Raw genomic sequence first — 55,604 nt, forward strand, 5'->3', positions numbered from 1 at the left:
ATCTCGGCGAAGTAGTAGAAGTTGTCCGCCGCACGCGGCACGAGCTGCTTGCCGGTCTGCGCGATCACCTGGCCGCAGTCGTTGGTCTCGGTCTGCGCGATCTCGGGCACGTTCCTGGCAATCAGGTCACCCAGCTTGCGGATCAGCTTCGCGCGCTCGGGCGCGGGCATGCCGGCCCACTTCGGAAAGGCTTCCTTCGCGGCCGCGACGGCCGCATTGACTTCGGCTTCGCCGCCTGCGGCGACTTCGGCCAGCACTTCCTGCGTGGCGGGGTTGACGGTCTGGAAGTAGTCGCGGCCCGCAACTTGCTTGCCGTTGATGAGATGGTCGATTTGCATTGGATTCAATCCGGTTGATTTGGCAGACCCAATCGGGGGCACCCGCGGAACCGGCTTTGCCGGGCCGCAAGGGTGCGCCCCCTTGAGGGGGTGCAGAGCCACACGAAGTGGGCGAGGCTGGGGGTGGGCTTCATGCCGCGGCGATGGTGTTGACCAACGCGCCGATGTGTTCGATCTCGGTGACGATCACGTCGCCCGGCCGGCAATCCACGACGCCATCGGGCGTGCCCGTGAGAATCAGGTCACCTGGCGACAGCGTCATGAAGCTGCTGAAGTACTCGATGAGGAAGGGCGCATCGAAGATCATGTCCTTCGTGTTGCCCGACTGCGTGACCTTGCCGTTGACCGTGGTCGAAAGCGCGAGCGACATCGGGTCAGGCACGTCCTTGGCGTCCACCAGCCACGGGCCGATCGGCGTGCAGGTGTCGCGGTTCTTCACGCGCAGGTTGGGGCGATACCAGTTCTCGAGGTAGTCGCGGATCGCGTAGTCGTTGGCGACCGTGTAGCCGCCGATGAAGTCATAGGCGTCGTCGCGCTTGACCTTGCGCGCGGTCTTGCCGACCACGATCACGAGTTCGCACTCGTAGTGCATGAACTGCACGTCGGACGGGCGATAGGTCAGCTGGCGGTGGCCGATGAGCGTGCTTTCGCCCTTCACGAACACCAGCGGTTCTTCCGGCGCCTTGAATTCGAGTTCCTTCGCGTGATCCGCATAGTTGAGCCCGAGCGCGAGGATGGTGCGCGGGCGCGGCGTCGGCGCGAGCGGCGGCAGCCAGGTGACCACGTCGAGCGCCACGCGGCGGCCGTCGTCGAGCAGCAATTGGCCGTCGCTTTCGACCGCGTCATGCGCCGTGCCTTCGAAGAGGATGCGTGCGCGCTTCATGCCTGTTCCTTCACGAGCGTGTTGACCAGCGTTTCGAAGCCGGGGGCGCTGATCTCGATGGTGTCTCCGGCGCGTGCGAGCGGCCGGCCGGCATCGCAGCCGAGCATCAGCACGTCGCCATGGGCGAGCGTCATGAATGCGCCGACGTCTTCAAGCAATTGAGAAGCGCTGCGCACAGTCTTCGAGAAATCGACCGACTGGCGCAACTCGCCGTTGATGCGCACTTCGAGCTTGAACTGCGCCGGATCGGCTTCCTCCGCATCGCGCATCGCGGGTCCGATGCCGAGAAAGCCGTCGAGACATTTGTATTTGACCGGCGGGCGGAAGAAGCTCGCGTGCGGGATCGACAGATCGTTCATCAGCACGAAGCCTTCGACGTCGTTGTCCGGACCGATCACCATCGCGATCGTCGCGCCGACCTCCACCGCATCGACCTGCGACGGCACGGTGATCGCACTGCCGCTCGGACTCCAGGTGTTGGCCGTCTTCACGTAGAGGATGGGCGCCTTGGGCGGTGCCTTGTATGGCGCCTGCGTCATCAGCGGCGCAAGCGCCTCGACTTCCGCGTGGAAGTTGAGGAGCACGCCGTAGACCGTGCCTGTGGGAATAAAGCTCATGGTTGCTCCAGTGCAATCAATTCGTCGAGCAGCGCATAGAGATGGGTGAGCTTCTCCTTGCCGAGCGACTCTTCCATCCACTTGTAGTGCGCCTCGATGCTCACCGAGAGCCGCTTCACCAGCTTGCGCCCGTGCGGCGTTGCCTCGATGACGGTGCAGCGCTGGTCTTGCGGATCGCGGCTGCGCGTGATGAGTCCGTCGCGCTCCATGCGTGCGAGCACGCCGGTGAGGCTCGGGCCGAGGATGAACGCCTCGCGCGCCACGCGGCCGGTTTCCACCGCGCCGTGTTCGCCGAGCACGCGCAGCACGCGCCACTGCTGGTCCGACAGCTCATGCTCGCGCAGGCTCGGGCGCGTGTGCGCCATCACGGCTTCGCGCGCCTGCAGAAGCAGGCGCGGCAAATTGCGGTGCGTGAAAGCGGTGCTCATCGTTGTCTCTCGGATTATTTAACATGTTAAATATTAGGCGCAAGGATGCACCCCGGGTTAACCCTGAGTGCTCCGGATTTCTTTGCGGCGCGTGCCGCCGTGTCGTCAGGCGAAAAGCTGGCGGTCGACGAACTTGAGGTCCGACGCGTCGAAGTAGGCCTTGGCCCAATCGCCCGTGGTGCGAAGCGACCATTTCACCGTCTTGGCGGCGAAGTCCTTGGCGGCTGGCGCAGCCGACGTCAGCGGCTCCTTCTGGCCCTTCTTGGCCGCATAGCGATCGAGGAACTGGAAGTGATCGACCAGCGCAATGGCTTCGAGCGCGAACACCGTGGCCACTTCCTCGCCTTGCAGGCAGATCAGGTTGTCGCCATTGCTTTCTTCTCCGCCCAATGCAAGGTTCGACGAGCCGCAATACACCGTCGGGTTGTCGTCGTTGAATGCGCACACCACGAACTTGTGATGAATCTGATGGCCGAGCCCCACGCTGCGCACCTGGTTGAAGGGCGGCGGCAGGATGGTCGAACTCGGCTTTCCGGTCACGAGCACCCCGGTCGTCTTGCCGGGCTCGTAGAGCGCAATGCCCGACGGGTTGTCCGAAATGCCGTAGCTGAAGATCTTCTGGTCCTTGTGCAGCTCGCTCAGCGACGTGTAGACGGGGCTCGTTCCGTTGTCCATCTCCATCACCGCGAACAGCACGCTGGCCTTGCCGCTGGACTTCTTCCCCTCCTGCGCAATGCGGCCCGCGACGGCGTCGAGCACGGAGGTGGCCATTTGCGGCGAATGCGGCGCGAAGCTGATGTCTCCCGCGATCCTGGGCGACAGCTTGAAGTCGAAGTTCTGGCTGGACAGCGGCGATTTCACGAACACCGGGCCGCTCACATCGCCTTCCCACACGGCATCGAAGACCTTCGCGTATTCCCCGGCGACGTTCGCATCGTCGAAGACCAGCACATGGTTCGAGTTGACGTACATCCCGGTCACCGAGAAATTGGTCGACCCGCAAAGGACCTTGCTCGCAGCGCCGCCCGCGACGTCTCGCACCACAAAGACCTTGTCGTGCGCGAACCGCTTGAAATGCCCACGCTTGATGGCCGAGCCGTTCTTCTTCGCCTTGGTGAAGAGCGTCTCGAACTGATCCTCGGGCTTGGACATGGCCTTATCGTGGTGCAGCGCGGCGTCGTCCAGGATCACACGGACCCGTCCGACCTTGGCGAGCGCGAGCAGGCTTTCGATCACGGTCGGCTCATTCAGGTCGTAGGCGAAGACATCGACCGTCAGCTTGCCGTCTGCGAGCACCTCGTCCAACAGATCCATGACGCGACTGCGCGCGGTGAACCCGAGCCACTCGTATTCCTCCTCGAAGGTGTACTGCTGGCCGGCGGCGTTCGAGCCCGAGATCTGGGACGTGTCGAACTGGAGCTCGTTGCCCGCCGGGCGGATCAGCGCCTTCGGCCCGAAGTGATTCAGGAAGCCCTGCGACTGCACGTACCCGCGCGTGAAGCCGAGCTTCAGGCCGTCCAGCTCGAACGGCTGAACCGGAACCTTGACGGCGACGCTGAGCTTCGGGTCCAGCGGCTGCATCGATTGCTTGTCATCCACGTAGCGCGGCGTCACCGTGTATGTGTACATCCCCATGAAAGGCTGCAGCCCCTGATGGATCGACCCCGGCACATGCAGCCAGCGGAACTTCTGGAACGGCGCGTTCAGGCTGGAGCCGGGCGGCTGCTTGGGATCCTGGGCGTGGTCCGGCGGCGACGCGAAGGTCAGCGTGTTGTGCAGGTAATAGGGCGTCTGGCCCTCCGGCTCGACCTCGATCGTGAATCCGACCAGGTCCCTGGTCTTGTTCTCCGGCATGTCGAATGCCAGGAGCGTCTTGGCGTCGCCGATATAGGCCCGGACTGAGAGCCCTGCGGTTTTCTTCGAAACAGAAGCGGTCATCCTCATCTCCACACGTTGGTTGTCGATGTTGGCTGTGCACGGCAATTGCACGCCAAGGCGCGCGCCGCTCCATCATCAATATTGGCGATGACCAAGCGCTGACTCAAGCAGTGGCCGGCGCGGTCCACTCCCGGCTACCAGATGGCGAGAATCATCATCGCCAGTCCCACGATGCTGACCACCCAGATCGCCGTGCGCAGATAGGCGATGCCGGCGTAGTAGACCGGGATGTAGAGCACGCGCGCCCAGAAGAAGATCTCCGCGCCCGTGGCCACCTTCGGACTGGTGGCGCCCGTTGCATGCGCAACCAGGGCGATCGCGGCAAAGAACACGAAGTTCTCCAACGTGTTGCGCGCCGTGCGCTCGGCCCGACCCGCGAACGGCGTGGCCGCGGGCAGGTTCTCGCGATTGCCCAGCGCGATCATGGTGCCGGAGGGCGTCCATCCCTTCACCCGGATCAGGCTCGCGACAAGCAGCGCGAGCCAGGTCAGGATTGCCATGTAGATCACGAGCGCGAGGGTGTGGGTCATTTCGAACTCCTGGTGGGCGCGCCCACGATAGGCGGGAAGGTGGGCCGCCACGCCGGGGTTTGTACCTATCGCCCGCCCGACCGGACGGCCTCCCTACACTCGACCCATGGCCAAGGAAAAAACAATCTACGTCTGCACCGAATGCGGCGGCACGAGCGCCAAGTGGCTCGGCAAATGTCCGAGCTGCGGCGCATGGAACACATTGATCGAACAGGTCGCGGCCCCGGCGGCCGGCGCGGCCAACAACCGCTTCGGCACCCAGTTCGCCTCGCTCGGAGGGGCGGCCGAGCTGGCCACACTTTCTGAAATCGAAGCCGCCGACGTCGCGCGCGCCCCTACCGGCATGGAAGAACTCGACCGCGTGCTCGGCGGCGGCATCGTCGATGGCGGCGTGACGCTGATCGGCGGCGACCCGGGCATCGGCAAATCCACACTTCTGCTGCAGGCGGCCGATGCGCTGCAGAACATGGGCCGCAATGCGCTCTACGTCACCGGCGAGGAAAGCGGGGCGCAGGTCGCGCTGCGCTCGCGGCGACTGGGGCTCGACCGTTCGCAGGTGCAGGTGCTCGCCGAGATCCAGCTCGAAAAGATCATCGCCACGCTCGACGCCACGCGGCCCACCATCGCGGTCATCGATTCGATCCAGACCGTGTACTCGGACCAGCTGACCTCCGCGCCCGGCTCGGTTGCGCAGGTGCGCGAATGCGCGGCGCATCTCACCCGCTTCGCGAAAGCCAGCGGCACGGCCGTGGTCCTCGTCGGCCACGTGACCAAGGAAGGCGCGCTCGCCGGCCCGCGCGTGCTGGAGCACATGGTCGACACCGTGCTGTACTTCGAGGGCGACACGCATTCGAGCTTTCGCCTGGTGCGCGCCATCAAGAACCGCTTCGGCGCGGTCAACGAGATCGGCGTCTTCGCGATGACCGAGCGCGGCCTCAAGGGCGTGACCAACCCGAGCGCCATCTTCCTGAGCCAGCATGCGGAGCCGGTGCCCGGCAGCGTGGTGCTCGTCACCCTCGAAGGCACGCGGCCGATGCTGGTCGAGATCCAGGCGCTGGTCGACAACGGCGGCCCGAGCCCGAGGCGCCTGTCAGTGGGCCTCGACCGCGACCGTCTCGCGATGCTGCTCGCCGTGCTGCACCGGCACGCGGGCGTGGCCTGCATGGACCAGGACGTGTTCGTCAACGCGGTCGGCGGCGTGCGCATCAGCGAACCGGCGGCCGACCTGGCAGTGATGCTCGCGATCACATCGAGCCTGCGCGGCAAGCCGCTGCCCAAAGGCTTCATCGCATTCGGCGAAGTGGGGCTGGCTGGCGAAGTGCGCCCCGCGCCGCGCGGACAGGAGCGTTTGCGCGAAGCGGCCAAGCTGGGCTTCAGCGTGGCGGTGGTGCCCAAGGCCAACGCGCCGAAGAAGGGCGCGAAGGAGATCGAGGGGCTGACGATCCACGCGGTGGAGCGGATCGAGGAGGCGCTGGATATCGTGAGACAGATGCAGTAGCCACGCGAAAGTCACGCACCCAGCGCGTCGACCGCAGCCGCGATCTCCGCAGCATTGGGCAGAGAGCAGAGGTTATTCGGGCTATCCAGCGCTTCGATGTGCCGCCAGGCGATCCTGCCGGCGCGATCGACCAGGAAGTGCCCGACGAGCTGCGTGCCATAGCTGGCCATGATTTCGTTGTCGACCGGCTCCAGTTCAAAGCCGTCCTTGGCATTGAGCGCGGCGTTCGCCGCCATGGGTTGCGTCGGTTCCGGCAACTCGCCGGTCGGGTTGATCCGGGCCGCTTCGAACTCCGCGATGCTCGCGCGCATCGGCCATTGCGGCGGCTCGGTGCTGTCGGGTGACTGGAACGCGGCGCGCGGCACGCCGAAGGCCTCGTGCGTGCGGCACTCGGGGTCGGAGAGGATCAGCAGCGGCGTCGGCCGAAAGCGGTGGTACTGGCGGGCACGCTCCACGGGCGTATTGATCACCGCCACCGTCTTGACCCCGGCCGCACGCAGGGCCGGGTCCTGAGCGGCCAACTGCATCACCTGGCGGCGGCAGAAGGGGCAATGCAGGCCACGGAAGAGGCCGATGAGAAAGGGGCTGCCGCGCAGGTCCGCAAGAGCGACCATGCCCTCCTGGCTCGCTGCGGGCAGCACGAACTCAGGCGCGGGATCGCCCCGTTGCAGGGGGAATAGCGGTGCTCCCATGGGCGACCTCCTTCATCGAGCGGTGCCGGCGAGGCGGTAGACCGTAGCACTTGTCGTGGCGGGGCACAACGTATGGTGCCATCGGCACGACTTCGAGGAATTCCTCGTTCAACCGAACGAGCTGTGGGCGTTGATGGAGGTGGTCAATGCAGAGGTGGGGCGGCGCATGCAGATGGCGACCGATGCGATCCCGTCGGCGCGACAGGCGTTGCACTGAAGCCGGAGTGGGCCCGAATCGCTCGCGTCCGTTCCCCTCCTGCAAGGAGGGGGCGGGGCAGGCCTTGCTCGGGCATCCTCCGAACGTCCTGGTTAACCCACCGGACGCCTGCCCGACACCGCTTGCGGTCCTTCGCGATGTGCCGGGCCGATACGCGACCTTCCCGTGTCCTTCGAACCGGCCGAGTGCCCACCCCTTTCGTCCATTGCAGAGCCTGCTGCAGCCCCTCTGGATCTGAACCTGCCCCTGGTTCATCCGGCCTACCTGCGGCTGCTCGTCACGGCGGCCGCGGCTGAGGGCATCGACCTTGGGCCCTGTCTGGCACCGTTGGGGCTGGAGGCGAGCCAGTTGCAACGGAGTGATGTCCCGATGTCACTGGCCGTCTGGCGCAGCGTCATGCTGAGTCTCGACCGAATGGCATCACGACCCGGGTTGCCTATGCGACTGGGCCGACAGGTGCCGCTGCTGTCACACGGCCCGCTGGCCTACCTGATGGTGAGCTCTGCCGACCTCCGCCAGGCGCTCGAAGGCCTGGTGCGCTTCGCGCCGCTGCGCCTGGCCGTCCTGAATCTCAGGTTGCGCGCCCGCGGCCAGCACGTCGAGCTGCATGTTCGGCCGCTGGTATCGCTCGGCGACGTGGAGCGTTTCACGCTGGAGTTCCTGTTGGCCATGCTTTGCAAGTCGATACGGGACCTGTGCGGTGGTGCGTCCCGTGCTATGAAGCTGCACCTGCCGGGCTCCATGGCCCGCGGAACGCGCATCTGGGCCGAACAGGGCGTCTCGGTCGCAAAGAGCGCGGGCTGGCCCTATTTCTCGTTTCCCGGTTCGCTGGCGGCGATGGCGCTTCCCACGGCCTCGGGGCCGGATCGCCTCCTCGCCTGGCAGGCCTGTGAAGAGGCGGAGCGCCATCGAGGATGGTCGCCCTCGATCAGCTCGCGCATCGAGCAGCTGTTCCGGACCGGACCGTCGACGAACTACAAGCTGGAGCAGGTTGCGGAGCAGCTTGGCATGTCGCGGCGCACGATCGCTCGCCGCCTGAGCGCGGAGCACACCAGCTTCAGTGAACTGGTCGATGCCAGCCGCAGGCAGAGGCTCCTGCGCCGGCTGGCCGATCGGCGATCGAACCCGATCGGGCATTCGCTCACCCTCGCCGAGATCGCCGAAGACCTCGGCTATGCGGACGGCGCCGTCCTCGGCCGGGCCGTGCAGCGCTGGTTCGGCATCAGTCCCAGCGACCTCCAACGCTGGGTCGATGCCGGGTTGGCCCTGCCGGGCGAGACATCCACGTCCGTGTCACCAAAGGCAAAAACGCTGGCACCAGAAGTCGTGGGGCGTCGGCCGAGCCGCCTCTAGAGTGGTTCGGCGCGGATTTGGCAGAGACAAGCCCGCGTTGAATGAACTACTAGCTGGAGACAGAAAGATGAGAAAGACAACCTTGGCAGGTTGTGTCGCGATGGCGTTGCTCGCCGGGTGTGGCGGTGGAAGTTCCTCGAACGTTGCATTGCCCACGACGCCCTCGGCATCGGCCCCGACCGCCGCGCCTGTGTCGACCACCGCGCCGGTCGCGCAGCCCACCGCGCCCGCTGCCACCCCCAACGCCTTGTTCAAGGTCGGTGCGGCCACGGTCAGCGTCGCGCCCGACGCACCGGTGTACGTCGGCGGTTACTCGGATCCCGGCAAGCCCCCGATCCAGGTCAGCAACGACCCGCTCGAGGTTCGCGCCTTCGTGGTCGCCAAGGGCGACAAGGCCGTGGCCTTCGCCGTCGTCGACAGCACCGGCTGGTTCGCCGAGTACCAGGACGCCGACGTCGGCAACGGGCAGTTCGGCTCGCGCGTGGATGCCGCGAAAGCGCTGTCCGTTCGCGGCTTCAACGTCGACCGCTCGGCGGTGATGGTCTCGACCACGCACTCGCACGCGACGCCGACCCTCGTGGGCATCTGGGGGCTCATGGGTCCGGCGAACAAGACCTACCTCAAGAAGGTCCACGATGCGGTGGTGCAGGCGGTGGACACCGCAGCGGCCAACCTCAAGACCTCGGAACTCTGGACTGCCAACGGCGACATCAGCTCCATCATCTGGCAGAACGGCCAGGGCACGGACCATGTCGACGGCTTTGCCGTCGATGCAAGAATGCCCGTCCTTTGGGCGCGCGATCCCGAGACGGGCGCCACGAACGCGCTGTACGTCAACATCCCCAACCACCCGGACGAATTCCGGCCGTTCAACGGTGCGGTCACGCAGGGCTTCTCGGCCGACGTGCCCGGCTATGTCCGCCACCAGATGGACGCCACCATCGGCGGCGTCAGTGTCGTCGGCTCGGGAACCCTGGGCCGGCAGGAATCGCCGGGCACGAACGCCGACTATGCGGAAGTGAGCTACCAGGGGCAGTACGTCCTCAACGCCCTGCGCCTGGCCATGGCCAAGGCGGCGCCGCTGAAGAGCGACACCCTCGGAAGTTCCGAGACCCTGCTGCCCAGCATCACGGTCGGTACCAACCAATACAACCAGGGCCTGCTCAACCTGATGAAGTACAACGCGCCGGCCGCGGGCCTGGGCGGGCCGAGCTGCAATGCGGCGCTGGGCGGCAACTGCTCCGTTCCGCGCGCGCTGACGGCGCCCTGGTGCGTGGGCAATTGCTCGGTCGGCGGCAGCGGGTCGACATCGCTCGGCACCTACACGACGGCGCTGAGAATCGGCCCTCTGCTCTACATCAGCAACCCGGGTGAAGCCTTCGCGGAAGTCAATGACACCGTCCGCGGCGAGGTGCTCGATGCGCAGTCGGTCAATGTCGTAGGACTGGCGGGTGACTTCCTGGGCTACAACTGGTCGCCGAGCGACTACACCACCCTGCAGTTCGGGTCCGGCGACTTCGCGAAGTACAACGTCGGCCCGGACCTGGCGCAACTCACTGCCGATGGCGCCTATGCCAATGCAGCCGCGCTCGGCTTCACGGTCAAGCCCGCCAAGGACGTCGTGAAGGCGGCCTACGACAGCTCGGTGGCCAACCTGCCCGGCATCCAGTTCTATTCGACCCGGATCGCCTCGACGCCGACGAGCATCAGCTTCTATGGCTCCACAGCGCAACCCCAGAGCAACTTCCAGCAGCCGAACCATGTGCTGAGCGCGATCGCCTGGGACTTCGGCGACAACTCCGGCGCTGTCACCTCGAACAGCCAGGATCGCCTGTCCCACGCCTTCACGACACCCGGCTCCTACAAGGTCACGGCCAAGGTCACCGACAGCAACACCGGGAACTCCCGCTCCTGGAGCCAGACGCTCACGATCCTTCCGGCCTTTTCCGTCGCGATCAACGCGGTGGTTTCGGACGTCGACGCGACCAAGACGCAACTGAGTCTGCGGGGCACCGGCGGCCAGGGCCAGTTGCTGGCGGCCCGCTGGAGCTGTCCCGATGGAGAGACGCCTCAGGGCCTGACCGCGGTGTGCAACCGGCTGCCGCGCAACGGCATCGTCGAGGTCACTGCCTGGGATGGCGCGGGCAATTCGGCGATGTCGCAGACGCAGGTGCCTTGAGGAGGTGAGGCCTCGACGCAGGCGGGTGCAGTAGCGCTGGCATACTGCGCGCGTCGCGTCGAAAAAGGGCGCGATCGGGATTGGTCTCCCGTGCAATCTCTGCGGCGAAGGTCGCAGTTCTGTCTGCAAGGTTTTGCGGCCTCGCCGCGTCGTGCCCCCTTATGGCGGCTCGACGGGCGGGCGCGAGCCCGGCCGGTTTCTCGCAAGAGGTTGCCCGGTAGACCAACTCGTCGAGCTGCCGCCCTCGATTGGTCTCGCGGGCGGCGGTTTCTGCAAACCGCAACCTCAGGGAGGCCGAAAAAATGGCCAAGACAGATCGCAAAGGTGGGCGTTCGCCCAACGTTTCCAAGTCCGGCAAGCGCAAAGCGGTCGGGCGCCGACGCTCGACGAATGCCGCGTTCCGGAAGTCAGCGAGGAGGAAGGTCAGCGATGCCGCGCTGCTCGTCGAAGACGAGTTCAACAACTTGCGCGCGGCGCATCGCGCGTACGACTGCGTGCAGAACCTCTTGACGCCCCTCAGCCCGCTGGAAGTGGATGAGTTCCGCATCCACCCGCTCGAGCTGAGCGCATTGATGGAGGTGGTCAATGCGGAGATGGTGCGGCGCATACAGACGGTGACCGATGCGATTGAGTCGGTGCGGGAGGCGTTGCACTGAGAGTCGATTGAAGCCCGGTCGCAACTGGCGACTGGGCTGATCGTTCAACGTTGGTTGGAGCGTCTGCCTGCGGCGCGCTTCGGCCTCCTGTCGGTGCGCGACGAAGCGGCAGTCGCCGTGCGCTGTCGTTGCGTGTTTACCGCTTCAGACTGGGGTGCTGGCATTCGCTTGGGAGTTGTGGATGTCGCAGATGGGGCCCGTTGCGGTCCTCGTGCCCGGCGAAGAGCAGTCGTTCGGCCATGGTGTTCGTTGGCCACATCGCTGGCCGACACACGGGCGTGACGCACCTCATCTAACGGACCGGAGCACTGGCCAAGTGCCTATTGCCGCGCGGTCGCGAACGCGATGGGGCACCTTGATGTGAAGGGACGGATGCGGGACTCCTCCAGTGCGGGAAGCCATACGGTCCGGACCGCACTGGAGACGGAGGCTGACCGCTATGCGTCTATACCTGCCTGGTGGTGTGCTACGTACTGAGCTTGCTCACCTAAGGAAACCCTAGAATCGACACCTTGGCACCAGCCTCAAATCGACGACAACAACAGCAGGAGACCAGCATGTTCCGTCGCAGTGGTTTGACCCTCGGCGCGCTGGCCCTTTGCGCCACCGCCGCGCATGCACAGTCCGTCTATCCCAACAAACCCATTCACCTGCTCGTGCCTTTTGCGCCGGGTGGCACCACCGACCTGATCGCGCGTATCGTGGCCGGCCCGCTGGGCCGAGAGCTGGGCCAACCCATAGTGGTGGATAACAAGGGCGGTGGCGGCGGCAGCATCGGTGCGGCCGAGACGGCGCGCGCAACGCCCGACGGCTACAACCTCGGTGTGGCTACCGTGTCCACTACGGCAACCAATCCAGCGATCAACCCAAAGATCCCGTACAACGTCGCCACGGACTTCACGCCCATCATCAATATCGCGGCCACGCCCAACGTGATCGCAGCCAACACCAAGCTCCCCTTTCACGACTACAAGGGCTTCCTCGCCGCTGTGAAGAGCGAGCCTGGCAAGTACACCTATGCCACGCCGGGCACCGGCAGCATCACGCACCTGATGATGGAGATGTTCAAGCTCTCCACCCACACCGAAATCGTGCACGTGCCCTACCGCGGCTCGGGCCCCGCGCTCAACGATGCAGTAGCCGGCCAGGTGCCGTTGATCTTCGACAACCTGCCCTTGTCCTTGCCCTTCATCAAGGACAAGCGCCTCATCGCCCTGGTCGTGGCCGCGCCGAACCGCTTGCCCAGCATGCCGGACGTGCCCACCTTCAAGGAGGTGGGCCTGGAAGAAGTGAACCGCATGGCCTACTACGGCCTCGTGGGCCCCAAGGGCCTGCCCAAGGACATTGTTGACAAGATCAACGCCGCAACGCGCAAGGTACTGCAGGACCCCGCCATCCGCAAACGCATCGAGGAGACGGATTCCATCATCATGGCCGACACGCCCGAGGCTTTCGCCAAGCAGATGCAGGAAGAGCTCGCGGTCTACAAGAACGTGGTCGTCAAGCAGAAGCTCACTCTAGACTGATGCGCAGCGCCGCGAGGGCGGCCTGGTTGCGGACGGAGAACTCCTCCCAGAAGCAGTCGTTTGCGCCATCTGCCCCGCACGGTGTTCAGCAAAAGTCAGACCTATTCGGGACGTGCTCGCAGCACCTCGTCAAAAAGCTGGAGCAGGTGCCGCGCGAACATGTCCATGTTCGTCGCGCGCTCGACACCCCCTGTTTCGATGGTCTTAGCCACGGACGTCGCGCCGACGACCGCGAGACACACTCGACCGGGTGGGTCCCCATACGGACTGCCGGACGGGCCTGAAGCACCACTTTCGCTGAGACCCCAGGTTGCGCGGTGACTATCGCGGATCCGCCCAGCGACAAGCAGGGCGTAGGGCTCGGTTTCACCACGCATGCCCGCGAGGTCGGCCGCGGTCAGGCCTAAAAGTGCCCGGCCAGCTCGCCTCGAATAGACGACGGCACCTCCGAGGTAGAACGCGGATGCCCCGGGTATCGCAAGAAGCGATGCGGACACGAGCCCTCCTGCAGAAGATTCAACGACCGCGACCGACTCTCCCCGCCTGCGCAAACATGCACCCACGCGTTCCGCGAGAACTGCCAGTGCTGGAAGGTCGCCCCCAAGAGATGTATTCATGGCTATGCCTGCGAACTGAATACATGCTACCGACCTATTCGTTGGGCGGTGGCCTCCAACGTCTGCAGTTGGCCCGACAGTAGCCTGTTGCGTTCGCCGGAGCTTCGGACCCTGAGCGGTCTCTTGCATCGTCCTAAGCTGACGGTCAGTCAGCGATGGCCAGCACCCCGCTTGTCCCCAATAGGCGATAGGCTAGAACAATTTGCTCCGCAACAACGACTAAAGGAGACGGCAGCATGGAACACCTCTATCGTGTAATCACAGCAGTGCTGACCGCGTGGGTCGCCAGCGCGGCAGCCCAGAATCACGACGTGCCGCAGATCCCGTTCGACTCGGTGCCCAACCCGATTCAAATGCCCAAGGACATGTACCTGGGCGAGGTCAGCGGGGTGGCGCTCAATTCCAAGGGCCACATCTTCGTGCTCAGCCGCGGCAACACCTCGGGGCCGGCGTATGCAGCGGCTGCCACGCAGCTGATGGAGTTCGACGCCAAGGGCAAGTTCGTCCGTGAGATCGGCAAGAACCTGTATGCGTGGTCTTTCGCCCACATGGTGCGGGTGGACAAGGACGATAACGTATGGGTCACCGACAAGGGCTCGGACATGGTCATCAGCTTCGATCCGGCCGGCCACGTGCGTATGGTGTTCGGCCGCAAGCAGGAGGCCTCGGACAAGGAGACCGGTCCGCTGGAACACCCCAATCCGCCGCTCGCGCCTGACGTCGGCCGTTTCCGCCAGGTCACCGACATGGCCTGGGACCCTCAGGGGAATGTCTATATCAGCGATGGCTACATCAACTCGCGCGTGGCCAAGGCCGACAGGGACGGCAACTGGCTGATGTCGTGGGGCGAGCGCGGCAACAAGCCGGGCGAGCTGCACACGCCGCACAGCATCGCCGCCGACGCCGCCGGCAACATCTACGTGGCTGACCGCGGCAACCGGCGCATTCAGGTGTTCGATGGCGAGGGCAAGGTGCTGCGCATCATCAAGATTGATGTGCCGGTCGACCCCGGTGCGCGCCCCGCCATCGGCAGCAAGCCGGATCTGTCGAAGATCGACGACCCCAGCGTGGTCAACCAGTTGATGATGCCTGGCTCGCCCTGGGTGTTGTGTATCACGCCGCCGGTGGCGGGCAAGCCGCAGACGCTGTTCGCGTCCGATGCCTTTCCCGGCCGCATCTACAAGATGACGCTGGACGGCCTGGTGCTGGGCGTGCTGGGCGAATCTGGCAAACAACTGAAGCAGTTCGGCTGGATCCACGGCATGGCCTGCCCCAACGAGAATACGCTGTACGTGGGTGAGTTGCTGAACTGGCGCGTCCAGAAGCTGTTGCTGCATCCTCTCGCTGCCAAATGAACACGGTCGGCGTCGCGCGCCGGCGCGTCAGCCTGTTGCAGGGAGTCAAACGGCAGCGGCGGATAGCGACGCGCTGGAGGAAATGCGGTTGTTCTACGTTGGGGCGGCACGCGCGACGTCGCGGCTCATCGTTGCCAACGCGGTGCCGAACCAAGACCCTGCGCCGCCATCAAGGCAAGCGCACTTCCGCCGTTGCCAGAGAAGCACGGTCATCGGCCCCTCCCACAATCAGCACATTCCCGTTCGTCAGCAGCGTCGCGGTATGGAAGTACCGCGGCTGAATCATCGCCCCGGTGCGGGTCCACTGCCCACTCGCAGCGTCGTACACCTCCGTCGAAGCCAGCGTGGTGCCGCTGCTGTCGTATCCCCCCGCACTCAGCACCCTGCCATCGTCCAACAACGTCGCCGTGGCGCCGGTGCGGCCGGCGCTCATCGCGCCGGTGGCCGTCCAGGCACCCGTGGCGGGGTCGTAGCGTTCCGCCGTCGCGAGAGAGCCGCCGCCAGCGGCGCCGCCGTTTCCTCCGGTCACCAGCACCGTGCCGTCCGGCAGCAGGGTCGCGGTATGCGTCAGCCGGGCGGCAATCATCGCCGCGGTGGCGGTCCACTGGCCGGTGGCAGGCTGGTAGACCTCCGCCGCCGCGAGCGGGCTGCCGTTGGTTCCGCCCGCCACCAGCACCCGGCCATCCGGCAGCAAGGTCGCGGTGAACACGCTGCGAGCGGCGTTCATGGTGCCGGTGGCCGTCCACTGGCCGGTGGCTGGATCGAACAGTTCCGCCGAGGCGAGGAAGCTGCCGCTGGTTCCGCCCGCGACCAGCACCCGGCCGTCCGCCAGCAGCGTCGCGGTGTGGCCGCTGCGGGCTACGCTCATGGCGCCCGCCGAAGACCACTGGCCGGTGGCGGGGTTGTAAATCTCCGCGGACGAGCGGAAGGCGCCGCCGAGATCCTCGCCTCCCGCGACCAGCACGCGGCCATCCTGCAGCAGGGTCGCGGTGTGGAAGAAGCGGGTGGTGCTCATGGAGCCGGTGGTCGTCGGCTGCCCGGTGCCAGGCACGTAGAGCAACGCGCTGGCCAGGGTGTCGATGTCGTTGTAGCCCCCGGCGACAAGCACCTGGCCGGAGTTCAGCAGGGTCGCGGTGTGGTTGGTGCGCGCGCTGCTCATGCCGCCGACCGGTACGCCCGTGCCGGGAAGCACGACCGCGATGCTGACCGTCGCGGAGACCGCGCCCGCCGCGTTGCTGCCGGTCACCGTGTAGTCGGTGGCAGCGCTCGTGCCTTGCGGCGTGCCGGAGATGACCCCGGTGGCGGTGTCGATGCTTAGCCCCAAGGGCAACGATGGCGTCGCGAAGAAGTTGGTGATCGGGCCGCCGGTGCTGCTGGGCAGGTTGGGGGTGATGGGCCTGCCCGTGGCGTACAGGGCATTCGGTTGCTGGTAGCGCAGCGAGCTGGGCGCCACGAGCGGCGGGTCGCGGACTTCGATCTGCAGCACGGCGCTCGTCGAGCCCGCGCTGTTGCTGGCGGTCACCGTGAAGCTGGCCCGCGCGGCGACCCGGCCGGGCGTGCCGGAAATGACGCCGGTCACGGGATCCATCGTCAGCCCGTCGGGCAGCGCTGGCTGCACCGCAAAGCTGCCGACGTCGCCGCCGTCGACGGAGGGGTGGTTCGGCGGGATCGGCTGGCCCGTGATGTAGACGGCATCCTGGTTCTCGAAACTCAGGTTCACCGGGGGCGCTGCCTTGGCCCTGACCTCGATGAGCACGCCTGTCGTCACCGAGCCCACGAAGTTGATGCCGGTGACGGCGTAGCGCGTCGGGGCGGCCACCACCTTCGGCGTGCCGCTGATGACGCCCGTCGTCGTGTCGATCTGAAGCCCGTCGGGCAATGCCGGACGGACGACGTACCGGAGGATCTGGCCACCGCTGCTGCTCGGCACGTTCGGCGTGATCTGGCGACCCAGCGTGTAGACGACGGCATTGCGCTCGTAGTGCAGTCCCGCGGGCGGTGAAGTCGTGCCGGGGATGGGGAAGCCGCCGCCACCGCCGCCACAGGCATTGACGCACAGCAGGGCCAGCATGCTCAGGGCCCATGCCAGGAGGCGCATGGCGCCTGGCCACGATGTCGTCTTCATGCCGGCTCTCCTGTCCCTTCAAAGGGGGCGGCAGTATGAGCCGGGGCGCTGGTGGCTGTCCAGCGGTGTGTTTTTGTGCGTACCCACAGCACAAGGGCTGTATATCGAAAATACAGAGTTTGAGCTGTATTTAAAAAATACAAATTACAATGCGTAAAAACGAAATACAGCCTAAGATGCGTAAGTCGTCAATCCCCAGAGGCACCCGTGACCGACTTCACCGTCCGCACCTCGGAGCAGCTCCCGGAACTCCTGCAAGCCTTCCGCAAGCAGGCCGGCCTGACCCAGGCCGAAACCGCGCTGCGGCTGGGCGTGACCCAGCAAACGCTGTCCGCGCTCGAGCGCAACGCCGAGAAGGTGAGTGCCGGCCGGTTGATGCGACTGCTCAGCATCCTGGGCGTCGAGTTGGTGCTGCGCAAGGGCGCGCAGCCTGCGAGCGTGCCTCCGGACCGCGCCGATTCGTCCCGTCCGAACTGGTGAGCCATGGGCCGGCGTTCGCATGCCCGCGAGTTGGGCCTCTGGATGAACGGTGCCCGTGTCGGCACCTGGCGCATCCACCCGCAGCTGGGTGACGTGCTCACCTATGACCCGGAATGGATGGCCTCCGAACAGGGCCGTCCGTTGTCGCTGTCGCTGCCATTCAGGCCCGGCGGGGCTCCGCATCGAGGCGACAAGGTGCGGGCGTATTTCGAGAACCTGCTGCCCGACAGCGAGGCCATCCGCGCGCGCATCGCGCGGCGATACAGCACGGGTTCGACCGATGCCTTCCAGCTGCTGGCGGAGATCGGACGCGACTGCGTGGGCGCCTTGCAGATTCTTCCGCCCGGCAGCGTGCCGGCCGGCATCCAGCCGGTGCAGGCCAAGCCGCTGGACGAGGCTGGCGTCGCGCAATTGCTGCGCAACACGGTGTCGCCGACGCTGCTGGGTCGCGGCGATGAAGATGAAGACTTCCGCATCTCGATCGCCGGCGCGCAGGAGAAAACCGCGCTGCTTCGTTTCGACGGCCAGTGGTGCCTGCCCCACGGCGATACGCCGACCACGCACATCCTCAAGCTTCCCATGGGCCTGATCGGCGGGATGAAGTACGACATGCGCGATTCGGTGGAGAACGAGTGGCTTTGTTCGTTGATCCTGAAGGCCTATGGGTTGCCGGTTGCGGCATGCGAGCCTCTTCGGTTCGATGACGTGAAGGTGCTGTCGGTCGAGCGCTTCGACCGCATGTGGTGGAAGAGCCCTGCTGGAGACAACCGGCTCGTGCGGCTGCCGCAAGAGGACATGTGCCAGGCGAAGGGCGTGCCTCCCATCTCCAAGTACGAAGTCGAAGGCGGTCCGGGTATCGACGCCATCATGGAGGTGCTGGATGGGGCCATCACCCGCGAGGACGATCGACGCGCGTTCTTCGAAGCGCAGATCGTCTTCTGGCTGCTGTGCGCCACCGATGGCCACGCGAAGAACTTCAGCGTGTTCCTGCGCCCCGGGGGGCGGTATCGACTCACGCCTTTGTATGACGTGTTGTCGGCCTATCCGATCCTGGGGGCAGGGCTGGGAAAGCTATCGCCCTTCAAGGCGAAGATGGCCATGGCCGTGCGTTCGAAGAATGCCCATTGGAGGATGCGCGAGATCCAGCGTCGCCATTGGCTCGCGTTGGGCGAACGCCATGGCGTCACGACTGCCGACGGCCGCGCGGCGCAATTCGTGATCGACAGCCTGGTCGAGCGCACGCCGCAGGTGGTCGAATCCGTGCGCACGCAATTGCCCGATGCCTTTCCGCGGGCCGTGGCCGAAAGCATTCTGGAAGGACTTCAGAGTGCCGCGGCAAAGCTTGCCGGGTAAGCGTGCGCGCGCGAACGAAGCCGCGCTAAGACGCGGCCGCTCCCTTTTGATGCCCCGCCGGCCGCTCCCTCACCATCTCGCGCAGCTTGTGCACGAACGCGTCCAGCGCAAAGGGCTTGCTGATCATCTGCATGCCCTCGCCAAGGAACTCCGACCGGTTGAGCGCGTATTCGGCATAGCCGGTCATGAACAGCACCGGGAGCCCAGGCCGGTACTGGCGAGCCTGTTCCGCCAACTGCCGGCCGTTCATGCCGGGCAGCCCGACGTCGCTGACGAGCAGGTCGATATGCAGCCGCTGCTCGATCAGAAACGGCAGCGCCGCATTCCCATCGGCCGCCTCCAGCGCGCGATAGCCATGCTGGGCCAGCACTTCGAGCACGAAGAGGCGCACGCTCGGGTCGTCTTCCACGACGAGCACGAATTCGCCGTTGCCTTGCGGCAGCGGATCGAGCATTGGCACCTCGACGCTGGCGGCCGCGTGCGCGGCGCGCGGCAGCAGCAGCGTGACCGTGGTGCCGCGCCCGGGTGCGCTGTCGATCTGCACATGGCCACGCGACTGCTGCGCGAAGCCGTAGACCATCGACAGCCCGAGGCCGGTGCCTTGCCCGATCGGCTTGGTGGTGAAGAAGGGGTCGAAGGCGCGCGCCAGCACGTCCGGCGTCATGCCGGTGCCGGTGTCGGCGACGCGCAGGGCGATGTAGCGGCCGGGCAGGACGCCGTCGATCTCGCGCTGGGCCGAAGGGGGCAGCACGACTTCTTCCGTGGAGAGGGTGAGGTCGCCGCCGCGCGGCATCGCGTCACGCGCATTGATCGAGAGGTTGAGGATCGCGCTTTCGAGCTGGCTCTCGTCGCCGATCGCCAGCACCGCGCCCGGCGTGAGGTCGACGCACAGGCGGACCTGTTCGCCGAGCGAGCGGCGCATCAGTTCTTCCATCGACCGGATGAGCGCGTTCACGTCCACCGGCCGCGGGTCGAGCGACTGGCGCCGCGAGAACGCGAGCAACCGCTGCACGAGCGCGGCGGCGCGCTGAGCGGAGGTGGCGGCGGTTTCGACGAAGCGGTCGAGGTCCTGGGTGCGGCCGATGGCGATGCGGCGGCGGATGATTTCGATCGCGCCGGTGATGCCCTGAAGCATGTTGTTGAAGTCGTGCGCGATGCCGCCGGTGAGCTGGCCGATGGCTTCCATCTTCTGGTTGTGGAGCGTGCGCTGTTCGGAGGCGCGCAGCGCGGTCACGTCGCGCCCGACCGCATGGACGAAGCGGTCGTCGGGCACCGCGGTCCATGACAGAACACGCAGGCTGCCGTCCTTGTGCTGCAGCCGGCATTCGAAGCGGGATGCGTGATTGCCCTGAGCCAGCCGCGCGAGTTCGCCGGAAACGGCAGGCGCGTCCGGCGGCGCGACCCGGTCGAGGATCGAGGTGCCGACCAGGTCCGATTCGCTCCAGCCCAGCGTGGTCTGCCAGGCCGGGTTGACCGCCACCACGCGGCCCTCCAGCGAGGTGACGACCAGCAGGTCGGTGGAGAGCTGCCAGAGGCGGTTGCGGTCGCGGGTGCGTTCCTGCACGCGCTGTTCCAGCTCCGCTTCGCTCGCGGCGAGGCGGCGGGTGGCGTTCACGCGGTCGGTGGTTTCGCTGACGATGCACAGCACGCCGCCAACGCTGCCGTCCGGCAGCCGCACTGGCGAATAGGAGATGTCGAAGAACACCTCCTCCATGTGGCCATGGCGGTTGATCTGGAAGGGGCGGTCTCGTGCGGCCACGGTTTGGCCCCCGAGGAGCACGCGGTCGAGCAGCGGGCACAGGTCGTCCCAGAGTTCGCTCCAGTATTCGCGGCCGGGTCGGCCCATTGCGGCGGGGTGCTTGTCGCCGATGGTCGGGGCGTAGGCGTCGTTGTAAAGCGCGCAGTACTGCGGGCCCCAGAAGAGCACGATCTGCGCCTGCGACGTCAGCATGAGATCGACGACCGTCTGCAGGGCCGCGGGCCAGTCGCCCGGTGGCCCGAGCGGCGAGTTGCCGGCGTTGAGCGCGCGAATGCAGGAAGCGGCATTCCCGGCCGCGAGAGGCCAGGGTGCGGGAGACGACGCTTGGTGCATGAGCCGCGCAGGGGTGGGGATGTTGCAAATTGTGCGGCGATCCCGCTCGGCGCGGTTGTCAGATGAACGCCCGAAATTGATCAGGGGCACCGGCACCGGCCCGGTGTTTCGGACGCGCGACAATCGCGCCCATGAATTTCGGCAAAGTCCTGGTGCCCCTCGTCGGCATCGTATTGATCGCTGGCGCATGGCGCAGCTACGGTTGGGCGGGCGTCGCGCTCGTCGCGGGCGCGATGGTGATGTTCGTGCTCCTGCATCTCAACCGCGCGATCCAGGTGTTGAAGCGCGCGGCCGATCGCCCGATCGGCACGGTCGCGAGCGCGGTGATGCTCAACGCCAAGCTCAAGCCCAAGGCGAACCTGCTGCATGTGGTGGCGCTCACCCGTGCCATTGGCGAACTGCGCTCGCCGAAGGACACGCAGCCCGAGGTCTTTCGCTGGACCGACGCGGGCGGTTCGTGGGTCGATGCGACCTTCGTCAACGGCAAGTTGACCGAGTGGAAGCTTGTGCGGCCCGAGTCGACGGAAGAAGAGGGTGCTGCGATCGAGGCCGACGCGCCGGCTTCGGATGCGGTCAAGCCCGGCGCGACGGACGCGCTGCGTCCGCCGGTCTGAAATCCTGACTTCGCGCTAGAACGGCGCGGACTCGTCGGCCAGCGCTTCTTCTTCAGCCTTGGCCGGTGCCACCGGTGCCGATGCGGCAGCGGGCGCCGCACCCAGCTGCATTTCGCCACCCAGCGCTTCGAGCAAGTCCGGCACCAGCTGGCCGAGCTCGCCGGTCGCAATCGCGGCGTCGGCATCGAAGTTGTCCTCCTTCCCCGATCCCGAGGCCGGGGCGTCGTCCAGCGTGCCTTCGAGGAACACGATCTTGCGCAGCTGCATGCCCTCGGTCAGCTCGAAGGAGACGCGGTCGTCCCAGGTCATGGCCAGCCGCGTCGGGCGCTTTCCGCTGGCGATGTGCTGGCGGACTTCGTCGATGTCCAGCGGGTGCTTGGCGTAGCGGACCACGGACTTCGATTCGTCGCTGGCCTTGAGTTCGCATTCGCGGTCGATGGTGAAGCCGGCCGGCGGTTCCTGGCTCGACAGCCACTCGGCCATCGCGGCAGCCGGCTCGACCTGCGTGTTGACGAGGCTGACCGCGAAACCGTCGAGCGCCTTCACGAGACTCGTGACCACTTCATCGGCGCGCTGTGCGTTGCTGGCGTTCACGACCAGGCGGTGCGATTGCGGGTCGATCCACACCGCCACGCGCGCATGGCGGGTGAAGGCGAGCGGCAGCAGCTCGTGGGTGATGTCTTCCTTGAGTTCCTTCTTTTCCTTCTTGCCCGGCTTGCGTCCGGTGGTGGCCTCGATCTGCGCGGCGCGCTCCTCGACCTTGCGGCGGACCACCGAGGCCGGCAGCGTCTTGCTCTCGATCATGAATTCGAGCAGCCATTGCCCGCCCACCGATTCGACCAGCGGGCCATGCGCTTCGCCGCGCGGCTCGACCCAGCCGATGGACTTCTCCTGCGAGGGGCCGCAGGGGACGAAGCGCTGGGCATCGAGGCCCTGCTGGACCTCTTCGAGCGGCTGCGACCAGGTGGTCTCGATGCGGTAGACGATGACGTTCTTGAAAACGGACACGGAAACCCTTTCATAAAAACTCCCCCATGCGCCTCTGGCGCTCCCCCTCGAGGGGGAGCACTCAGCGGCCCGGCAGAGCCGGTTCCGCGAGTGCCCTGGCTTTGGCCGCGCCAGTTCCGTGGGCGCGCGCAGTGCGGTGGAAGGCAAAGCCGAGCATTGTCGGTGCGTCGGGATTGGGCTCGGCCGTAAAATCGTCAGCTTTTGCGACATACCCCTCCCGCGAAGGACAAAGAACATGAGCGCGCTGCCCCCCGCACTGGACGACCGTGACGGCAAGATCTGGATGGATGGCGATCTCGTGGACTGGCGCGACGCCAAGATCCACGTGCTGACCCACACGCTGCACTACGGCTGCGGCGTTTTCGAGGGCGTGCGCGCCTACAACACGGTCAATGGCACCGCGATCTTCCGCCTGCAGGAGCACACCGAGCGCCTGTTCAACAGCGCCAAGATCCTGCGCATGAAGATCCCGTTCTCGCAGGAACAGGTCAACGAGGCGCAGAAGCAGGTGGTGCGCGTCAACAACCTCGAGAGCTGCTACCTGCGTCCGCTGGTGTGGATCGGCTCCGAAAAGCTCGGCGTAAGCCCCAAGGGCAACAGCATCCACGCGATGGTCGCTGCCTGGTCGTGGGGCGCCTACCTCGGCGAAGAAGGCCTCAAGCAGGGCATCCGCGTGAAGACGTCGAGCTACACGCGCCATCACGTCAACATCACGATGACGCAGGCCAAGGCGGTGAGCAACTACAGCAACTCGATCCTCGCCAACATGGAAGCGACGGAAGACGGCTACGACGAAGCGCTGCTGCTCGATGCGGCCGGCTTCGTCTCCGAAGGCGCGGGCGAGAACGTGTTCGTCGTCAAGGGCGGCGTGGTGTACACGCCTGACCTGTCGGCCGGCGCGCTCAACGGCATCACCCGCAACACCATCCTGCACATCTGCAAGGACCTCGGCGTCGAAGTCGTGCAAAAGCGCATCACGCGCGACGAGGTCTACATCGCCGACGAAGCCTTCTTCACCGGCACCGCGGCCGAAGTCACGCCGATCCGCGAACTCGACCGCGTGCAGATCGGCATCGGCTCGCGCGGCCCGGTCACCGAGAAAATCCAGAACGCGTTCTTCGACATCGTGAACGGACGCAATCCCAAGTACGCCCACTGGCTCACCAAAGTCTGAAGAACATGTCGTCCCCCAAAGCCGTCATCGAACTGCTCGCCAAAGACCTGAACGACCAGGGCGGCGTGTTCTGCCCGAATCCCAAGGCCGACATGCAGCTCTGGAGTGCGCATCCCAAGGTCTACCTCGACGTCGCGCGCCTCGGCGAAGCCAAGTGCCCGTACTGCGGCACGGTCTACCGCCTCAAGGCGGGTGAAGTGGCCGGCAGCCACCACTGAAGTCCATGGGTCTCCTTCACGTTGCGGGTGGAGGCACCACCCGGGCGAGACCGCTCTTCGGCATCTTCAGGGGCCGGCGCCGTGCGCGGGCACTGCCTCTGCCTGCGCGGGGCCTGTTCCTTGTCAACGTCAAGGTCGGGCGCGGCTCCAGCAACAAACTGTCGTCCGGGCTGGCTGGCGCGTATGTCTCGGCCTATGTGACCGCCGCGGACCAGGAGGCTGCCACGCGGCTCGCGATCACCCGGCTCACCGCCAAGGGCTTCGAGTTCCTGGGAACGCAGGGTCCGGTCTCCCGCATCGAACTCGACGACTGGGCGCAGCACATCGCGCAGTGCTGGCCCGAGTTCATCGACGAGCTTCCGCGGCGCGAGGAGCTGGCCGCCGCCATGTCGAAGGACACGGTGTTCTTCGGTCCGTTCGTGGGCTACGAGCGGTCTGCCTGACGGCTGATCGACAGCCCTTCAGGTCTGAAGCCGCGCCGCAAACCTCTGCGGCAAGAGGCCGCGCCATGAATCGCCCGGTGCCTGCGCGAGCCGCAGGTACACCATCGACACCCACAGGATCGAAAGCCCGATCTGCGCATCGCGAAGCGCGGAATTGAGGCTGGTGGCGATCAGCAGGACCAGCGTCGCGACAAAGGCGTAGCGCCCCGCGACATCGTCGCGCCGCCACGCCAGCCAGATCGCGGTGAGCACGATCGCCAGCAGGCTCAGCGAACCCAGGACACCCGCCTGCGAGCCCATCCACAGGAAGTCGTTGTGCGGCATGTTGTAGTCAGCGAGCAGCTTCGGCCCGCGCAGATGCCATTGCTCGGTCCACCCGCCGATGCCCCAGCCGGTGAGCGGGCGGTCGATGATCATGCGCGCGGTGTCGCGGTACATGTAGTAGCGCACCACCCAGCTGCCTTCCGACACCGAGCCGGCCTGCGCGGCTTCGAGCTCCTGCATGCCGAGCTCGAACTTCTGCTGCACGCCCGGCGAATTCCAGATCCCCACGGCAACCACCGCACTGCCGATCACGATCGCCACCGCGAGCACCTTGAGCTGCCGGCGCCACTTGTGCACGCAGGCCGCAGCCGAAGCGATCAGCAGCGCAAGCAGCGAAGTGCGCGAGATCAGGGTCAGGGTGATGATCGCGATCACGGCCAGCACCAGCGCGAGGGCTGCCAGCACACGCCATGGCCGGTGCTCCATGAGCGACTTGAGGCCGAACACCACAGCCGTCGCCGCCATGATGGTGAAGAGCAGCGCATTGCTGATCGACTTGTTGCCCACGAGGATCAGCACCCCGCGCCAGGGCTCCAGCACCGGAAAGCCGACCGAGTAATACAGCCCGATCATCACGATGTTGACGAGCCCGATGATCCAGAAGCCGCGCAGCGCCCAGATGGCCTCCTCATCGGTGAGCGCCAGTGCCATGAGCACCGTGGCCGCGATTCGCAGCCCGTGCCCCAGGTTCGACCCGGTCTGCGGATAGTGCGGCCCGATGGCCAGCACGATCAGCGTCCACGCCACGTAGAAGACGACCGGCCACCACATGGGATTGCTGCGCAGCCGCAAGGCGCGCTCGCGCAGGCCACCGGCCGCGAACAGCGTGATGAGCAGGAGGACCGCTGCAACGTAGGTGACGCCGACGGGCATGAACACCGTGAGGCCCCAGAACATTGCGGCGGGGCGGACGATGTTCGATTTCATAAAAGATTATTGCTCGCCCCCAGCCTCGCCCACTTCGTGTGGCTCTGCACCCCCTACCGGGGGCAACACCAGCGGCCCGGCCAAGCCGGTTCCGCGGTGTTTCGCGAACGGGCCTGGCTCACGCCGGCCTTTTGGGGGACTGGTGGCTAGTGGGGCAGAGTAATGACGAAGCTCGCGCCGCCGCCCGGACGGTCTTCGCAGCGGACGCTGCCGCCGTGGCGTTCGGTGATGGACTTGACCAGCGCGAGCCCCAGGCCGACGCCGCCGTGGCGTTCGCTGGCGCCGGGCAGGCGGTAGAAGGGCTCGAAGATGCGTTCGCGCAGGGCGGCGGGCACGCCGGGCCCGCGGTCGTTGACCCGGATCTCGGCGGCGCCGCCGCGGCTCGCGAGTTCGACCGTGGTGTCGCCGGCACCATAGCGGCGCGCGTTTTCGAGCAGATTGCGGATCGCGCGGCGCAGCAGCCGCGGCACGCCGCGCACCGTGAGGGCGTCGCTGTGGGTGCCTTCGCTCACTTCGAGGTCTGCATCGACCCGCGCGCACTCCTCGGCAGCGAGACCGGTGAGGTCCACTGTCTCGACCGTACCCATGTCCGCTTCCTTCGCATCGAGCCGGCTGGCCAGCAGGATCTCGTCGATCAGCTGGTCGAGCTCGGCGATGTTGCGCGAGATCTCCTCGCGCGCGGCCTCGCTCGGGCGTTCGCCGCCCATCAGTTCGAGGCCCATGCGGATGCGCGCGAGCGGGGAGCGCAGTTCGTGCGAGGCGTTGGCGAGCAGCGACTTGTGCGAGCGCACGAGTTCCTCGATGCGGGCTGCCGCCAGGTTGAAGCGCTTCGACAGGTCGGCCACTTCGTCCTGCCCGTCCTGCGCGACACGCATCGAGAGATCGCCTTCGCCCCAGCGCTGCACGCCGCGCTGCAGCTCTTCGAGCCGCTTGGTGAGTCGGCGCACGATCGGGTAGACGCCCAGTGCGACGGCGACGCCGATGAGCGCCACCATCCACCCGAGGCCGAACGGCGAGCGCCAGGGCGCCAGGCCCGGGCCGCCCGGGCCGCCAGGACCCATCTGGGGCCGGGGGCCGACGCGCAAGGTGATGTTGCGTCCGTCTCCCAGGTCGACGTCGAAGTCGAGGCCCTGCCCGGGCACGCGCAGGGCCTTGCCGCGCCCGATGGGGCGGTCGTGGTCGTCGAGCACCACGACGTCGCGCGGGACGGGCGCGAGGCGCTCGCGCTCGTATTCGGCGGCTTCGCGCACGATCCAGTTGGCGGTGAGCGTCAGGATGAAGACGCCCGCCACGACCGCGAGCCAGATGCGGACGTACAGGTGGCGCCGGTAGAGGTTCAGCAGCATCGCCGCGCCTAGTCTTGCTGCTTGGCGAACACGTAGCCCACGCCGCGCACGGTGAGGATGCGCTTGGGGTTCTTGGCGTCGGCCTCGATTGCGGCGCGGATGCGGCCCATGTGCACGTCGATCGAGCGGTCGAAGGCTTCGAGCTCGCGGCCGCGCACGGCTTCCATGATCTGGTCGCGCGTGAGCACGCGGCCGGCGCGTTCGGCCATGGCGGTAAGCAGGTCGAACTGGTAGGAGGTGAGGTCCGCCGGCTCGCCGCTCACCGTCACGGTGCGTGCGTTGCGGTCGATCTCGAGGGAGCCGAAGCGCATCACCGAAGGCGCGGTCGCATCGGCCGGGCTCTCGCCGCGGCGGCGCAGCACCGCGCGGATGCGGGCGAGCAGTTCGCGCGGCTCGAAGGGCTTGGGCAGGTAGTCGTCGGCGCCGATCTCGAGCCCGATGATGCGGTCCATCGGATCGCCCTTGGCGGTGAGCATCAGCACCGATACCTTGGCGAGCCCGTTGGGCAGCGCGCGGATGCGGCGGCAGACCTCGAGGCCGTCGGTGTCCGGCAGCATCAGGTCGAGGATCACGAGATCGGGCGTGCGCTGCTGCAGCAAATCGAGGCCGGTGGCGCCGTCTGCGGCGTGGCTGAAGCCGAAACCCGACTGGGTCAGGTATTCACCCACCATCTGCGCCAGGCGGGTGTCGTCTTCGATCATCAGGAGTTGGGGCGTGCTCATCGTTATTCCCTCCGCGGGGCGGCATGCTGCAAGGTTCGTCGCCCGCCGCCAAGCGGGCTTGAACGCAACGTAAAGTTCGGTAAACGTCTTTCGCCGGATATTTCAGGCCGGCGCGAAAAGCATCGATTCGCGGGGGCTGTCGCCGAGGGCGGCAGCGGGGCGCTCGTCGAGCACCGTGCGCAGCCTGCCGGCCTCCAGCGCGGGATGGTCGAGCGTCGCGCGTTCGAGGATCTCGGTCGCAAGCAGGTCCAGCCGCGTTGCCGAATCCCTCAACCGCTTGACGAAGGCCCGGTCGTCGAGGCGGTCCGTGAGGCTGCGGTTCAGCTCCGCGAACCACGGCAGGGCGGCATGGTCGAGCAGCACCGGCGGATTGCGCCGGCTGCTCACCGCGGACCAGGCGCGCAGGAAGTCCTGCATCGCGAAGTTCAGCTGCTGGCAATGCTGGAGCTCGTTGCGCAACTGGCCGAGCAGCGCGACGTCGGTCAGGCGCTGCTGGAAGAAGATCTGCGACAGCACGCCCCAGTAGTAGGTGTAGTCCCAGATCACCTTGACCGGCAGCACCTCCGGGTCGCCGAACAGCGCGTACTGGTCGGTGTAGAGGGCCAGCGTGCTCTCGTAGAACGAGTGGTAGATCTGGTCGTAGAGCTGCGCACGGGCCTCCAGCGCCAGCCCTTCGCGGTCGCGTGCGATGAGGTCTGCGATGTAGGTGTTGCCGATCGCGATGAAGTCGCTGCCCGGCGAATAGAACGGGTCGAGGAAGAGCCCGGCCTCCCCGGTGAGTGCCCAGCGGTCGGCCGAGAAGACCTGCTTGCAGCCGTACGAGAAGCGACGGAAGAAGGCGAAGTCCTGCAGCAGATGGCGCTTGCCGTCGAGCTCGTCGAAAAGGCGCGGCTGCCAGGTGCGGAACCAGTCCATCGCCTTGTCGAAGCTGTCCATCTTCTCGATCGGATGCAGCCGCGGATCTGCCACGATGCCGACCGAGTGCGAGCCCGAGGCCAGCGGGATCAGCCACACCCAGTAGCCCGCGCCGACGAGATGGTTGGTCGACAGCCACCGCGCCTGCGGCTCGCAGCGCGTGCGCCAGGCCGGGTCGTCGGACCAGTCGTCGATGGTGATGCGCTCGCCGATGCGGAACCAGACCGCGTTGCATTCGTGCGCGTTGGGCTGCGCGAGCCCGAGCTTGCGCTTGAGCAGGCCGGCGCGGCCGCAGGCGTCGACCAGCCAGCGGGCGTGCATCGCATGGGTCTCGCCGCCGCGCGTCCATTCGATGCGATGCGGCGATCGCGCGTCGTCGGCCAGGTCGATGCGGCGCACCGTGGCGCCGTCGATGAAGCGCACGCCCCGATGCGCGGCTTCCTCGGCGAGATAGTTCTCGAAGATGCCTCGATCGATCTGGTAGCTCGGCACCGAGAGATAGCGGCTGGCGCCGATCTCCGTCACTGCATCGATATCGCGCCGCCCTTCGCTGAAGAAGAAGCGGAAGCCGAACTTGCGCAGCTGCGCGCCGCGCATGTGCGGCCCGAGGCCGAGCACCGTGTCGAAGTAGTGCGCGCCGATCTCCACCGACGACTCGCCCACCTTGTGCGCGGCATGCGGCACGGGGTGGCTCCGGCGCTCGAGCACCACCACGTCGATGTCGGCGAACTGCTGCTTGAGCTGCAGCGCCAGCGTGAGCCCGGCCAGCCCGCCACCTGTGATCACGACGTCGTGGTGGGCGGCGGTGGCGGTCATGGCGGTCTCAGCAGGGTTGCAGCGCGAGTTGCAGGGAGAGCTTGTCCGACAGCGGCAGGCGCAGCGATTCGGCATCGCCGCGCGCCAGCGCTTCGAACACCGGCAGCGCATCGGCCATCGCGTTGTCGCTGAGCGCGCGTGCGGCATCGGTGCGCAGCGCGGTGGCGCTTGCCGCTCCGCTGGCGAGCGACCAGTCGATCGACGCCACCGAGCGGTCGGTGCGCTCGGGCGAAATGACCATCGCGACGGCCAGCAGGCCGCGGCTCTTCGTCACGGACGCGAGCGCGCCCACGGCGGGCATGTCGTAGCCGACGAGCAGCACCGCGCGCTGGTCGGCCGCGCACTGCGCCGCCGCTTCGAGGAGGCCGGACGCGAAGGTGCTTTCGTAAGCCGTCAGCGAGTTGCTCGCCGCCATGCAGCCGGTGCCGATGGTCCAGTAGCCCACGGCCGCGTTGTGCACCGAGTTGTGGAACTTGATCGGCGACAGCAGCTTCGGATCGGCCGCGAGCGTGCTGCACATGTAGTCGTTGATGCCGAGGTCGCCGTGCGCCGATGCGAACACGCACGGCAGGTCTGCCGCGTTGCGGCCCGCGCCGGCGACCGCGGCCGCCGCGACTTCGAGTGACAGCGCGACGGTGTCGGGTGCGCGGCGGCGCTCGGCGGGCGCGAGCACCTGCGGCGACGGCCGCTTGGCCGGCGGATCGACGGGTTGGCCCTCGCCGCGGAAGACGGCGCGCGCGACGTCCCAGCCAGGCAGCGCGGGCGCCCAGAAGGCCGGTCCTTCGATGTAGACGGTCGGAGTCTTCACGCTCATGCTGCGGCTCCCTTGCCGAAGATCAGCGCGCAGTTGTTGCCGCCAAAGCCGAAGGAATTGCTCAGCGCATGGCGCACCTCGCCGCGCGCCGGCTGCAGCTTGATCTGCGGGCCGCACTCGGCGTCCAGCGTCGTGGTGTTGACGGTGCCGGGCTTGAGGCCCGTCTCGATCGCGAGCAGGCTGATCACGGCCTCGACGATGCCCGCCGCACCCAGCGTGTGGCCCGTGAAGCCCTTGGTCGAACTGGCGTGGGTGGTCTCAGGGAAGCGCCGCGCGACCAGCGCGCCTTCCACTTCGTCGTTCTTGGTGCTCGCGGTGCCGTGCATGTTGATGTAGTCGATGTCCTTGGGCTGAAGCCCGGCGCGCGACAGCGCGTCGTCGAGCGCGCGCTCGGCGCCCAGGCCTTCGGGGTGCGGGGTGGACATGTGGTGTGCGTCGCTCGCTTCGCCGTAGCCCAGCAGCTCGAGCGGACCTTCGCCGCGTTCGAGCAGCGCGAAGCCTGCGGCTTCGCCGAGGCTGATGCCGTTGCGGCCCGCATCGAAGGGCCGGCACGGTTCGGGCGACACCAGTTCGAGCGAGTTGAAGCCGAAGAGCACGCTGCCGCAGAGGGTGTCCACGCCGCCGACCACGGCCGCGTCGACCAGCCCGAGCCGGATCAGCCGCTCGGCCGAGGCGAACACCTTGCCGCTCGACGAGCAGGCGGTGGAGATCGTCTCCGCCGGGCCTTCGAGGCCGAGCGCGTCCTGCACGAACATGGTGAGCGAATGCGGCGTGTGCACCTTGGGCCGGTGCTGGTGGGCCGGAAAGGCACCGTTGTCGAGCTCGGTATAGGCCGCTTCGGTCTCGCCGATGCTCGAGGTCGAGGTGCCGAGGATCAGCGCGATCCTGTCCGCGCCATAGCGCTTCCGTGCAGCGGCCACCGCTTCGATGAAGCCGTCGGGCTGGAGGCCGAGCCACGCGAGGCGGTTGTTGCGGCAATCCCAGCTTGCGAGTTCGTCCGGCAGCCTGAGTTCTTCGAGGCCGTCGACGCGGCCGATCCAGGTCGGCAGCGGCGTGGGGCCGAAATCATTGGCGCGAAGGCCGCTCTTCGATTGTTCGAGCGCCGCCAGAAGCGGGCCCTTGCCCACGCCGACCGCCGACGTGGCGGTGTAGGCGCTGACTCGCAGGGGAGGGATGCGGGAAGGTGACACGGTAAAAGTAGTGTGCAAAAGCGCTCCGGCGCGAAACCTTTAAGACTAACAGCTACCGGCGATCTGGATGCAACCGCCCGCTCTGCCGCAGGGCGCCCGTCAGGTCGCGGCCGGGTCGGGCGCCTCTTCCTTCCCCTTCGCGGCGCCGTTGGTGTAGGTGCGCGATGCCAGCGCCACCAGTAACAGCACCGGCACACCCAGTGCGGCCGTGCCGATGAAGAAGGCGTGGTAGCCGAAGGCGTCCACGAACGCACCCGAATACCCGGCGATGAACTTGGGCAAGAGGAGCATCAGCGAGCTGAACAGCGCGTACTGCGTGGCCGAGTAGCTCACGTTCGTCAGGCTCGACAGATAGGCGATGAAGGCCGCCGAGGCGATCCCGCCGGCGAGGTTGTCGGCCGACACCACCAGCACCAGCGCGGTGAGGTCGTGCCCGCGCGTGGCGAGCCCGGCAAACAGCAGGTTGCTCGCGGCGCTGAGCACCGCCCCCAGCATCAGCACGCGCATGACGCCGAGCCGCATCGACAGTACGCCGCCGACGAATGCGCCGACCAGGGTCATGATCACGCCGTAGATCTTGCTGACCGTGGCGACCTCGTCCTTGGTGAAGCCCATGTCGACGTAGAACGGGTTGGCCATGATGCCCATCACCACGTCGCTGATGCGATAGACCGCGATCAGCGAGAGGATCAGCACCGCCTGCCAACGGTAGCGGCGGATGAAGTCGGCGAAGGGCTCGATCAGCACGCTTTCGAGCCACTCGCCCGCGTTCTTCGGCTTCGGCATCGCCGCGCGCACCGGCTCGGGCGACAGCAGCACCGTGATCACGCCCACCGCCATCGAGCCGGCCATCACGAGGTAGGCGAACTTCCAGGCGCCGTTCTGGTAGCCGGCCAGGCCCGGCAGCTCGGCCCAGGCGGCGATCCACAGCACGCCTGCACCCGCCCAGATCATCGCGAGGCGGTAGCCCGTCTGGTAGGCCGCGGCCAGCGCCGCCTGCTTGCGTGCGGCGGCGGACTCGATGCGGAAGGCGTCGAGCGCGATGTCCTGCGTCGCCGAACCGAAGGCGACCGCCACCGCGCACCACACCAGCGGCGGCAGGCCGTCGCGCGGATCGTTGAAGGCCATGCCGCACAGGCCCGCGATCACCGCGAACTGCGCGATCAGCAGCCAGCCGCGCCGCCTGCCCAGGAGGGTGGTGAACGGTGGCACCGGCACCCGGTCCACCAGCGGCGCCCAGGCCCACTTGAAGCCGTAGGCCAGGCCGACCCAGCTCAGGAAGCCGATGGTGGTGCGGTCGATGCCCGCTTCGCGGAGGCGGAAGCTCAGCGTGCCCAGTACCAGCAGCAGCGGCAGCCCCGCCGAGAAGCCGAGCGCGAGCATGCGCAGCGTGGCGGGTTCGAGATAGACCTTCAGCGCGTCGCGCCAGGGCAGGGAAGGGGGGGCTTCGGCAGCCGGTGGTGCGGACATGGAGGGGCGTTGATCAGGGTTCTCCCATTATTCCCGCTTGCGTCGGGGTCTCCTCGTCGCGATGCGCGTGCTTCCGCTGGCATACCGCTTGCAAGGGATCTTGTACACAAGACGGGATGCTTAATGATGGTGCACGAGCAAACGGATGACGCAGCCGGGCCGGCGTGGATCACGCGGCTCGCCTCGCCGGTGAAGACGGCCGCAAGCGGCCCGCTGGCCGGCCTGCGCTTTGCGGCCAAGGACAACATCGACGTGGCCGGCGTGCCGACCACGGCCGCATGCCCCGCCTTCTCGCGCACACCGGTGGCGCACGCAACGGTGGTGCAGCGGCTGCTCGACGCCGGTGCGCTCCTGCTGGGCAAGACCAATCTGGACCAGTTCGCCTGCGGCCTCAACGGCACGCGCTCGCCCTACGGCGCGGTGCCGAACAGCTTCGACGCGCGCTACGTTTCGGGCGGCTCGAGTTCGGGGTCGGCCGTCGTGGTGGCCAAGGGCGAGGCCGATTTCTCGCTCGGCACCGATACCGCCGGCTCCGGCCGCGTGCCGGCGGGGCTCAACAACATCGTCGGCATCAAGCCGTCGCGCGGCCTGGTGAGCGCGCGCGGCGTGGTGCCGGCGGCGCAGAGCGTGGATTGCGTGTCGATCTTCGCCCGCACCGTCGATGTCGCGGCGCGAGTGCTCGAGGCCGCGATGGGCTTCGACGCGGGCGATCCGTATTCGCGCGGGCTCGCGCTCGCCACGCAGCCGCTGCCGGCGAACTTCCGCTTCGGCGTGCCGTCGGTGCTGCGCTTCTTCGGCGACGTGCAGGCGCAGCGGGCCTTCGCGCAGGCGATCGAGCAGATGCGCGCACTGGGCGGCACGCCGGTCGAGATCGATTACGCGCCGCTCGCCGAAGCGGCCTCACTGCTCTACGAAAGTGCGCTGGTGGCCGAACGCTACGCCGCGGTGCGCGAATTCTTCGATGCGCACGAGACTGAAGTCATCGAGCCGGTGCGCGGCATCCTCGCGCAGGGGCGGGACTACAGCGCCGCCGATTTCGTCGATGCACGCGTGAAGCTGCAGGCCTTGGCCCAGCGCGCCGCCGCGCTGTGGGACGGCATCGACGTGCTGCTGGTGCCGACCGCGCCGACCCACTACACGATCGAAGCGATGCGGGCCGACCCGGTCGCCCTCAACCGCAACCTGGGCGAGTACACGAACTTCGTGAACCTGCTCGACTACGCGGCGATCTCGGTGCCCGCGAGCATCCGCGAGGATGGCCTGCCGTTCGGCATCACGATCATCGGCCCCTGCGGCAGCGACTTCCAGCTGGCCGAGCTGGGCCAGCGCTTTCACCATTCCACCGGCCTGCCGCTCGGCGCGACGGGCGAGCCGATGCCCGCGCCGCAGCCGTTGCCGATCATTGCGCCGGCCCCGACGGTACGCGTCGCCATGGTCGGCGCACATCTGTCCGGGATGCCGCTCAACGGCCAACTGATCGAACGCGGTGCCCGGCTGCTGCGCGCGACGCACACCGCGCCGCAGTACCGCCTCTATGCACTGCCCGGCACCGTCCCGCCCAAACCCGGGCTGCTGCGCGTGCCCTCGGGCGAAGGCGCGGCGATTGCGGTCGAGATCTGGGAGATGCCGCTCGTGCACTACGGCAGCTTTGTCGCGCTCATCCCGGCGCCGCTCGGCATCGGAAGCCTGACGCTCGCCGATGGCAGCAGCGTGCAGGGCTTTCTCTGCGAAGCGCTGGCCGTGCAGGGCGCGGAAGACATCACGCACCACGGCGGATGGCGCGCCTACATCGCCTCGCGCGCCACACAGACCGCCTGAATCCCCGTATCCAACCTCGAACTCTCTGGAGTCCTCCATGGCCCGTTCCGACACTCCCCCGACTCTCCCAGCGCCGGCCTCGCGCCGTCGCGTGCTCCAGGCCGGCGCGGCCGGCCTCGCCGTGCTCGCCGCGCCGGTGCTGGTGCGCGCGCAGGCATCGCCCAAGATCCGCATCGGCTACTGGCCCATCGCGGCGGGCCTGCCTTTCTATGCGGCGGTGGAGCAGGGCTACTTCAAGAGCGCCGGGCTCGACGTCGAAGTGCAGCGCTTCGCCGGCGCGCAGCAGATCATGGAAGCGATGCTCTCCGACCGCTGCGACGGCAGCGCCAACGGCACCGGCTCGGCCAACATCGCGATCGGCGAGATCGCGGCGCCGGGCAGCTTCAAGATCTTCTGCTCCAACCCGAGCAACGCGAAGAACGTGCTCGACCAGATGCTGGTGCCTGCCGCCAGCACCGCCAAGACCATGGCCGACCTCAAGGGCAAGCGCGTCGCCTCGGGCCCCGGCATCCAGAACGTGACGCTGGCCAAGACCATCCTCGAACGCGGCGGCGCGACCGGCGCGACCGTCGTCGAGTTGCCGATCGGCCAGCACGTCGCCTCGCTCGCGGCGGGGCAGGTCGATGGCTGCTACACGCTGGAGCCCACCGGCACCATCGGCCGCCTCAACGGCAGCACCCGCGTGCTCGAAGCCGGCGTGATCGCGAAGTACGTGCTCGGTGATCCGATGGCGCCGTGGTTCGGCGGCTCGGCATCGCTCACCTCCGCGTTCATCAAGAAGAACCCCGAAGCCGCGAAGAAGTTCATCACCGCCTACGGCCAGGGCGTGGCGTTCGTGCGCAGCAAGCCGGCCGAAGCGCGCCAGTACCTCAAGGGCTACACCGCGATCGAAGGCCCGCTCACCGCGGAGGTGCCGCTCGCGGCCTACACCATGTACAACGAGTTCACGCCGGCCGACGTCGCGTACTTCCAGAAGTTCTTCGACCTGTTCTCGGAAAAGGGCATCTTCTCGTCGCGCCTGATGGTCGACACGATGCTCTACAAGGGGTGATGCGATGAGCAGCCCCGCACCCACTGGCGCCGCGCCCTGGGCCGCGCCCGCCGCATCGCAAGCCGCCGCGCCGCCGCGCGGATCTCACTGGGGCAAGGCCCTTCCTTTCATAGGCCCGGCGGTGCTCTTCGTCATTTGGGATCTCGCGGTGCGGCTCGGCTTCATCAAGGCGATCCTGCTGCCGATGCCCTCCGACACCATCGCAACGCTGATCGCCGGGCTGGCGGGTGGGGCGCTCTTGACCGACTTCGCGGTCACCGTATGGCGCACGTTGCAGGCCTTCATGATCGCGGCGGTGGTCGGCGTGCCGCTGGGCGTGCTGCTCGGCAGCAACGAGAAGGCGTATCGCAGCGTCGAGTTCCTGATCGACTTCTTCCGCTCCACCCCGTCGTCGGCACTCATCCCGCTCTTCCTGATGATCTTCGGCGTCTCCGACGTCAACAAGGTCGCGATCGCCGCGTTCGGCGCCATGCTGATCGTGGTGTTCAACAGCGCCTATGGCGTGATGAACGCACGCAAGCAGCGGGTGATGGCCGCGAAGGTGATGGGCGCATCGCGCTGGCAGATCTTCCGCGACGTGCTGGTGTGGGAGAGCCTGCAGCCGAGCTTTGTCGGACTGCGCTCCGCGGTCTCGATGGCGCTGGTGATCGTGATCGTGGCCGAGATGTTCATCGGCTCCGACAGCGGCCTGGGTCATCGCATCATCAACTCGCAGCAGGTGATGAACGTGAAGGACATGTACGCATCGATCCTCGCGGCGGGCGCGCTGGGCTATGCGCTGAACATCCTCTTCCTGCTGGCCGAGCGCCGCATCGTGCACTGGAGCGGACGATGAGAGCCACCACCGGAAACGTCGTCAACGGGCCGGTGTACGCCGATGTGCCGGCGCCTGTCTTCCAGCCGGGGCCGGCGGGCACGCACATCACGATCCGCGGGCTCACCAAGTACTTTGCGGGCTGGCCGCTGTACGAGAACTTCGACCTCGACATCCCGAAGAACAGGATCGTCTCGGTCTTCGGCCCCAACGGCTGCGGCAAGTCCACGCTGATCAACATGATCGCGGGGTTGATCCCGATCGACGCGGGCGAGATCCTGTTCGACGGCAAGTCGCTCAAGGACACCAAGATCGGCTATGTCTTCCAGAACTACCGCGAAGCGATGTTCCCGTGGATGCGGACCATCGACAACATCGCCTATCCGCTGAAGCTCGAAGGCCGCTCGAAGGTGGAAGTCGACCGCCGCATGCAGGAGCTCGTGGCCTCGTTCGACGTCAAGTTCGACCTCAATCGCTATCCCTACGAGCTTTCGGGCGGGCAGCAGCAGACGGCCTCGATCATGCGGGCGCTGGCGCCGAACCCGGAGGTGCTGTTCCTCGACGAGCCGTTTTCCGCGCTCGACTTCGAGATGACGCTCTTCATCCGCGAGAAGCTGCAGGAAGTCTTCATGCAGACCGGCACCACGATGCTGCTGGTGTCGCACGATCTCGAGGAAGCGGTGTACCTCGCGGACCAGGTGCTGCTGCTGACGAAGCGGCCGACGAAGGTCGCGGAGATCCTCGACTACCGGGACGAGCGGCCGCGCACGCTTGAAACCTTGAGCTCGGCGAGCTTCGTCGCCATGAAGAAGCTGAGCCTGGAGATCTTCCAGCGCGAAGTGCGTCGATGACAGGAGCCGCCATGACGCCTGTTCAGATCGAGACGTACGTCGATGCCGCAGCCGCGGCGCTTGGCTTGCGGCTGCGGCCCAACCATCGGGCGGGTGTCGTTCGCTACTTCGCGCTCGCGGCGGAGTTCGCTGCAGTTGTCGAAGCGGTGCCGCTGGAGCCGCATGACGAGCCCGCAGTGAACTTCTCGCCTGTCGCGCCGAGGGAGAAAGAGCAATGAAGGCCGCCGAGATCGTGCTCAAGGACGCCACGACGATGGCCCAGGCCGTGCGCTCGGGCGTGGTGCGTGCCAGCGATCTCGTGCAGGCGAGCCTTGATCGCATCGCCGCCACCGACGTGCGCGTGAACGCGTTCACCGACGTGGTCCGCGAGCGCGCATTGCGGCGCGCGGCGCAAATCGACGAATCGCTCGCTTCGGACCGGAGCGAGCGTACGCGCGAACTGCCGCTGCTGGGCGTGCCCTTCGCGGTGAAGAACCTCTTCGACATCGCCGGCCTGCCGACGCTCGCGGGATCGAAGATCGAGCGGGAGGCCACGCCGGCACGCAGCGATGCAACGCTCGTGCGCCGGCTGGAAAGCGCCGGCGCGGTGCTGGTCGGCGCGCTCAACATGGACGAGTACGCCTACGGCTTCACGACCGAGAACAGTCACGTCGGCGCGGCGCACAACCCGCACGACCTCTCGCGCATCGCCGGCGGATCGTCCGGCGGCTCCGGCGCCGCGGTGGCGGCGGGGCAGGTGCCGATCACGCTCGGGTCGGACACCAATGGATCGATCCGCGTGCCCGCATCGCTGTGTGGCGTGTTCGGGCTCAAGCCGACCTTCGGGAGACTGCCGCGCACGGGCAGCTATCCCTTCGTGTCGAGCCTCGATCATCTCGGGCCGTTCGCGCGCTCGGTTCGTGACCTGGCTGCCGCCTACGACGCGATGCAAGGCCCCGAGACACTGGGGCCGCGCGATCCCGGGTGCGCTCAGCGGACCATCGAGCTGGCATCGCCGGCACTGGGCCACGGCCTGCACGGGCTGCGGATCGGCGTGCTCGGCGGCTGGTTCCGCGAACGCGCGCAGCCCGAGGCGATCACCGCGGTCGATGCCGTCGCACAGGCGCTGGGTGCGAATCACACGGTGGAACTGCCGATGGTCGAGGCGGGACGCGCGGCGGCATTCCTCATCACCAATGCCGAAGGTGCAGCACTGCATCTGCCGGACCTGCGCACCCGTGCACAGGACTTCGAACCGCTGTCGCGCGATCGCTTTCTCGCGGGCGCGCTGCTGCCGGCCGCGTGGGTCGCGCGTGCGCAGCGTGTGCGGCGGCTCTATGCGGAGCAGGTCGCACGCCTTCTGGATCGCTTCGACATCCTGCTGGCGCCCGCGACACCCTGCGCCGCGACGCCGATCGGCGCCGAATGGTTCGAGCTCAACGGCCAGCGGCTGCCAGTGCGCCCCAACATGGGCGTGCTGACGCAGCCGATCTCGTGCATCGGACTGCCGGTGTGCGCGGTGCCGGTGTGGGGCGCGCATCCCAGCCTGCCGATCGGCGTGCAGGTGATCGCTGCGCCGTGGCGCGAAGACCTGGTGCTGCGCGTTGCCGCAATGCTCGAATCGGCGGGTGTTGCGCAGGCGCCAGTCGCACCGCTTTGAAGGCCCGAACGATGACACCCCTGATCAATCTCCCCGAGGTCGTGGCCGAGGTCACCGCCGCCTTCGATCGCTACGAAGACGCGCTGGTGAACAACAAGGTCGATGTGCTCGACGGGCTGTTCTGGGACAGCCCGCACACGTTGCGCTACGGCGCGACCGAAAACCTCTATGGCTATGCCGAGATCCAGGCGTTCCGCGCCGCACGTCCGGCGCAGGGCCTCGCGCGCGAGATCCTGCGCACCGTGATCACCACCTATGGCCTCGACTTCGCGACCGCCAACATCGAATTCCGTCGCGAGGGAAGCACAAGGACGGGGCGTCAGAGCCAGACATGGATGCGCACCGCCCAAGGCTGGCGCGTGGTGGCCGCGCACGTGAGCCTTCTGGGCTGATTCCGGTCCCATTTCGGTTCGTTTCCGCTGGTACGGTTTATGCACACCAACTTGTATCCAAGTTAGGCCTCGACGCCACTCCGCCCCCTCACTTCCAGGAGCCTGCACCATGAGCCAGTTCAATCGTCGCGATTCCCTCAAGTCCCTTGCAGCACTTGCGTCGGCGACGACGCTCGGCGGCTGGAGTGCGCTCGCCAGCGCGCAGAAGCCGATGACCGTCGGCGTGATCTACGTCGGCCCGCGTGACGACTACGGCTACAACCAGGCGCATGCGCAGGCGGCCGCCGAGCTCAAGAAGATGCCCGGCATCAAGGTGGTCGAGGAAGAGAACGTGCCCGAGACCGCCGCCGTGCAGAAGACGATGACCGGCATGATCGCGCAGGACGGCGCGTCGCTGCTCTTCCCGACCTCCTTCGGCTACTTCGACCCGCACATCCTCGCGGTCGCGCCGAAGAACCCCGATGTGCGCTTCTCGCACTGCGGCGGCCTCTGGACCGAGGGCAAGCACCCGAAGAACGTCGGCAGCTTCTTCGGCTACATCGACGAGTGCCAGTACCTCAACGGCGTGGTCGCGGGCCACATGACCAAGAGCAACAAGATCGCCTTCGTCGCCGCCAAGCCGATCCCGCAGGTGCTGCGCAACATCAACGCCTTCACGATGGGCGCGCGCTCGGTCAAGCCGAACATTACCTGCAGCGTGATCTTCACCGGGGACTGGTCGATGGCCGTGAAGGAAGCGGAAGCGACCAACAGCCTCGCGGACCAGGGTTGCGATGTGTTCACGATGCACGTCGACGGCCCGAAGGTGGTGGTCGAGACCGCAGCCAAGCGCGGGAAGATGGTCTGCGGCTACCACGCGAGCCAGGCCAAGCTGGCGCCCGCCGCCTACCTGACCGGCGCCGAATGGAACTGGCTCACTGCCTACAAGACGATCATCGATGCGGCGCAGACCGGCAAGCCGCATCCCAACTTCCTGCGCGGCGGGCTGAAAGAGGGCTACGTGAAGATGTCGCCCTACGGTTCGATGGTGACGGATGCCGCGAAGAAGAACGCCGACGACATCAAGGCCAAGATGCTCGCGGGCAGCTTCGACATCTTCCAGGGGCCGCTCAAGGACAACAAGGGCAATGTCGTGATCGCGGCCGGCAAGACGCTGAAGCAGACCGATCTCGAACTGGAGAAGATGAACTACCTCGTCGAAGGCGTCGTCGGCTCGGTCGGCTAAGGCGCACAACTCCAGCACCGCGAGCCGACGATGCCCAGCGCATTGAAAGAGATCGCCCTGCCGGTGTTCGCCATCGCGGCGGCGCTGCTGCTGTTCGGCGTGTTCGTCTGGTTCGCCGGCGTCAGCCCGGTGGATGTGTGGGTCATCCTCTTCAAGGGCGCGTTCGGCGACTGGTTCTCGTGGCAGAACACGTTGCAGCGCTCGGCGCCGTTGATGCTCACCGCGCTGTGCGTCGCGATTCCGGCGCGCGCAGGGCTGGTCATCATCGGCGGCGAGGGCGCGCTGGTGCTCGGCGGGTTGGCCTGCGCTGCCTTGCCCTACGTGATGCCGCTGCCCGCCAATGTCGCCGGGACTTTCGCGCTGTGCGTCGCGGGTGCGATCGCCGGTGCTGCATGGATTGCACTCGCCGGCTGGCTGCGCCAGTACCGCGGCATCAACGAGACCATCAGCAGCCTGCTGCTTGCGTACGTGGCGATCGGCTTCTTCAAGCACTTCGTCGAGGGCGCGCTGCGCGATCCCGCGAGCCTCAACAAGCCGGCGACGCGATCGCTGGCGGAGGGCCTCGGGATCGGCGGCATCGGCGGCTCGGATGTGCATTGGGGGCTGGTGATCGGCATCGTCGCCTGCCTCGCCTCGGGTCTGTGGCTGCGATTCACCGCCTCGGGCTTCTCCGTGCGTGTGGTCGGCGGCAATCCGCGCACCGCGCAACTCGTCGGATTGCCGGCCAATCGACTGATCCTTGCGGCATGCGGCCTCGGCGGCGCGTGCGCCGGCGTGGCGGGCGCGGTCGAAGTGGCCGCAGTGCACACCAATGCGAATGCTTCGTTGATCGCCGGCTACGGCTATGCGGGCATCCTCGTTTCGTTCATCGCGCGGCACAACCCGGTGGCCATCATCCCGGTGGCGATCCTGTTCGGCGGATTCGGTGCGGCAGGCAGCCTGCTGCAGCGGCGGCTCGGATTGCCGGATGCCTCGGTTCTGGTGCTGCAGGGCATCGCCTTCGTGCTGATCCTTGCGAGCGAAGGCCTGCGCATGGTCGACTGGAAGGCGTTGCTGAAGAATCGCGCGCCCGTTGCGCCGCGCAGTCCCGTGATTGCGACGGAGGCCACGCCATGACCGCCGATCAGTGGGTGGCGCTGTTCGCGGCGATCGTCGGCGGCGCGTTGCGCGTCGGCGCGCCCTTCCTGTTCGTGAGCCTGGGCGAGTGCCTCACCGAGAAATCGGGCCGCATCAACCTGGGTCTCGAAGGCGTTCTGGTGCTTTCGGCGATGGCCTCGTTCGGGGGCGCGTGGCTCACCGATTCCGCATGGCTCGGCGCGCTGTTGGGCGCGATCGTCGGTGCGATGCTCGCCCTGTTGCATGGCCTGCTGTGTTCCCTCGACCGCGTGAACGACGTCGCGACCGGCATCGCGCTGATGCTGCTGGGCACCGGCCTCGCGTTCTATCTCGGCAAGCCGCTGATCCAGCCGCAGGCGCCACAGCTCCCGGCCATTCCGCTGGGCAACTGGAGCGACAACCCGGTCATCCGCTCGGCGCTTCAGGTCAATGCGCTGGTGCCGGTGGGCATCGCCCTCGCGGTGCTGCTGTGGTGGGGCTTTGCGCGCACGCGCATCGGGTTGCTCGTGCGCATGGCGGGCGATTCGGCGAACGCGACGCGCGCGCTGGGCTACTCGGTCTCCGGGCTGCGCATCGCGGCGACCACGGCGGGCGGGTTCATCGCGGGGCTCGGCGGTGCATCGCTCACGCTCTTCTATCCGGGGAGCTGGAACGAAGGCATCTCCAGCGGACAGGGCCTGATCGCGGTGGCGCTGGTGATCTTCGCGCGCTGGAGCCCGCTGCGATGCATCGGCGCGGCGCTGCTCTTCGGCGGCGCGGGCGCGATCGGGCCGGCGCTGCAATCGATCGGGGTGGGCTGGGGCTATCACCTCTTCAACACGGTGCCCTACGTGCTGACGCTCGTGATCCTCGTGCTGACCTGCAAGCCGGGCAAGGTGGCGGTCGGCAGTCCCGGCGAGTTGTCTTCCACACGATGAACGCCATGAACTCCACCCACGTCGCGGCGAACCCGTACCTGTGGCCCTACGACGGCGCGCTGCGGCCGGACAACACCGCGCTGATCGTGATCGACATGCAGACCGACTTCTGCGGCAAGGGCGGCTATGTCGACGTGATGGGCTACGACCTCTCGCTGGTGCAGGCGCCGATCGAGCCGATCCGCCGCACGCTCGCGCGCATGCGGGCGCTGGGCTTCCACATCATCCATACGCGCGAAGGGCATCGCCCCGATCTCGCCGACCTGCCCGCCAACAAGCGCTGGCGTTCGCGGCAGATCGGCGCGAACGGCGTGGGCATCGGCGATGACGGCCCTTGTGGCCGCATCCTGGTGCGCGGCGAGCCGGGGTGGGAGATCATCCCCGCGCTCGCGCCGATCGACGGCGAAGTGGTCATCGACAAACCCGGCAAGGGCTCGTTCTACGCGACCGACCTCGAACTGGTGCTGCGCACGCGCGGTATCGAGAACCTGATCCTCGCCGGCATCACCACCGACGTGTGCGTGCACACCACCATGCGCGACGCGAACGACCGCGGCTTCGAATGCCTGCTGCTGTCGGACTGCACCGCCGCGACCGACCACGGCAACCATCTCGCGGCGCTCAAGATGATCACGATGCAGGGTGGCGTGTTCGGCGCGCACGCGACCTCGGGCGCGCTGCTCGAGACACTGGCGACGTTCTGAGAAAGGCTCCGGCACCATGATTGCGCCCGTCGATCCGATTCCTCCCGCCACCGGCGCGCTCGCGCTGGACACCTACGAGCTCACCAAGCGCTTCGGCAGCTTCACCGCGATGGACCGCGTGACGATGCGCGTCGAGCCCGGCACGGTGCATGCGCTGCTCGGCGAGAACGGCGCGGGCAAGAGCACGCTCGTCAAATGCGTCGCGGGCTACCAGCGCGCGGAGGAAGGCAGCATCCTCATCGACGGCCGCGAACAGGACATCGCCAACCCGATCGTCGCGCGCGCGCTCGGCATCGGCATGGTCTACCAGCACTTCACGCTCGCGCCGGGCATGACGGTGGCCGAGAACCTGCTCCTGGCCGGCGGCAAGACGCCGGCGCTGATCGACTGGAAGCGCAAGCGCGCCGAGTTGAAGGACTTCCTCGCGACCACGCCGTTCACGCTCGATCTGGACATGCGTCCCGCAGAGCTTGCGGCCGGCGAGAAGCAGAAGCTCGAACTGCTCAAGCAGCTCTACCTGAAGCCGCGCCTGCTGATCCTCGACGAGCCGACTTCGGTGCTGACGCCGCAGGAGGCCGACGAGGTGCTCGGCCATGTGCGCGAGTTCGCGCTGAGCGGCATGTGCACGGTGCTCATCATCACGCACAAGTTCCGCGAGGTGATGGCCTATGCCGACAGCGTGACGGTGCTGCGGCGCGGCAAGGCGGTGCATCACTGCAAGGTGCCGGACACGGATCCGGCACGGCTCGCGGCGGCCATGATGGGCGAGGGCGAAGCGCCGCCGCCCGAAGGCAACACGCCGCCGGCCTCGGGACGCGTCTTGCATGTGGTGACGCCGACCCGCGCAGACGCGCGCGTCGCGCTGAAGGTGGAGCACCTGCGCGCGCAAGGCGACCGAGGCACGCTCGCGGTGCACGACCTCAGCCTGGAGGTGCGCAGCGGCGAAATCCTCGGCATCGCCGGGGTGTCGGGCAATGGCCAGCGTGAGTTGGTCGAGGCGCTGGTGGGCCAGCGTCCGCGTCTGGGCGGGCAGGTCACGGTGATGGGCGAGCCCTACGGCGCGCGGCGCGAGGAGAACCGTCGGTTGAAGGTGCGCAGCCTTCCGGAAGAGCCGCTGCGCAATGCCTGCGTGGGCGATCTCAGCGTGTCGGAGAACATGGCGCTGCGCGACTTCGACCAGCCGCCGCTGGCCTGGAAGGCGACCGGCGCGGACGTGCTCAACTTTCCGGTCTGGCGCAGCCGTGCGCGCGACTGGATTGCGGAATACGGCGTCAAGACGCAGGGCGAGGGCGCGCCGATCCGCAGCCTGTCCGGTGGCAACGTGCAACGTGCGGTGCTCGCGCGGGAGCTTGCGGGCGACATCAATGTGCTGATCGCGGCCAACCCGGTGTTCGGGCTGGACTTCGCGGCGGTCGCCGAAATCCACGGCCGGATCAAGCAAGTTCGCGCACGCGGCGGTGGTGTGCTGCTCATCAGCGAGGACCTCGATGAGCTGCTTGAGATGGCCGATCGCATCGTCGTGATGAGCGAGGGCCGTGTGGTCTTCGAAACACCGGCCGCCACTGCCGAGCGCCATGTGCTCGGTGCGCACATGGGTGGCGGGGACCATCACCAGGCGGCCGCGTGACCATTCGGACATCGCCATGAAGATCGACGCCAATCCGTTCGCCTACGAATTCGACCTCGCGAAGACCGCGCTCGTGCTCATCGACATGCAGCGCGATTTCATCGAGCCCGGTGGCTTCGGCGAAACGCTGGGCAACGATGTGTCGCTGCTCGAAGCCATCGTGCCCGCGACGCGCCGGGCGCTCCAGGCGTGGCGCGAGGCCGGCGGACTGGTCGTGCACACGCGCGAGGCGCACAAGCCCGATCTGTCGGACTGCCCGCCTGCCAAGCGCAATCGCGGCAACCCGACCTTGCGCATTGGCGACCCGGGGCCGATGGGCCGCATCCTCGTGATGGGCGAGCCGGGCAACCAGATCATCGACGCGCTCGCGCCGGTCGAAGGCGAAATCGTCGTCGACAAGCCCGGCAAGGGCGCCTTCTACGCCACCGGCCTGCACGAGATGCTCAAGCGGCGCGGCATCACGCACCTGCTCTTTGGCGGCGTGACCACCGAGGTCTGCGTGCAGACCAGCATGCGCGAAGCCAACGACCGCGGCTACGACTGTCTGTTGCTCGAGGACTGCACCGAAAGCTATTTCCCCGCCTTCAAGGCGGCGGCCATCGACATGATTCGCGCCCAGGGCGCGATCGTCGGCTGGACCGCCCGCAGCGAGGCACTGCTCGGCGCGCTCGGCAAGCACTAACATCCGATTTGTGTCGAACGTTCGATCTCCTTCCGACCCCGCCGCCACCTCGTCGCAGGACGTGGCCTTTCGCACACGCGCGGACCAGGTCTATGCGCAGCTCAAGCGCGACGTGGCGGAGTTCAGCCTGGTCCCGGGCGACCGCTTCACCGAGAACGAGATCAGCGAGCGCCTGGGTGTCTCGCGCACGCCGGTTCGGCAGGCGCTCTTCCGGCTCCAGCAGGAGGGCTTCGTCGAGGTGCTCTTCCGTAGCGGCTGGCGCGTGCTGCCCTTCGACTTCGACCAGTTCGAGCAGCTTTACGACCTGCGCATGGTGCTGGAGACCACGGCGGTGCACCGGCTGTGCGAAAGCGACCATCGCGTGGACCGCAGCCTGCTCGACAGTCTTGCCGAGATCTGGCTGGTGCCGGTCGCGCAACGCAATGCGGACACGGTGCAGGTCGCGCAATGGGACGAGGCGTTCCACTGCGCGCTCGTCGAAGCCGCCGGCAATGCCGAGATGGCGCGCGTGCACCGCGACGTGACCGACCGCATCCGCATCATCCGCCGGCTCGACTTCACCAAGCAGCCGCGCATCGACGCGACCTACGACGAGCACGCGAAGATCCTGAAGGCGATCCGCGCGAATCGGGGCGATCAGGCGGCGATGCTGCTGCGCGCGCACATCGAGACGAGCCAGGCCGAGGTCCGCAAGATCACGCTGCACCAGGTGCACCTGGCGCGGCACGCGGGCCGCGCGCGCCGCCCCGGCCGCTGAGCGATCCCGCGCGCCGCACGATCCGACGACCAAGCCGGTGAACCCCGCGGAACCGGCTCAGCCGGGCCGCTGGGGGTGAGCTTTATTCAGCGGTAATTCCGCCGCGCTGCACCACGTCGGCCCAGCGCTTTTCGTCCTTCGCGACGAGCGCGCCGAATTCCTCGGGCGTCGACGCGGCGGGCACCATGCCCTGCGCTTCGAAGGCGGTCGCGACTTCAGGCTGCTTGAGGATCGTGCCGATCTCCTTATTGAGTCGCGCGACGACCGCGGGCGGGGTGCCCTTCGGCGCAAGCACGCCGTACCACATGTCGACGTTGCCGCCCTGGATGCCGGCCTCGGCCAGCGTCGGCACATTCGGCAACTGCGGCAGGCGCTTGTCGCTGCCGGTGGCGATCGCCTTGAGCTTGCCGGCCAGGATGTGCTGCAGCGCCACGTGCACCGGCAGGAACATGTAGTCGATGCGGCCGCCGAGCAGGTCGGTCACCGCGCCGGCCGTGCCCTTGTAGGGCACGTGCAGCATCTCGGTGCCGGTGTTCTGCATCAAGAGCGACATCGCGAGATGGTGTGGCGTACCCACGCCCGGCGTCGCGTACGTCAGCTTGCCCGGCGCTGCCTTGGCGGCGGCCACCATTTGCTGCACGGTCGTCGTCTTCTGGACATTCGGATTGGTCACCAGCAGCAGCGTGCCCCACGAGGTGAGCGACACCGGCGTGAAGTCCGCCACCGGGTCGTAGGCGAGCGACTTGTAGAGGCTCTTGTTCATCACCAGCGTGTTGACCTGGACCATCAGCGTGTAGCCGTCGGGCTTGGCACGCGCAACCTTCTCGCTGCCGATGTTTCCGCTCGCGCCGGCGATGTTCTCGACGATCACCGGCTGGCCCAGTGCGGCCGGCAGCCGCACCGACAACTGCCGCGCGATCAGGTCGATGCCGGTGCCGGGCGTGTAGGGAACGACCAGCGTGATGGGCTGGTCCGGCCATGCATGAGCGGCCATGGCGTTGGCGGCCAGCAGCATGGCGCCGAGGAATCTCGTGAGTTTGCGCATCGATGTCTCCGTCGTCGTTCGTTGTCGTGGATTCACAGGTAAGAAGGCCGGGACTTCAGTGCGGCCGGGTCGTAGCCGGCCACGCGCTTGTAGTTGTCCGAGATGGCCTGCAGTTCGGCCTGCGTGACGAAGTCCTCGAGCCGCTCGAAGCGGCGGCCGCCGGAGCGCTCGAACACTTCTCGCAGGATCGTGTCGGGCGGGTTGGTGCGGTTGGTCAGCACCACGTTGGTGGTCGCCTTCACGCGCACGCTGTCGTAGTCCTCCAGTGCGGCATGGCCGACGCCGAGCCGGCGCAAGGCGCCCGCGAGATAGCGCGCGTCGATGATCGCCTGCCCCGCGCCGTTCGAGCCGCGCGGCACCATCGGGTGCGCCGCGTCGCCCAGGAGCGTGACGCGGCCGTGCGTCCACTTGGGCAGCGGGTCCTGGTCGACCATCGGGTATTCGAGGATCGAGTCCGACGAGCGGATCAGCGCCGGCACGTCGAGCCAATCGAAATGCCAGTTTTCGAAAGCGGGGAGGAAGTCCTCGAGCCGCCCGGGTCGGCTCCAGTCCTGCAGCGCGGGCTTCGGCGCGTGGATTTCGGCCACCCAGTTGATGAGCTGATTTCCCTCGGCGTCGACGTTGTCGCGGATCGGGTAGATCACCATCTTGCCTTGGTCGAGCCAGCCCGCGCGGACCATGCTTGCGCCGGAAAGGAAGGGTTTGTGCTTTGCAGTGCCGCGCCACATGTTGACGCCCGAGTAGCGCGGGGCGCCTTCGTTCGGGTAGAGCTGCTTGCGCAAGACCGAATGGATGCCGTCGGCCCCGACCGCGATGGTGGCGCGCACGCTCGGCAGCGGCGAGCCGTCGGGCGCGGTGAAGCGGGCGGTGACGCTCCTGTCGTCCTGATCCACGCCGGCGCAGCGGTGGCCGCAGACGACAGCATCCGCGCCGAGGCGCTCGCGGACTGCGTTGAGCAGCACCGTGTGCAGATCGCCGCGATGGATCGAGTACTGCGGCCAGTCGTAGCCCGCGTCGGTGCCCGCCGCCTCACGGAAGACGAGCTGGCCGTGGGAATTGAAGAAGATCGCTTCCTTCGTGCGAACGGCGATTGCGTCGAGCGCGGACATCAGACCGAGTTCGCTCAATTCGCGCACAGCGTGCGGCAGCAGGTTGATGCCCACGCCCAGCGGCTTCAGTTCCGCCACCGCTTCATAGATGCGGCATGGAATGCCCGCCTGGTGCAGGCTCAGCGCCAGCGTGAGTCCCCCGATGCCGGCGCCCAGCACGATGACTTCGGTCTCTTTGCTCATATCGATCTGCCTTGTCTCTGTCTTCGGTCAATAAGACAGCGGATTAAACCGATTCATCGATCATTTGAGAAATTTAGATGTCGTATGGATTTATCATGAATTGATATGAATCTGTCGACCCGACAGATGCGCGCCTTCCTCCATGTCGCGCGCATCGGCAACTTCACCCGTGCGGCTGAGCAGGCGCACATGACGCAGGCCGGCCTGAGCACGCTGGTGCGCGAGATGGAACGCCAGCTCGGTTGCCGACTCTTCGATCGCACGACGCGCGTGGTCAATCTCACCGCAGCCGGCCGGCGGTTGCTGCCGGTGGTGGAGCGCGTGGTGACCGACCTGGACGACGTGACCGCGCACCTCGGGGCCGAGGGCGACGCCGCGCGCCAGACGCTGCGCATTTCGGCGACGCCTCTGGTGTCGTCGCACCTGCTGCCTCAGGTGTTCCACCAGTTCCGGCAGAGCCACCCGGCGGTGAGCTTGAGGCTCTTCGATGCCGACCTGCGCGACGTGCAGGAGATGGTGGTCAACGGCGAGGCGGACATGGGCCTGGGCTTCTTCTTCAAGCCCGCACCGGGGCTGGATCGCGCGCCGGTCGGCCGGTTTCACCTCATGCGCGTGGCACCGGCGGGGCCGGATGAAGATGTGTCGAGCACGGGTTCCGTGCCCTGGTCGGTGCTGCGCTCCGAAGAACTGCTGGGCCTGCCGGCGAGCAATCCGATCCAGAAGGTCATCGACGGCCACTTGGCGACCATCGGCCGTGGGGATGCGCAGCGGCCGACTTTCAACTTCTTCGGCACCCTGATCTCGATGGTGGAATCGGGCTTCGGCACCGCCGTGATGCCGACCTTCGCGCTCTCGGCCTGCCGGCGGCATCGGGTGCGCACCGACGTGCTGGTCCGACCCAAGGTCGCGATGGACTTCTACCGCATCACCAAGCGCGGCGCGATGGAGTCGGAGGCGATGCAGGCGTTCGTCGAGACGCTGGCCGCGGCGCTGCCCGAGCTGTCGCGCTAGGGCTCAAAGCTTGAAGTCGTAGTCGACCGTGATCGGCGCGTGGTCGCTGAACTTGATCGTCTTGAAGATCGATTCGGTGCGCGCGAGCTTGGCGATTGCCGGCGTCGCGAGGTGATAGTCCAGACGCCACCCCACGTTGTTCGCGTAGGCCTGGCCGCGGTTGCTCCACCATGTGTAGGCCTCGCCGGTGGTCTCGGGCTTGAGCATGCGGTAGACATCGACGAGTCCAGCGCCTTCCGCGCCGGCGTCGAGCAGCCGGGTCATCCATGCGCGCTCTTCCGGCAGAAAGCCGCTGTTCTTCTGGTTGCCGCGCCAGTTCTTCAGGTCGATTTCCTTGTGCGCGATGTTGATGTCGCCGCAGAGGATGAATTCGCGCTCCTTCTTGAGCGTCAGCAAATGCGGGAAGAATCCCTTGAGAAAGCGGAACTTCGCCTCCTGCCGCTCCTCGCCGGAGGAGCCGCTCGGGAAGTAGCAGCTGATGACCGAGAGCTTGCGCCTGGGCGTGTCGAAGCGCAGCTCGAGGTAGCGGCCCTCGGCGTCGAATTCAGCATCGCCCCAGCCGACCACGATGTCGCTCGGCACGTGCTTGCTATACACCGCGGTGCCGGAGTAGCCTTTCTTTTCGGCGAAATGGAAGTGGCCCGTGAGGCCCGCCATTTCCTCGAAGCGGCCTTCGATGTCGCTGGCCTGGACGCGGGTTTCCTGCATGCAAATACAATCCGGCGCCAGTTCGGCCACCCAGTCGGCAACGCCCTTGGTGGCAGCCGATCGCAGGCCGTTGAGGTTGAGGCTGGTCAGTTTGAACACGAGGACATTCCCTATGGCTGGAGAGATTGGAGAGGGCGGCGCGCTCGCACAGGAGTTCGTGCAGTTCGCCCTGGATTCGGGGGTGCTGCGCTTCGGCGAGTTCAAGACCAAGGCCGGCCGGATGAGCCCCTATTTCTTCAATGCGGGCCTGTTCGACGACGGCGCCAAGATCGCGCGGCTCGCCGGATTCTATGCAGACCGCCTCATCGAAAGCGGCCTCGAATTCGACATGATCTTCGGCCCCGCCTACAAGGGCATCCCGCTGGGCGCGACCGTGGCGGCCGAGCTCGCGCGCCGCGGCCGCAACGTGCCGTTCGCCTACAACCGCAAGGAAGCCAAGGATCACGGCGAAGGCGGGACGCTGGTCGGCGCGCCGCTCAAGGGGCGGGTGCTCATCGTCGATGACGTGATGTCCGCCGGCACCGCGGTGCGCGAATCCATTGCCACCATCCGGAACGCCGGCGCCACGCCGCATGCGGTCGCGATCGCGCTGGACCGGCAGGAGAAGGCGACCGAAAACGGTGTCGACGTGGACCACAGTGCCGTGCAATATGTACGGAATCAGCTCGGGCTGCAGGTGGTGGCCATCGCGACGCTGGACGACTTGTTACAGTATCTGTCGGGCCGCGCAGACGGAGATCTGGGCGCCCACCGACAGGGAGTGTTGGCCTACCGGGCGCGCTACGGCGCGCGCTGATTCGACCTGCCCGAAGGGATGGACGTGGCGAGAACCCAGGCACTGTTGGCATTCATTGCGCTCTCGCTGGCTGGCGCCGGCGCGGCTCAGGCGCAGCAATCCGGTGCGGCTCGCCCATCCAGCAGCGGCAGCGGCGCCGGCATCTACAGCTGTGTCGATTCGAAAGGCCGGACGATCACCGCGGATCGACCGATCGCGGACTGCAACGACCGCGAGCAGCGCGAACTGAATCCGAGCGGCACCACGCGCCGCAAGATCGAACCTACCTACACCGCACGGGAGCAGGCAGAGCGCGAAGAGCGCGAGCGCCAGGCCCAGTTGCTGGCGGCGCGCCAGGTCGAGGAGCGCCGTCGCGAGCGCGCATTGCTGGTTCGCTACCCGAACGCTGCCGCACACGACAAGGAGCGCGCCGAGGCCCTGGTGCAGATCGACGCCGTGATCAACGCCGCCAGGAAGCGCCTGAGCGAGCTGGCCGAAGACCGCAAGCGCATCGACGACGAGCTCGAGTTCTACAAGAGCGACCCGAGCAAGGCGCCCGGTTCGATCCGCCGCAAGGCGGACGACAACGCGCGAAGCGTCGACGTGCAGAACCGCTTCATCGCGGAGCAGGACGAAGAAAAGAAGCGCGTCAACGCGCGCTTCGATGAGGAGCAGGCCCGACTGAAGCCGCTCTGGGCCGCGAACGCGGCCGCGCAGGCGCAGCGCTAACCCGCTGGGCGCGGGTCGCGCGAATCAGCCGAGCTTGGCTTTCAAGAGCGCATTGACCTGCGCCGGGTTGGCCTTGCCCTGGCTGGCCTTCATGACCTGACCGACCAGCGCGTTGAAGGCCTTGTCCTTGCCGGCGCGGTACTCGTCGATGTTCTTCTGGTTCGTGGCCAGGACGCCATCGATGATCTTCTCGAGCGCGCCGGTATCGCTCATCTGCTTCAGGCCCTTGGCTTCGATCACGCCGTCGACGTCCTGGCCTTCGCCGGTCCAGAGTGCGTCGAACACCTGCCGCGCGGCGTTGTTCGAGATGGTGCCGTCGCTGATGCGCGCGATGAGCTTCGCGAGCTGCGCGGCGCCGACCGGTGCTTCGGCGATGCCGATGTCCTGCAGGTTCAGCCGGCGTGCGATCTCGCCGGTGATCCAGTTGCTCGCCAGCTTGGGCGCCGCGCCGGCACTGACCGCGTCGTCGAAGTAGCGCGCGAGCGCGGGGCTTTGCGTGAGCTGCGTCGCGTCGTACTCGGACAGGCCATGCTGCTGAACGTAGCGCTCGGCCATCGCGCGCGGAAGCTCGGGCATCCCGGCGCGCACACGCTCGATCCATTCGGCCGCGATCGCCAGCGGCGGCAGGTCCGGGTCGGGGAAATAGCGGTAGTCGGCCGCGTCTTCCTTGGTGCGCATCGCGCGCGTCTCGCCGGTGTCCGGGTCGAACAGCACCGTGGCCTGCTGGATCTCGCGGCCTTCCTCCAATTCGTCGATCTGCCAGCGGATCTCGTAGTCGATCGCCTGCTGCATGAACTTGAAGCTGTTGAGGTTCTTGATCTCGCGCCGGGTGCCCAGCGGCCCGCCGGGCCTGCGCACCGACACGTTCGCGTCGCAGCGGAAGCTGCCTTCCTGCATGTTGCCGTCGCAGATGCCGATCCAGGTCACGATCTTGTGCAGTTCGCGCGCGTAGGCCACGGCTTCGGCGGTGGAGCGCATGTCGGGCTCGGTCACGATCTCGAGCAGCGGCGTGCCGGCGCGGTTCAGGTCGATGCCCGACTGTCCGACGAAGTCCTCGTGCAGCGACTTGCCGGCGTCTTCCTCGAGGTGCGCGCGCACCAGGCGCACCGTCTTCTTCTCTTCGCCGAGGTAGAAGCTCACCGAGCCGCCCTGCACGACGGGGATTTCGTACTGGCTGATCTGGTAGCCCTTCGGCAGGTCGGGGTAGAAGTAGTTCTTGCGCGCGAACACGCTGCGCGGCGCGATGTGCGAACCGAGCGCGAGGCCGAGCTTGATGGCGCGTTCGACCGCCCCCTTGTTCATCACGGGCAGGGTGCCGGGCAGCGCGAGATCCACGGCGCTGGCCTGCGTGTTCGGCTCGGCGCCGAAGGCGGTCGAGGCGCGGCTGAAGATCTTCGATGCGGTGGAAAGCTGCGCGTGCGTCTCGAAGCCGATGATGACTTCATAGCCGCGAACCAGGGGGCCCGTCGGGCGGCCGCTTTGCGCGGCTTCGAAAGTGTTGGTTTCGCTCATGTCAGTTCTTCGCCATCAAAAGCCGGCCGGCGTGCGCTGGTGCCAGTCGGTGGCTTGCTGGAAACGGTGCGCGGCGTTGAGCAGGCGCGACTCTTCGCAGTAGTTGCCGAGCAATTGCAGACCGACCGGCATGCCGCCGTCGAAGCCGGCGGGAATGCTCATGCCGGGCAGGCCGGCGAGCGAACCGGGCAGCGTGAAGATGTCGGCGAGGTAGTCGGCCACCGGATCGCCACCGTGTTCGCCGAGCTTCCAGGCGACGGTCGGCGCGGCTGGGCCGGCGATCAGGTCGCACTGCTTGAACGCCTGCTGGAAGTCGTCCGCGATCATCCGGCGCACCTTCTGCGCCTGCAGGTAGTAGGCGTCGTAGTAGCCATGCGAGAGCACGTAGGTGCCGATCATGATGCGGCGCTTGACCTCGTCGCCGAAGCCTTCCTCGCGCGTCTTGGCGTACATGTCGGCGAGGTCGCGATAGTCCTTGGCGCGATGGCCGAACTTGACGCCGTCGAAGCGGCTCAGGTTGCTCGACGCCTCGGCGGCCGCAATGATGTAGTAGACCGGGATCGACAGTTCGGTGCGCGGCAGGGTGATCTCGACGCGGCGGGCGCCGAGCTTTTCATATTCGGCGAGCGCGGCCTCGACGACGGCACGCACGCCGGGCGCGACGCCGTCACCGAGGAATTCCTTCGGCACGCCGATGCGCAGTCCTTCGAGCGAATCGCCGAGATGGCGCGAGAAATCTTCGGAGGGGCGGTCGAGCGAAGTCGAATCGCGGTCCGGATCCGGTCCGCACATGGCGGACAGCAGCAGGGCGCAGTCTTCGGCCGAGCGGGCCATCGGTCCAGCCTGGTCCAGGCTCGATGCGAAGGCGACCATGCCGTAGCGCGATGCGCGGCCGTAGGTCGGCTTGATGCCGGTCACGCCGCAGAACGAGGCCGGCTGGCGGATCGAGCCGCCCGTGTCGGTGCCGGTGGCGGCGGGCGCGAGGCGTGCGGCCACCGCCGCGGCGCTGCCGCCGGACGAGCCGCCGGGGATGCGGTCGCGATTCCACGGATTGCGAACGGGCACGGCCTTGTCGAAACCGACCGCGGGAACCGCGACGTTCTCGTTGGACGAGCCCATCGCGAATTCATCGCAGCTGAGCTTGCCGAGGGTCACCGCGCCGGCTTCGGCGAGCCGGCGAACCACGGTGGCGTCGAAGGGCGAGCGATAGCCGGCCAGGATCCGCGAACCGGCGCTGGTCGGCAGGCCGGTGGTGACGAAGATGTCCTTGTGGGCGATGGGCACGCCCGTCAGCGCCGGGGCGTTGCCGGCGGCGAGCTTTTCGTCGGCCGCACGGGCCTGGGCCAGGGTGAGTTCCTCGTCGACCGCGACGAAGGCGCCGAGGTCCTTGTGCTGGTCGATCCGGTCGAGCTGGTGCCGGGCGGCCTCGACGGCCGACACCTTGCGCCCCTGCAGCGCCTTGGCCAGCTCGGCCACGCCCATCTGATGGATTGCGGCGCTCATTCAATCACCTTCGGAACCAGGAACAGGCCGTTTTCGACGGCGGGCGCGCTGCGCTGGTTGGCTTCGCGGTTGTTGGGTTCGCTGACGACGTCTTCGGCGAGGCGAAGCGTCACGTCCTGGATCGTGGCGACCGGGTGGGCGAGCGGCTCGACGCCGGTGGTGTCGACCGCGCGCATGCGCTCGACGAGGTCGAAGAAGCCGTTGATCTGGCCGCGCAGGCGGTCGCTCTCTTCGGGCGCCAGCTGGAGCCGGGCGAGCGACGCGATGCGCGCAATATCGGAAGCAGTGAGGGACATCGGAAAAAGAAGGCTTGGCGAGCGTGAAAAACGCGGGGCGTCACGCCCTGAAAGGTGCGTCGAAACGCTGGAGCGTCAAGGGATTCGGTTATTATCCCGCCTTTGCCGCAACCCCCGCGAACGCGCCGGCATTTGCCGCAAAAACGTTCAATCCACCCCTGTCAAACGACCCAGCAAGAGGGCGACGGCCTGCCGACGCGCATGCCGTGCTCCAGAGGATTCCACAATGTTCGGAGCTTTTCGTCGGTACTTCTCGACCGACCTCGCGATCGACCTCGGCAC

Annotated in this window: 55 protein-coding genes (1 of these 55 running past the window's edge); 31 read left to right on the plus strand and 24 right to left on the minus strand. The window is 67.1% G+C overall.

Going from position 1 to position 55,604, the window contains the following annotated elements; all coding sequences use genetic code 11:
• The 6 genes from BLW05_RS33765 to BLW05_RS33790 form a co-directional block, all read right to left on the minus strand.
• Nucleotides 1-338, minus strand: a 338-nt coding sequence (locus BLW05_RS33765; protein WP_143045012.1) for an aldehyde dehydrogenase family protein, incomplete at its 3' end; no start/stop codon positions are given.
• 130 nt (nt 339-468) lie between these two features.
• Entirely contained in the window at nt 469-1,221 is a 753-nt protein-coding gene (locus tag BLW05_RS33770) for a fumarylacetoacetate hydrolase family protein (RefSeq protein WP_093169056.1), read from the minus strand.
• Nucleotides 1,218-1,838 (minus strand): fumarylacetoacetate hydrolase family protein, encoded by a 621-nt coding sequence (locus BLW05_RS33775; protein WP_093169058.1) that lies wholly within the window; start codon nt 1,836-1,838, stop codon nt 1,218-1,220. The genes BLW05_RS33770 and BLW05_RS33775 overlap by 4 nt, the downstream gene beginning before the upstream one ends.
• On the minus strand, nt 1,835-2,266 hold the full coding sequence (gene hpaR / locus BLW05_RS33780) for a homoprotocatechuate degradation operon regulator HpaR (RefSeq protein WP_093169060.1): 432 nt from the start codon (nt 2,264-2,266) through the stop codon (nt 1,835-1,837). The genes BLW05_RS33775 and hpaR overlap by 4 nt, the downstream gene beginning before the upstream one ends.
• A gap of 105 nt (nt 2,267-2,371) precedes the next feature.
• Nucleotides 2,372-4,204, minus strand: a complete 1,833-nt coding sequence (locus BLW05_RS33785; protein ID WP_256330633.1) for a phospholipase D-like domain-containing protein — start codon at nt 4,202-4,204, stop codon at nt 2,372-2,374.
• Nucleotides 4,205-4,338: 134 nt separating this feature from the next.
• A complete protein-coding gene (locus tag BLW05_RS33790) occupies nt 4,339-4,734 on the minus strand; it encodes an MAPEG family protein (RefSeq protein WP_093169062.1) in 396 nt (131 codons plus the stop codon).
• Between the two features lie 106 nt (nt 4,735-4,840).
• Between BLW05_RS33790 and radA the strand changes: the two genes are divergently transcribed.
• Nucleotides 4,841-6,232 (plus strand): DNA repair protein RadA, encoded by a 1,392-nt coding sequence (gene radA / locus BLW05_RS33795; protein WP_093169064.1) that lies wholly within the window; start codon nt 4,841-4,843, stop codon nt 6,230-6,232.
• An 11-nt stretch (nt 6,233-6,243) separates the two neighbouring features.
• On the opposite strand, the gene BLW05_RS33800 is transcribed toward radA, so the two are convergent.
• Entirely contained in the window at nt 6,244-6,924 is a 681-nt protein-coding gene (locus tag BLW05_RS33800) for a peroxiredoxin-like family protein (RefSeq protein ID WP_093169066.1), read from the minus strand.
• A gap of 55 nt (nt 6,925-6,979) precedes the next feature.
• Between BLW05_RS33800 and BLW05_RS36230 the strand changes: the two genes are divergently transcribed.
• The 5 genes from BLW05_RS36230 (at nt 6,980) to BLW05_RS33820 (ending at nt 12,855) form a co-directional block, all read left to right on the plus strand.
• Entirely contained in the window at nt 6,980-7,141 is a 162-nt protein-coding gene (locus BLW05_RS36230) for a hypothetical protein (protein WP_177142940.1), read from the plus strand.
• Between the two features lie 165 nt (nt 7,142-7,306).
• On the plus strand, nt 7,307-8,494 hold the full coding sequence (locus BLW05_RS33805; protein WP_093169068.1) for an AraC family transcriptional regulator: 1,188 nt from the start codon (nt 7,307-7,309) through the stop codon (nt 8,492-8,494).
• A gap of 67 nt (nt 8,495-8,561) precedes the next feature.
• A complete protein-coding gene (locus tag BLW05_RS33810; RefSeq protein WP_143045013.1) occupies nt 8,562-10,673 on the plus strand; it encodes a PKD domain-containing protein in 2,112 nt (703 codons plus the stop codon).
• A gap of 302 nt (nt 10,674-10,975) precedes the next feature.
• Nucleotides 10,976-11,329 (plus strand): hypothetical protein, encoded by a 354-nt coding sequence (locus tag BLW05_RS33815; protein ID WP_093169073.1) that lies wholly within the window; start codon nt 10,976-10,978, stop codon nt 11,327-11,329.
• A gap of 557 nt (nt 11,330-11,886) precedes the next feature.
• Nucleotides 11,887-12,855 carry a tripartite tricarboxylate transporter substrate binding protein BugE gene (locus tag BLW05_RS33820; protein WP_093169075.1) on the plus strand — a complete coding sequence of 323 codons (969 nt, stop codon included), beginning with the start codon at nt 11,887-11,889 and terminating at the stop codon, nt 12,853-12,855.
• A gap of 101 nt (nt 12,856-12,956) precedes the next feature.
• Here the strand turns inward: BLW05_RS33820 and BLW05_RS33825 are convergent, their stop codons facing one another.
• Nucleotides 12,957-13,601 (minus strand): CinA family protein, encoded by a 645-nt coding sequence (locus BLW05_RS33825; protein ID WP_371127015.1) that lies wholly within the window; start codon nt 13,599-13,601, stop codon nt 12,957-12,959.
• 107 nt (nt 13,602-13,708) lie between these two features.
• On the opposite strand from BLW05_RS33825, the gene BLW05_RS33830 reads away from it, so the two are divergent.
• Nucleotides 13,709-14,827, plus strand: a complete 1,119-nt coding sequence (locus BLW05_RS33830) for a peptidyl-alpha-hydroxyglycine alpha-amidating lyase family protein (RefSeq protein WP_093169079.1) — start codon at nt 13,709-13,711, stop codon at nt 14,825-14,827.
• Nucleotides 14,828-14,996: 169 nt separating this feature from the next.
• On the opposite strand, the gene BLW05_RS33835 is transcribed toward BLW05_RS33830, so the two are convergent.
• The gene (locus BLW05_RS33835; RefSeq protein ID WP_093169080.1) at nt 14,997-16,952 is read right to left on the minus strand and encodes a putative Ig domain-containing protein; all 1,956 of its coding nucleotides are present in this window, start codon (nt 16,950-16,952) and stop codon (nt 14,997-14,999) included.
• Between the two features lie 207 nt (nt 16,953-17,159).
• Between BLW05_RS33835 and BLW05_RS33840 the strand changes: the two genes are divergently transcribed.
• Entirely contained in the window at nt 17,160-17,432 is a 273-nt protein-coding gene (locus BLW05_RS33840; RefSeq protein WP_093169082.1) for a helix-turn-helix transcriptional regulator, read from the plus strand.
• Nucleotides 17,433-17,435: 3 nt separating this feature from the next.
• Nucleotides 17,436-18,785: a type II toxin-antitoxin system HipA family toxin gene (locus tag BLW05_RS33845; protein WP_093169084.1), complete on the plus strand. Its 1,350-nt coding sequence runs from the start codon at nt 17,436-17,438 to the stop codon at nt 18,783-18,785.
• Nucleotides 18,786-18,810: 25 nt separating this feature from the next.
• On the opposite strand, the gene BLW05_RS33850 is transcribed toward BLW05_RS33845, so the two are convergent.
• A complete protein-coding gene (locus tag BLW05_RS33850; RefSeq protein ID WP_177142941.1) occupies nt 18,811-20,877 on the minus strand; it encodes a hybrid sensor histidine kinase/response regulator in 2,067 nt (688 codons plus the stop codon).
• 122 nt (nt 20,878-20,999) lie between these two features.
• On the opposite strand from BLW05_RS33850, the gene BLW05_RS33855 reads away from it, so the two are divergent.
• Nucleotides 21,000-21,491, plus strand: coding sequence for a glycerate kinase (locus tag BLW05_RS33855; RefSeq protein ID WP_371127016.1), 492 nt, complete (start codon nt 21,000-21,002; stop codon nt 21,489-21,491).
• A 15-nt stretch (nt 21,492-21,506) separates the two neighbouring features.
• Here BLW05_RS33855 and BLW05_RS33860 read toward each other — a convergent pair whose 3' ends face one another.
• The gene (locus tag BLW05_RS33860; protein ID WP_093169088.1) at nt 21,507-22,499 is read right to left on the minus strand and encodes a recombination-associated protein RdgC; all 993 of its coding nucleotides are present in this window, start codon (nt 22,497-22,499) and stop codon (nt 21,507-21,509) included.
• 235 nt (nt 22,500-22,734) lie between these two features.
• Here BLW05_RS33860 and BLW05_RS33865 point away from each other — a divergent pair, with 235 nt between their 5' ends.
• From BLW05_RS33865 to BLW05_RS33875, 3 genes are read left to right on the plus strand one after another with little or no spacing between them, the layout of a single operon-like run.
• Nucleotides 22,735-23,673, plus strand: coding sequence for a branched-chain amino acid transaminase (locus BLW05_RS33865; protein ID WP_093169090.1), 939 nt, complete (start codon nt 22,735-22,737; stop codon nt 23,671-23,673).
• Nucleotides 23,674-23,678: 5 nt separating this feature from the next.
• Nucleotides 23,679-23,891 carry a zinc-finger domain-containing protein gene (locus BLW05_RS33870; protein ID WP_093169092.1) on the plus strand — a complete coding sequence of 71 codons (213 nt, stop codon included), beginning with the start codon at nt 23,679-23,681 and terminating at the stop codon, nt 23,889-23,891.
• 5 nt (nt 23,892-23,896) lie between these two features.
• Nucleotides 23,897-24,334, plus strand: a complete 438-nt coding sequence (locus BLW05_RS33875; protein WP_093169094.1) for a hypothetical protein — start codon at nt 23,897-23,899, stop codon at nt 24,332-24,334.
• 18 nt (nt 24,335-24,352) lie between these two features.
• Here BLW05_RS33875 and BLW05_RS33880 read toward each other — a convergent pair whose 3' ends face one another.
• The 7 genes from BLW05_RS33880 to BLW05_RS33910 all read right to left on the minus strand — a co-directional run bounded on the left by BLW05_RS33880 (nt 24,353) and on the right by BLW05_RS33910 (nt 32,858).
• Complete coding sequence (locus tag BLW05_RS33880) at nt 24,353-25,585, minus strand: O-antigen ligase family protein (protein ID WP_256330634.1); 1,233 nt, start codon at nt 25,583-25,585, stop codon at nt 24,353-24,355.
• 146 nt (nt 25,586-25,731) lie between these two features.
• Nucleotides 25,732-26,931 (minus strand): ATP-binding protein, encoded by a 1,200-nt coding sequence (locus BLW05_RS33885; RefSeq protein WP_093169096.1) that lies wholly within the window; start codon nt 26,929-26,931, stop codon nt 25,732-25,734.
• Between the two features lie 8 nt (nt 26,932-26,939).
• A complete protein-coding gene (locus BLW05_RS33890) occupies nt 26,940-27,653 on the minus strand; it encodes a response regulator (protein ID WP_093169098.1) in 714 nt (237 codons plus the stop codon).
• A 102-nt stretch (nt 27,654-27,755) separates the two neighbouring features.
• Complete coding sequence (locus BLW05_RS33895) at nt 27,756-29,384, minus strand: NAD(P)/FAD-dependent oxidoreductase (protein WP_093169100.1); 1,629 nt, start codon at nt 29,382-29,384, stop codon at nt 27,756-27,758.
• A gap of 7 nt (nt 29,385-29,391) precedes the next feature.
• Nucleotides 29,392-30,198 carry a beta-ketoacyl synthase chain length factor gene (locus tag BLW05_RS33900; RefSeq protein ID WP_093169102.1) on the minus strand — a complete coding sequence of 269 codons (807 nt, stop codon included), beginning with the start codon at nt 30,196-30,198 and terminating at the stop codon, nt 29,392-29,394.
• A complete protein-coding gene (locus BLW05_RS33905) occupies nt 30,195-31,388 on the minus strand; it encodes a beta-ketoacyl-[acyl-carrier-protein] synthase family protein (RefSeq protein ID WP_256330635.1) in 1,194 nt (397 codons plus the stop codon). Before BLW05_RS33905 ends, BLW05_RS33900 begins: the two co-directional genes overlap by 4 nt.
• Before the next feature lie 99 nt (nt 31,389-31,487).
• Complete coding sequence (locus BLW05_RS33910; protein WP_093169104.1) at nt 31,488-32,858, minus strand: AmpG family muropeptide MFS transporter; 1,371 nt, start codon at nt 32,856-32,858, stop codon at nt 31,488-31,490.
• A 123-nt stretch (nt 32,859-32,981) separates the two neighbouring features.
• On the opposite strand from BLW05_RS33910, the gene atzF reads away from it, so the two are divergent.
• The 14 genes from atzF (at nt 32,982) to BLW05_RS33980 (ending at nt 46,451) form a co-directional block, all read left to right on the plus strand.
• Entirely contained in the window at nt 32,982-34,676 is a 1,695-nt protein-coding gene (atzF, locus tag BLW05_RS33915; protein ID WP_093169106.1) for an allophanate hydrolase, read from the plus strand.
• 37 nt (nt 34,677-34,713) lie between these two features.
• A complete protein-coding gene (locus BLW05_RS33920; RefSeq protein ID WP_093169108.1) occupies nt 34,714-35,727 on the plus strand; it encodes an ABC transporter substrate-binding protein in 1,014 nt (337 codons plus the stop codon).
• A 4-nt stretch (nt 35,728-35,731) separates the two neighbouring features.
• The gene (locus BLW05_RS33925) at nt 35,732-36,562 is read left to right on the plus strand and encodes an ABC transporter permease (RefSeq protein ID WP_093169110.1); all 831 of its coding nucleotides are present in this window, start codon (nt 35,732-35,734) and stop codon (nt 36,560-36,562) included.
• Entirely contained in the window at nt 36,559-37,392 is an 834-nt protein-coding gene (locus tag BLW05_RS33930) for an ABC transporter ATP-binding protein (RefSeq protein WP_093169112.1), read from the plus strand. The genes BLW05_RS33925 and BLW05_RS33930 overlap by 4 nt, the downstream gene beginning before the upstream one ends.
• An 11-nt stretch (nt 37,393-37,403) precedes the next feature.
• Nucleotides 37,404-37,610: an AtzG-like protein gene (locus BLW05_RS33935; RefSeq protein WP_177142942.1), complete on the plus strand. Its 207-nt coding sequence runs from the start codon at nt 37,404-37,406 to the stop codon at nt 37,608-37,610.
• A complete protein-coding gene (locus tag BLW05_RS33940) occupies nt 37,607-39,031 on the plus strand; it encodes an AtzE family amidohydrolase (RefSeq protein WP_093169116.1) in 1,425 nt (474 codons plus the stop codon). The genes BLW05_RS33935 and BLW05_RS33940 overlap by 4 nt, the downstream gene beginning before the upstream one ends.
• Before the next feature lie 11 nt (nt 39,032-39,042).
• The gene (gene hpxZ / locus BLW05_RS33945) at nt 39,043-39,423 is read left to right on the plus strand and encodes an oxalurate catabolism protein HpxZ (protein ID WP_093169118.1); all 381 of its coding nucleotides are present in this window, start codon (nt 39,043-39,045) and stop codon (nt 39,421-39,423) included.
• 109 nt (nt 39,424-39,532) lie between these two features.
• A complete protein-coding gene (locus BLW05_RS33950) occupies nt 39,533-40,648 on the plus strand; it encodes a BMP family ABC transporter substrate-binding protein (RefSeq protein ID WP_093169120.1) in 1,116 nt (371 codons plus the stop codon).
• Between the two features lie 30 nt (nt 40,649-40,678).
• Nucleotides 40,679-41,764 carry an ABC transporter permease gene (locus BLW05_RS33955; protein ID WP_093169122.1) on the plus strand — a complete coding sequence of 362 codons (1,086 nt, stop codon included), beginning with the start codon at nt 40,679-40,681 and terminating at the stop codon, nt 41,762-41,764.
• Nucleotides 41,761-42,681, plus strand: a complete 921-nt coding sequence (locus BLW05_RS33960; protein WP_093169124.1) for an ABC transporter permease — start codon at nt 41,761-41,763, stop codon at nt 42,679-42,681. The genes BLW05_RS33955 and BLW05_RS33960 overlap by 4 nt, the downstream gene beginning before the upstream one ends.
• Before the next feature lie 5 nt (nt 42,682-42,686).
• Nucleotides 42,687-43,385, plus strand: coding sequence for a biuret amidohydrolase (locus tag BLW05_RS33965; RefSeq protein WP_093169126.1), 699 nt, complete (start codon nt 42,687-42,689; stop codon nt 43,383-43,385).
• Between the two features lie 16 nt (nt 43,386-43,401).
• The gene (locus BLW05_RS33970) at nt 43,402-45,012 is read left to right on the plus strand and encodes an ABC transporter ATP-binding protein (protein ID WP_093169128.1); all 1,611 of its coding nucleotides are present in this window, start codon (nt 43,402-43,404) and stop codon (nt 45,010-45,012) included.
• A gap of 16 nt (nt 45,013-45,028) precedes the next feature.
• Nucleotides 45,029-45,694, plus strand: coding sequence for a cysteine hydrolase family protein (locus BLW05_RS33975; RefSeq protein ID WP_093169168.1), 666 nt, complete (start codon nt 45,029-45,031; stop codon nt 45,692-45,694).
• Nucleotides 45,695-45,704: 10 nt separating this feature from the next.
• Complete coding sequence (locus BLW05_RS33980) at nt 45,705-46,451, plus strand: GntR family transcriptional regulator (RefSeq protein WP_093169130.1); 747 nt, start codon at nt 45,705-45,707, stop codon at nt 46,449-46,451.
• Nucleotides 46,452-46,533: 82 nt separating this feature from the next.
• Here BLW05_RS33980 and BLW05_RS33985 read toward each other — a convergent pair whose 3' ends face one another.
• Nucleotides 46,534-47,496 (minus strand): tripartite tricarboxylate transporter substrate binding protein, encoded by a 963-nt coding sequence (locus BLW05_RS33985; RefSeq protein ID WP_093169132.1) that lies wholly within the window; start codon nt 47,494-47,496, stop codon nt 46,534-46,536.
• A 32-nt stretch (nt 47,497-47,528) separates the two neighbouring features.
• Nucleotides 47,529-48,788 (minus strand): flavin-dependent oxidoreductase, encoded by a 1,260-nt coding sequence (locus BLW05_RS33990; RefSeq protein WP_093169134.1) that lies wholly within the window; start codon nt 48,786-48,788, stop codon nt 47,529-47,531.
• A 105-nt stretch (nt 48,789-48,893) separates the two neighbouring features.
• On the opposite strand from BLW05_RS33990, the gene BLW05_RS33995 reads away from it, so the two are divergent.
• Nucleotides 48,894-49,799, plus strand: a complete 906-nt coding sequence (locus tag BLW05_RS33995) for a LysR family transcriptional regulator (protein WP_093169136.1) — start codon at nt 48,894-48,896, stop codon at nt 49,797-49,799.
• 3 nt (nt 49,800-49,802) lie between these two features.
• Here BLW05_RS33995 and BLW05_RS34000 read toward each other — a convergent pair whose 3' ends face one another.
• Nucleotides 49,803-50,606 (minus strand): exodeoxyribonuclease III, encoded by an 804-nt coding sequence (locus BLW05_RS34000; protein ID WP_093169138.1) that lies wholly within the window; start codon nt 50,604-50,606, stop codon nt 49,803-49,805.
• A 13-nt stretch (nt 50,607-50,619) separates the two neighbouring features.
• On the opposite strand from BLW05_RS34000, the gene pyrE reads away from it, so the two are divergent.
• Nucleotides 50,620-51,303: an orotate phosphoribosyltransferase gene (gene pyrE, locus BLW05_RS34005; protein ID WP_093169140.1), complete on the plus strand. Its 684-nt coding sequence runs from the start codon at nt 50,620-50,622 to the stop codon at nt 51,301-51,303.
• 18 nt (nt 51,304-51,321) lie between these two features.
• The gene (locus BLW05_RS34010; protein WP_093169142.1) at nt 51,322-52,011 is read left to right on the plus strand and encodes a DUF4124 domain-containing protein; all 690 of its coding nucleotides are present in this window, start codon (nt 51,322-51,324) and stop codon (nt 52,009-52,011) included.
• Nucleotides 52,012-52,035: 24 nt separating this feature from the next.
• Here the strand turns inward: BLW05_RS34010 and gatB are convergent, their stop codons facing one another.
• Genes gatB through gatC form a run of 3 tightly spaced genes read right to left on the minus strand, consistent with a single transcriptional unit; the run spans nt 52,036 to nt 55,322 of the window.
• Nucleotides 52,036-53,523: an Asp-tRNA(Asn)/Glu-tRNA(Gln) amidotransferase subunit GatB gene (gene gatB / locus BLW05_RS34015; protein ID WP_093169144.1), complete on the minus strand. Its 1,488-nt coding sequence runs from the start codon at nt 53,521-53,523 to the stop codon at nt 52,036-52,038.
• 15 nt (nt 53,524-53,538) lie between these two features.
• Nucleotides 53,539-55,026 carry an Asp-tRNA(Asn)/Glu-tRNA(Gln) amidotransferase subunit GatA gene (gene gatA, locus BLW05_RS34020; RefSeq protein WP_093169146.1) on the minus strand — a complete coding sequence of 496 codons (1,488 nt, stop codon included), beginning with the start codon at nt 55,024-55,026 and terminating at the stop codon, nt 53,539-53,541.
• Complete coding sequence (gene gatC / locus BLW05_RS34025; protein ID WP_093169147.1) at nt 55,023-55,322, minus strand: Asp-tRNA(Asn)/Glu-tRNA(Gln) amidotransferase subunit GatC; 300 nt, start codon at nt 55,320-55,322, stop codon at nt 55,023-55,025. The genes gatA and gatC overlap by 4 nt, the downstream gene beginning before the upstream one ends.
• A gap of 226 nt (nt 55,323-55,548) precedes the next feature.
• Here gatC and BLW05_RS34030 point away from each other — a divergent pair, with 226 nt between their 5' ends.
• Nucleotides 55,549-55,604, plus strand: the 5' portion of a protein-coding gene (locus BLW05_RS34030) for a rod shape-determining protein (protein WP_028249609.1). Its footprint extends 988 nt past the window's final position; the window shows 56 of its 1,044 coding nt (coding positions 1-56); its start codon is at nt 55,549-55,551; its stop codon lies beyond the right edge, outside the window.

The organism is Variovorax sp. YR216 (genome assembly GCF_900107745.1).
Taxonomy (GTDB): domain Bacteria; phylum Pseudomonadota; class Gammaproteobacteria; order Burkholderiales; family Burkholderiaceae_C; genus Variovorax.

What these genes read in the sequence shown, in the direction of transcription:
- BLW05_RS33770 (WP_093169056.1), bottom strand. Translation starts at nt 1,221, where the DNA reads ATGAAGCGCGCACGCATCCTCTTCGAAGGCACGGCGCATGACGCGGTC.
- BLW05_RS33775 (WP_093169058.1), bottom strand. Translation starts at nt 1,838, where the DNA reads ATGAGCTTTATTCCCACAGGCACGGTCTACGGCGTGCTCCTCAACTTC.
- hpaR (WP_093169060.1), bottom strand. Translation starts at nt 2,266, where the DNA reads ATGAGCACCGCTTTCACGCACCGCAATTTGCCGCGCCTGCTTCTGCAG.
- BLW05_RS33785 (WP_256330633.1), bottom strand. Translation starts at nt 4,204, where the DNA reads ATGACCGCTTCTGTTTCGAAGAAAACCGCAGGGCTCTCAGTCCGGGCC.
- BLW05_RS33790 (WP_093169062.1), bottom strand. Translation starts at nt 4,734, where the DNA reads ATGACCCACACCCTCGCGCTCGTGATCTACATGGCAATCCTGACCTGG.
- radA (WP_093169064.1), top strand. Translation starts at nt 4,841, where the DNA reads ATGGCCAAGGAAAAAACAATCTACGTCTGCACCGAATGCGGCGGCACG.
- BLW05_RS33800 (WP_093169066.1), bottom strand. Translation starts at nt 6,924, where the DNA reads ATGGGAGCACCGCTATTCCCCCTGCAACGGGGCGATCCCGCGCCTGAG.
- BLW05_RS33810 (WP_143045013.1), top strand. Translation starts at nt 8,562, where the DNA reads ATGAGAAAGACAACCTTGGCAGGTTGTGTCGCGATGGCGTTGCTCGCC.
- BLW05_RS33815 (WP_093169073.1), top strand. Translation starts at nt 10,976, where the DNA reads ATGGCCAAGACAGATCGCAAAGGTGGGCGTTCGCCCAACGTTTCCAAG.
- BLW05_RS33820 (WP_093169075.1), top strand. Translation starts at nt 11,887, where the DNA reads ATGTTCCGTCGCAGTGGTTTGACCCTCGGCGCGCTGGCCCTTTGCGCC.
- BLW05_RS33825 (WP_371127015.1), bottom strand. Translation starts at nt 13,601, where the DNA reads ATGCAAGAGACCGCTCAGGGTCCGAAGCTCCGGCGAACGCAACAGGCT.
- BLW05_RS33830 (WP_093169079.1), top strand. Translation starts at nt 13,709, where the DNA reads ATGGAACACCTCTATCGTGTAATCACAGCAGTGCTGACCGCGTGGGTC.
- BLW05_RS33835 (WP_093169080.1), bottom strand. Translation starts at nt 16,952, where the DNA reads ATGAAGACGACATCGTGGCCAGGCGCCATGCGCCTCCTGGCATGGGCC.
- BLW05_RS33845 (WP_093169084.1), top strand. Translation starts at nt 17,436, where the DNA reads ATGGGCCGGCGTTCGCATGCCCGCGAGTTGGGCCTCTGGATGAACGGT.
- BLW05_RS33850 (WP_177142941.1), bottom strand. Translation starts at nt 20,877, where the DNA reads ATGCACCAAGCGTCGTCTCCCGCACCCTGGCCTCTCGCGGCCGGGAAT.
- BLW05_RS33865 (WP_093169090.1), top strand. Translation starts at nt 22,735, where the DNA reads ATGAGCGCGCTGCCCCCCGCACTGGACGACCGTGACGGCAAGATCTGG.
- BLW05_RS33870 (WP_093169092.1), top strand. Translation starts at nt 23,679, where the DNA reads ATGTCGTCCCCCAAAGCCGTCATCGAACTGCTCGCCAAAGACCTGAAC.
- BLW05_RS33875 (WP_093169094.1), top strand. Translation starts at nt 23,897, where the DNA reads ATGGGTCTCCTTCACGTTGCGGGTGGAGGCACCACCCGGGCGAGACCG.
- BLW05_RS33880 (WP_256330634.1), bottom strand. Translation starts at nt 25,585, where the DNA reads ATGAAATCGAACATCGTCCGCCCCGCCGCAATGTTCTGGGGCCTCACG.
- BLW05_RS33885 (WP_093169096.1), bottom strand. Translation starts at nt 26,931, where the DNA reads ATGCTGCTGAACCTCTACCGGCGCCACCTGTACGTCCGCATCTGGCTC.
- BLW05_RS33890 (WP_093169098.1), bottom strand. Translation starts at nt 27,653, where the DNA reads ATGAGCACGCCCCAACTCCTGATGATCGAAGACGACACCCGCCTGGCG.
- BLW05_RS33895 (WP_093169100.1), bottom strand. Translation starts at nt 29,384, where the DNA reads ATGACCGCCACCGCCGCCCACCACGACGTCGTGATCACAGGTGGCGGG.
- BLW05_RS33900 (WP_093169102.1), bottom strand. Translation starts at nt 30,198, where the DNA reads ATGAGCGTGAAGACTCCGACCGTCTACATCGAAGGACCGGCCTTCTGG.
- BLW05_RS33910 (WP_093169104.1), bottom strand. Translation starts at nt 32,858, where the DNA reads ATGTCCGCACCACCGGCTGCCGAAGCCCCCCCTTCCCTGCCCTGGCGC.
- atzF (WP_093169106.1), top strand. Translation starts at nt 32,982, where the DNA reads ATGATGGTGCACGAGCAAACGGATGACGCAGCCGGGCCGGCGTGGATC.
- BLW05_RS33920 (WP_093169108.1), top strand. Translation starts at nt 34,714, where the DNA reads ATGGCCCGTTCCGACACTCCCCCGACTCTCCCAGCGCCGGCCTCGCGC.
- BLW05_RS33925 (WP_093169110.1), top strand. Translation starts at nt 35,732, where the DNA reads ATGAGCAGCCCCGCACCCACTGGCGCCGCGCCCTGGGCCGCGCCCGCC.
- BLW05_RS33930 (WP_093169112.1), top strand. Translation starts at nt 36,559, where the DNA reads ATGAGAGCCACCACCGGAAACGTCGTCAACGGGCCGGTGTACGCCGAT.
- BLW05_RS33935 (WP_177142942.1), top strand. Translation starts at nt 37,404, where the DNA reads ATGACGCCTGTTCAGATCGAGACGTACGTCGATGCCGCAGCCGCGGCG.
- BLW05_RS33940 (WP_093169116.1), top strand. Translation starts at nt 37,607, where the DNA reads ATGAAGGCCGCCGAGATCGTGCTCAAGGACGCCACGACGATGGCCCAG.
- hpxZ (WP_093169118.1), top strand. Translation starts at nt 39,043, where the DNA reads ATGACACCCCTGATCAATCTCCCCGAGGTCGTGGCCGAGGTCACCGCC.
- BLW05_RS33950 (WP_093169120.1), top strand. Translation starts at nt 39,533, where the DNA reads ATGAGCCAGTTCAATCGTCGCGATTCCCTCAAGTCCCTTGCAGCACTT.
- BLW05_RS33955 (WP_093169122.1), top strand. Translation starts at nt 40,679, where the DNA reads ATGCCCAGCGCATTGAAAGAGATCGCCCTGCCGGTGTTCGCCATCGCG.
- BLW05_RS33960 (WP_093169124.1), top strand. Translation starts at nt 41,761, where the DNA reads ATGACCGCCGATCAGTGGGTGGCGCTGTTCGCGGCGATCGTCGGCGGC.
- BLW05_RS33965 (WP_093169126.1), top strand. Translation starts at nt 42,687, where the DNA reads ATGAACTCCACCCACGTCGCGGCGAACCCGTACCTGTGGCCCTACGAC.
- BLW05_RS33970 (WP_093169128.1), top strand. Translation starts at nt 43,402, where the DNA reads ATGATTGCGCCCGTCGATCCGATTCCTCCCGCCACCGGCGCGCTCGCG.
- BLW05_RS33975 (WP_093169168.1), top strand. Translation starts at nt 45,029, where the DNA reads ATGAAGATCGACGCCAATCCGTTCGCCTACGAATTCGACCTCGCGAAG.
- BLW05_RS33985 (WP_093169132.1), bottom strand. Translation starts at nt 47,496, where the DNA reads ATGCGCAAACTCACGAGATTCCTCGGCGCCATGCTGCTGGCCGCCAAC.
- BLW05_RS33990 (WP_093169134.1), bottom strand. Translation starts at nt 48,788, where the DNA reads ATGAGCAAAGAGACCGAAGTCATCGTGCTGGGCGCCGGCATCGGGGGA.
- BLW05_RS33995 (WP_093169136.1), top strand. Translation starts at nt 48,894, where the DNA reads ATGAATCTGTCGACCCGACAGATGCGCGCCTTCCTCCATGTCGCGCGC.
- pyrE (WP_093169140.1), top strand. Translation starts at nt 50,620, where the DNA reads ATGGCTGGAGAGATTGGAGAGGGCGGCGCGCTCGCACAGGAGTTCGTG.
- BLW05_RS34010 (WP_093169142.1), top strand. Translation starts at nt 51,322, where the DNA reads ATGGACGTGGCGAGAACCCAGGCACTGTTGGCATTCATTGCGCTCTCG.
- gatB (WP_093169144.1), bottom strand. Translation starts at nt 53,523, where the DNA reads ATGAGCGAAACCAACACTTTCGAAGCCGCGCAAAGCGGCCGCCCGACG.
- gatA (WP_093169146.1), bottom strand. Translation starts at nt 55,026, where the DNA reads ATGAGCGCCGCAATCCATCAGATGGGCGTGGCCGAGCTGGCCAAGGCG.
- gatC (WP_093169147.1), bottom strand. Translation starts at nt 55,322, where the DNA reads ATGTCCCTCACTGCTTCCGATATTGCGCGCATCGCGTCGCTCGCCCGG.